General features: G+C 52.0%; 53 protein-coding genes (2 of these 53 cut by a window edge). 29 read left to right on the top strand and 24 right to left on the bottom strand.

All coding sequences use genetic code 11. From position 1 onward, the window contains the following. Positions 1-1,574, top strand: the 3' portion of a protein-coding gene (topA, locus tag AB1763_05810; GenBank protein MEW5832335.1) for a type I DNA topoisomerase. It extends 496 nt beyond the left edge of the window; the window shows 1,574 of its 2,070 coding nt (coding positions 497-2,070); its start codon lies off the left edge, out of view; it ends in the stop codon at positions 1,572-1,574. Positions 1,575-1,594: 20 nt separating this feature from the next. On the opposite strand, the gene AB1763_05805 is transcribed toward topA, so the two are convergent. Beyond that, complete coding sequence (locus tag AB1763_05805; GenBank protein MEW5832334.1) at positions 1,595-2,059, bottom strand: hypothetical protein; 465 nt, start codon at positions 2,057-2,059, stop codon at positions 1,595-1,597. Between the two features lie 147 nt (positions 2,060-2,206). On the opposite strand from AB1763_05805, the gene mobF reads away from it, so the two are divergent. Beyond that, positions 2,207-6,730 carry a MobF family relaxase gene (gene mobF / locus AB1763_05800; GenBank protein ID MEW5832333.1) on the top strand — a complete coding sequence of 1,508 codons (4,524 nt, stop codon included), beginning with the start codon at positions 2,207-2,209 and terminating at the stop codon, positions 6,728-6,730. Between the two features lie 3 nt (positions 6,731-6,733). Here the strand turns inward: mobF and AB1763_05795 are convergent, their stop codons facing one another. Next, positions 6,734-7,411: a DUF6710 family protein gene (locus AB1763_05795; protein ID MEW5832332.1), complete on the bottom strand. Its 678-nt coding sequence runs from the start codon at positions 7,409-7,411 to the stop codon at positions 6,734-6,736. A gap of 75 nt (positions 7,412-7,486) precedes the next feature. Between AB1763_05795 and AB1763_05790 the strand changes: the two genes are divergently transcribed. Next, complete coding sequence (locus AB1763_05790; protein ID MEW5832331.1) at positions 7,487-7,675, top strand: helix-turn-helix domain-containing protein; 189 nt, start codon at positions 7,487-7,489, stop codon at positions 7,673-7,675. Here the strand turns inward: AB1763_05790 and AB1763_05785 are convergent. Next, complete coding sequence (locus AB1763_05785; protein MEW5832330.1) at positions 7,672-8,364, bottom strand: helix-turn-helix transcriptional regulator; 693 nt, start codon at positions 8,362-8,364, stop codon at positions 7,672-7,674. The two genes, AB1763_05790 and AB1763_05785, sit on opposite strands and share 4 nt — an antisense overlap. 157 nt (positions 8,365-8,521) lie before the next feature. Here AB1763_05785 and AB1763_05780 point away from each other — a divergent pair, with 157 nt between their 5' ends. From AB1763_05780 to AB1763_05770, 3 genes are read left to right on the top strand one after another with little or no spacing between them, the layout of a single operon-like run. Beyond that, complete coding sequence (locus tag AB1763_05780; protein MEW5832329.1) at positions 8,522-9,145, top strand: hypothetical protein; 624 nt, start codon at positions 8,522-8,524, stop codon at positions 9,143-9,145. A 10-nt stretch (positions 9,146-9,155) separates the two neighbouring features. Next, on the top strand, positions 9,156-9,959 hold the full coding sequence (locus tag AB1763_05775; protein MEW5832328.1) for a helix-turn-helix domain-containing protein: 804 nt from the start codon (positions 9,156-9,158) through the stop codon (positions 9,957-9,959). Further along, positions 9,956-10,234: a helix-turn-helix domain-containing protein gene (locus AB1763_05770; GenBank protein MEW5832327.1), complete on the top strand. Its 279-nt coding sequence runs from the start codon at positions 9,956-9,958 to the stop codon at positions 10,232-10,234. The genes AB1763_05775 and AB1763_05770 overlap by 4 nt, the downstream gene beginning before the upstream one ends. An 8-nt stretch (positions 10,235-10,242) precedes the next feature. Here AB1763_05770 and AB1763_05765 read toward each other — a convergent pair whose 3' ends face one another. After that, positions 10,243-11,496 carry a Fic family protein gene (locus AB1763_05765; GenBank protein MEW5832326.1) on the bottom strand — a complete coding sequence of 418 codons (1,254 nt, stop codon included), beginning with the start codon at positions 11,494-11,496 and terminating at the stop codon, positions 10,243-10,245. A 280-nt stretch (positions 11,497-11,776) separates the two neighbouring features. Between AB1763_05765 and AB1763_05760 the strand changes: the two genes are divergently transcribed. The 3 genes from AB1763_05760 to AB1763_05750 are packed head-to-tail and all read left to right on the top strand — an operon-like array spanning position 11,777 to position 14,772. Next, entirely contained in the window at positions 11,777-12,928 is a 1,152-nt protein-coding gene (locus AB1763_05760) for a tyrosine-type recombinase/integrase (protein ID MEW5832325.1), read from the top strand. A gap of 59 nt (positions 12,929-12,987) precedes the next feature. Then, positions 12,988-13,515, top strand: coding sequence for a transcription elongation factor GreA (gene greA / locus AB1763_05755; protein MEW5832324.1), 528 nt, complete (start codon positions 12,988-12,990; stop codon positions 13,513-13,515). Between the two features lie 15 nt (positions 13,516-13,530). Next, the gene (locus AB1763_05750; GenBank protein ID MEW5832323.1) at positions 13,531-14,772 is read left to right on the top strand and encodes an EAL domain-containing protein; all 1,242 of its coding nucleotides are present in this window, start codon (positions 13,531-13,533) and stop codon (positions 14,770-14,772) included. Between the two features lie 3 nt (positions 14,773-14,775). Here the strand turns inward: AB1763_05750 and AB1763_05745 are convergent, their stop codons facing one another. Next, the gene (locus AB1763_05745; protein MEW5832322.1) at positions 14,776-15,231 is read right to left on the bottom strand and encodes an Hsp20/alpha crystallin family protein; all 456 of its coding nucleotides are present in this window, start codon (positions 15,229-15,231) and stop codon (positions 14,776-14,778) included. 132 nt (positions 15,232-15,363) lie between these two features. Here AB1763_05745 and purL point away from each other — a divergent pair, with 132 nt between their 5' ends. Next, the gene (gene purL, locus AB1763_05740) at positions 15,364-17,577 is read left to right on the top strand and encodes a phosphoribosylformylglycinamidine synthase subunit PurL (protein ID MEW5832321.1); all 2,214 of its coding nucleotides are present in this window, start codon (positions 15,364-15,366) and stop codon (positions 17,575-17,577) included. A gap of 220 nt (positions 17,578-17,797) precedes the next feature. Here the strand turns inward: purL and murA are convergent, their stop codons facing one another. After that, positions 17,798-19,060, bottom strand: coding sequence for a UDP-N-acetylglucosamine 1-carboxyvinyltransferase (gene murA / locus AB1763_05735; protein MEW5832320.1), 1,263 nt, complete (start codon positions 19,058-19,060; stop codon positions 17,798-17,800). 84 nt (positions 19,061-19,144) lie between these two features. Here murA and AB1763_05730 point away from each other — a divergent pair, with 84 nt between their 5' ends. Continuing rightward, positions 19,145-19,588 (top strand): hypothetical protein, encoded by a 444-nt coding sequence (locus AB1763_05730; GenBank protein MEW5832319.1) that lies wholly within the window; start codon positions 19,145-19,147, stop codon positions 19,586-19,588. Then, positions 19,582-20,283 carry an exonuclease domain-containing protein gene (locus tag AB1763_05725; protein MEW5832318.1) on the top strand — a complete coding sequence of 234 codons (702 nt, stop codon included), beginning with the start codon at positions 19,582-19,584 and terminating at the stop codon, positions 20,281-20,283. Before AB1763_05730 ends, AB1763_05725 begins: the two co-directional genes overlap by 7 nt. Here the strand turns inward: AB1763_05725 and AB1763_05720 are convergent. Then, complete coding sequence (locus AB1763_05720) at positions 20,265-23,759, bottom strand: EAL domain-containing protein (protein ID MEW5832317.1); 3,495 nt, start codon at positions 23,757-23,759, stop codon at positions 20,265-20,267. The genes AB1763_05725 and AB1763_05720 overlap by 19 nt on opposite strands. Before the next feature lie 176 nt (positions 23,760-23,935). Between AB1763_05720 and AB1763_05715 the strand changes: the two genes are divergently transcribed. The 8 genes from AB1763_05715 (at position 23,936) to AB1763_05680 (ending at position 29,674) form a co-directional block, all read left to right on the top strand. Continuing rightward, positions 23,936-24,322, top strand: a complete 387-nt coding sequence (locus AB1763_05715) for a hypothetical protein (protein MEW5832316.1) — start codon at positions 23,936-23,938, stop codon at positions 24,320-24,322. Next, positions 24,312-24,899: a 16S rRNA (guanine(966)-N(2))-methyltransferase RsmD gene (rsmD, locus tag AB1763_05710; protein MEW5832315.1), complete on the top strand. Its 588-nt coding sequence runs from the start codon at positions 24,312-24,314 to the stop codon at positions 24,897-24,899. The genes AB1763_05715 and rsmD overlap by 11 nt, the downstream gene beginning before the upstream one ends. 73 nt (positions 24,900-24,972) lie before the next feature. Beyond that, positions 24,973-26,019 (top strand): flagellar basal body P-ring protein FlgI, encoded by a 1,047-nt coding sequence (locus tag AB1763_05705; GenBank protein ID MEW5832314.1) that lies wholly within the window; start codon positions 24,973-24,975, stop codon positions 26,017-26,019. Further along, complete coding sequence (locus AB1763_05700; protein ID MEW5832313.1) at positions 26,019-26,303, top strand: rod-binding protein; 285 nt, start codon at positions 26,019-26,021, stop codon at positions 26,301-26,303. Before AB1763_05705 ends, AB1763_05700 begins: the two co-directional genes overlap by 1 nt. 66 nt (positions 26,304-26,369) lie before the next feature. Continuing rightward, entirely contained in the window at positions 26,370-26,576 is a 207-nt protein-coding gene (locus AB1763_05695) for a flagellar biosynthesis anti-sigma factor FlgM (GenBank protein MEW5832312.1), read from the top strand. Positions 26,577-26,593: 17 nt separating this feature from the next. Then, complete coding sequence (locus tag AB1763_05690) at positions 26,594-27,022, top strand: hypothetical protein (protein ID MEW5832311.1); 429 nt, start codon at positions 26,594-26,596, stop codon at positions 27,020-27,022. Position 27,023: 1 nt separating this feature from the next. After that, positions 27,024-28,880, top strand: a complete 1,857-nt coding sequence (gene flgK / locus AB1763_05685; GenBank protein ID MEW5832310.1) for a flagellar hook-associated protein FlgK — start codon at positions 27,024-27,026, stop codon at positions 28,878-28,880. Further along, positions 28,880-29,674, top strand: coding sequence for an ABC transporter permease (locus tag AB1763_05680; protein MEW5832309.1), 795 nt, complete (start codon positions 28,880-28,882; stop codon positions 29,672-29,674). The genes flgK and AB1763_05680 overlap by 1 nt, the downstream gene beginning before the upstream one ends. Before the next feature lie 3 nt (positions 29,675-29,677). Here AB1763_05680 and AB1763_05675 read toward each other — a convergent pair whose 3' ends face one another. Genes AB1763_05675 through AB1763_05620 form a run of 12 tightly spaced genes read right to left on the bottom strand, consistent with a single transcriptional unit; the run spans position 29,678 to position 41,323 of the window. After that, positions 29,678-29,881, bottom strand: a complete 204-nt coding sequence (locus tag AB1763_05675; protein MEW5832308.1) for a (2Fe-2S)-binding protein — start codon at positions 29,879-29,881, stop codon at positions 29,678-29,680. Next, the gene (locus AB1763_05670) at positions 29,878-31,056 is read right to left on the bottom strand and encodes a glutathionylspermidine synthase family protein (protein MEW5832307.1); all 1,179 of its coding nucleotides are present in this window, start codon (positions 31,054-31,056) and stop codon (positions 29,878-29,880) included. The genes AB1763_05675 and AB1763_05670 overlap by 4 nt, the downstream gene beginning before the upstream one ends. Positions 31,057-31,060: 4 nt before the next feature. Next, the gene (locus tag AB1763_05665; GenBank protein ID MEW5832306.1) at positions 31,061-31,651 is read right to left on the bottom strand and encodes a hypothetical protein; all 591 of its coding nucleotides are present in this window, start codon (positions 31,649-31,651) and stop codon (positions 31,061-31,063) included. Positions 31,652-31,670: 19 nt separating this feature from the next. Continuing rightward, positions 31,671-32,099 (bottom strand): hypothetical protein, encoded by a 429-nt coding sequence (locus AB1763_05660; GenBank protein ID MEW5832305.1) that lies wholly within the window; start codon positions 32,097-32,099, stop codon positions 31,671-31,673. Position 32,100: 1 nt separating this feature from the next. After that, complete coding sequence (gene carB, locus AB1763_05655) at positions 32,101-35,358, bottom strand: carbamoyl-phosphate synthase large subunit (protein MEW5832304.1); 3,258 nt, start codon at positions 35,356-35,358, stop codon at positions 32,101-32,103. Between the two features lie 57 nt (positions 35,359-35,415). Further along, positions 35,416-36,177, bottom strand: a complete 762-nt coding sequence (mreC, locus tag AB1763_05650; protein MEW5832303.1) for a rod shape-determining protein MreC — start codon at positions 36,175-36,177, stop codon at positions 35,416-35,418. Then, positions 36,170-37,207 carry a rod shape-determining protein gene (locus AB1763_05645; protein MEW5832302.1) on the bottom strand — a complete coding sequence of 346 codons (1,038 nt, stop codon included), beginning with the start codon at positions 37,205-37,207 and terminating at the stop codon, positions 36,170-36,172. The genes mreC and AB1763_05645 overlap by 8 nt, the downstream gene beginning before the upstream one ends. Before the next feature lie 8 nt (positions 37,208-37,215). After that, on the bottom strand, positions 37,216-38,448 hold the full coding sequence (clpX, locus tag AB1763_05640; protein ID MEW5832301.1) for an ATP-dependent Clp protease ATP-binding subunit ClpX: 1,233 nt from the start codon (positions 38,446-38,448) through the stop codon (positions 37,216-37,218). Then, positions 38,445-39,230, bottom strand: a complete 786-nt coding sequence (gene lpxA / locus AB1763_05635; GenBank protein ID MEW5832300.1) for an acyl-ACP--UDP-N-acetylglucosamine O-acyltransferase — start codon at positions 39,228-39,230, stop codon at positions 38,445-38,447. The genes clpX and lpxA overlap by 4 nt, the downstream gene beginning before the upstream one ends. 5 nt (positions 39,231-39,235) lie before the next feature. Beyond that, complete coding sequence (gene fabZ / locus AB1763_05630; protein MEW5832299.1) at positions 39,236-39,679, bottom strand: 3-hydroxyacyl-ACP dehydratase FabZ; 444 nt, start codon at positions 39,677-39,679, stop codon at positions 39,236-39,238. A 51-nt stretch (positions 39,680-39,730) separates the two neighbouring features. Further along, a complete protein-coding gene (locus tag AB1763_05625) occupies positions 39,731-40,813 on the bottom strand; it encodes an epoxyqueuosine reductase QueH (GenBank protein MEW5832298.1) in 1,083 nt (360 codons plus the stop codon). A 3-nt stretch (positions 40,814-40,816) separates the two neighbouring features. After that, on the bottom strand, positions 40,817-41,323 hold the full coding sequence (locus AB1763_05620; GenBank protein ID MEW5832297.1) for a peptidylprolyl isomerase: 507 nt from the start codon (positions 41,321-41,323) through the stop codon (positions 40,817-40,819). Between the two features lie 106 nt (positions 41,324-41,429). On the opposite strand from AB1763_05620, the gene AB1763_05615 reads away from it, so the two are divergent. The 8 genes from AB1763_05615 to acs all read left to right on the top strand — a co-directional run bounded on the left by AB1763_05615 (position 41,430) and on the right by acs (position 51,250). Continuing rightward, on the top strand, positions 41,430-42,641 hold the full coding sequence (locus tag AB1763_05615; protein ID MEW5832296.1) for an ATP-binding protein: 1,212 nt from the start codon (positions 41,430-41,432) through the stop codon (positions 42,639-42,641). After that, a complete protein-coding gene (locus AB1763_05610) occupies positions 42,622-43,284 on the top strand; it encodes a response regulator transcription factor (GenBank protein MEW5832295.1) in 663 nt (220 codons plus the stop codon). Before AB1763_05615 ends, AB1763_05610 begins: the two co-directional genes overlap by 20 nt. 133 nt (positions 43,285-43,417) lie before the next feature. After that, the gene (locus tag AB1763_05605; GenBank protein MEW5832294.1) at positions 43,418-44,797 is read left to right on the top strand and encodes an OprD family outer membrane porin; all 1,380 of its coding nucleotides are present in this window, start codon (positions 43,418-43,420) and stop codon (positions 44,795-44,797) included. 12 nt (positions 44,798-44,809) lie between these two features. Continuing rightward, positions 44,810-45,124 (top strand): DUF485 domain-containing protein, encoded by a 315-nt coding sequence (locus AB1763_05600; GenBank protein MEW5832293.1) that lies wholly within the window; start codon positions 44,810-44,812, stop codon positions 45,122-45,124. Further along, on the top strand, positions 45,124-46,788 hold the full coding sequence (locus AB1763_05595) for a cation acetate symporter (GenBank protein MEW5832292.1): 1,665 nt from the start codon (positions 45,124-45,126) through the stop codon (positions 46,786-46,788). Before AB1763_05600 ends, AB1763_05595 begins: the two co-directional genes overlap by 1 nt. Positions 46,789-46,841: 53 nt before the next feature. Beyond that, a complete protein-coding gene (locus tag AB1763_05590) occupies positions 46,842-48,665 on the top strand; it encodes a putative nucleotidyltransferase substrate binding domain-containing protein (GenBank protein ID MEW5832291.1) in 1,824 nt (607 codons plus the stop codon). Next, the gene (locus tag AB1763_05585; GenBank protein ID MEW5832290.1) at positions 48,665-49,279 is read left to right on the top strand and encodes a 3'-5' exonuclease; all 615 of its coding nucleotides are present in this window, start codon (positions 48,665-48,667) and stop codon (positions 49,277-49,279) included. Before AB1763_05590 ends, AB1763_05585 begins: the two co-directional genes overlap by 1 nt. A gap of 12 nt (positions 49,280-49,291) precedes the next feature. Then, positions 49,292-51,250 carry an acetate--CoA ligase gene (gene acs, locus AB1763_05580; GenBank protein ID MEW5832289.1) on the top strand — a complete coding sequence of 653 codons (1,959 nt, stop codon included), beginning with the start codon at positions 49,292-49,294 and terminating at the stop codon, positions 51,248-51,250. 77 nt (positions 51,251-51,327) lie between these two features. Here acs and AB1763_05575 read toward each other — a convergent pair whose 3' ends face one another. Genes AB1763_05575 through AB1763_05565 form a run of 3 tightly spaced genes read right to left on the bottom strand, consistent with a single transcriptional unit; the run spans position 51,328 to position 55,557 of the window. After that, complete coding sequence (locus AB1763_05575) at positions 51,328-53,352, bottom strand: molybdopterin-dependent oxidoreductase (protein MEW5832288.1); 2,025 nt, start codon at positions 53,350-53,352, stop codon at positions 51,328-51,330. Continuing rightward, the gene (locus tag AB1763_05570; protein ID MEW5832287.1) at positions 53,352-54,995 is read right to left on the bottom strand and encodes a ferredoxin--nitrite reductase; all 1,644 of its coding nucleotides are present in this window, start codon (positions 54,993-54,995) and stop codon (positions 53,352-53,354) included. The genes AB1763_05575 and AB1763_05570 overlap by 1 nt, the downstream gene beginning before the upstream one ends. Continuing rightward, complete coding sequence (locus AB1763_05565; GenBank protein MEW5832286.1) at positions 54,973-55,557, bottom strand: SAM-dependent methyltransferase; 585 nt, start codon at positions 55,555-55,557, stop codon at positions 54,973-54,975. The genes AB1763_05570 and AB1763_05565 overlap by 23 nt, the downstream gene beginning before the upstream one ends. A gap of 121 nt (positions 55,558-55,678) precedes the next feature. On the opposite strand from AB1763_05565, the gene AB1763_05560 reads away from it, so the two are divergent. Further along, complete coding sequence (locus tag AB1763_05560; protein MEW5832285.1) at positions 55,679-56,248, top strand: bifunctional precorrin-2 dehydrogenase/sirohydrochlorin ferrochelatase; 570 nt, start codon at positions 55,679-55,681, stop codon at positions 56,246-56,248. 66 nt (positions 56,249-56,314) lie between these two features. Here AB1763_05560 and AB1763_05555 read toward each other — a convergent pair whose 3' ends face one another. Together AB1763_05555 and AB1763_05550 are read right to left on the bottom strand one after the other, a co-directional pair. Continuing rightward, positions 56,315-57,613, bottom strand: coding sequence for a hypothetical protein (locus tag AB1763_05555; protein ID MEW5832284.1), 1,299 nt, complete (start codon positions 57,611-57,613; stop codon positions 56,315-56,317). Continuing rightward, positions 57,610-57,671 carry the 3' portion of an ABC transporter ATP-binding protein gene (locus AB1763_05550; protein ID MEW5832283.1) on the bottom strand. Its footprint extends 739 nt past the window's final position, so the window shows 62 of its 801 coding nt (coding positions 740-801); the start codon falls outside the window, past its right edge; the stop codon is at positions 57,610-57,612. Before AB1763_05550 ends, AB1763_05555 begins: the two co-directional genes overlap by 4 nt.

The following is a 57,671-nucleotide window of genomic DNA, read 5'->3' as shown; positions in this document are numbered from 1 at the left end:
CACCTGCGGTTCGTCTGGTTGTTGATCGAGAGCGGGAAATCCGCAATTTTAAACCGACGTCATATTTTACCGTCTCGGCCAAACTCGTTCATGAGGGGAAATCTTTTTCGGCGCAATTCACGGGATACCCAGCTGAAGCGAAGTCATTCGCTACCAAAGAGGAAGCCGAAGAGGCCATCGATGCGGCAAAGCTTGCCAGATATGCGAGTATCGAATCGGTCGAAAAGAAGATTGCGAACCGGGGACCGAAAGCCCCGTTTACGACCGTGGACATGCAGGCGGCCGCTTCAATCTCGCTTTCGATCGCGCCGGAAAAAGCGATGCAGCTTGCCCAGGGACTTTTCGAAGCGGGTTTGATCACCTATCATCGAACCGATTCCGTCCGTCTCTCGGATGAATTCCTGGCCGAAGCGGCGGAATTTGTAAGAAGCAATTTTGGAGGTGAATACGTCCCTGAAAAACCTAAAAAGCACTCGTCGAATTCACAGGCCGAAGCCCATGAAGCGATCCGCCCGACCCATCTTCATCCGCTCGATGAGATCGAGGCGAAAATCAAAGCAGCCGATCTTACGGCCGATCACGCGAAGCTCTATGAGTTGATCTTCAAACGTGCCGTTGCGTCCATGATGAGCGACGCCACCGCCGACGCGACAAGCTATCAGTTCGATATCGGCAGCTTGCCTTTCAAGGCTTCCGGATCCGTGCCGAAATTCCCCGGCTGGACGGCGCTTTACATCGAAGAAAGCGAGGACGAGAAAGAGGCGGAGCAATCTCTTCCGGAGCTTGCCCAGGGTGATCATTGCGAGAAGCAATCAATCGACATTGATTCCAAAATGACAAAAGCCCCCGGACGCTTCACCGAAGCGAGCCTTGTCAAGCAGCTGGAAAAAATGGGAATCGGGCGGCCATCAACTTATGCTTCGATCATCGGCCGGATCAAATCGGCCGGTTACGTCGAGATCGAGAAGAAAAAGCTCAAGGCGACAGAAAACGGCGAACGCCTCATCGACTATCTCAACGAGAACGGCCACGCCTGGGTGATCGATTACGCCACAACCGCGAAAATGGAAGCATACCTCGACAAAGTGGCCGAAGGGATTGCAGGGGCGACGTGGCAAGACTTCGCTAAACGGACTCATGAAAAAATGGGATTCTTTATCCCCGAAGCACGAGAACCCCGCGAAGATCGTGCCCCTTCCAAAAAACAGATCGATCTTGCAAAATCGATCTCGGAGAAAAAGGGGATCAAGCTTCCCGATTCCGTGTTTCAAAGCGGGTTCGAGATGTCAAAGTGGCTGAAAAAAAACATGAGTAAACCAGCGGAGCCGGTGGGGAACTGTAAATGCGGTGGAGCCGTCAAAGAATGGGACAAATCTTTTCAGTGCTCTGGATGCAAAGCAACCGTTTGGAAAGAATTCATGGGTAAAAAACTCACGAAGACTCAGGCGGTCAATCTGCTCAATGGGAAAACAATTACTCTCTCCGGACTAAAGAGTAAAGCCGGTAAAGAGTTCGATGCAAAGGGGAAATTGGCTGAGGGGAAGATTGAGTTGCTTTTTGACAAGAAGAAATAGGGATGATAGCTTCGTGAAAATCAATATCCAACAAGCTTTTTGCCAAGACGCCCACTGCCTGTTTCGATTGAAAAGGAGCCGTCCCATTTAGTAATTGTAACTGCGCTTTTTCCTTTTCCTTTTTTTGTTTCAGAAAAATTATGCATAGTAACTGCAGGTGGCATAGCATCATACTCATATGTCACCAGAATATAGTTGTTGATTTGGCATGAAAGTTTTGAAGCCTTCATAGTTATCTTGTTACCTGTACGATTTGCGCAGTTTGGTATATTTTGATCTGCAGCAGAAGCAAGACACCTGCCGACAGCAAGGATTCCATCAAAATTTTCAGGCTCATTATACGAATTTAAGGAACGGATATTCGAATATTGTTCATTTTCATAATTCCTTAGTTTAACAAAGCAGGAAGTATCATCATTTGCACTCAGAAATTCTCCTACAAATAAAGATGAAACTACTATTAAAACCATCCTTTTGATATTCATGATAGCTCCTTTTATTTTTGAACAGATATTTTATCAACTTATGTAAACTAAATCAATTGCCTTAATGACATCTGATTAGTGTTGGTTGATTGTTCAGTATTCTTAAATTTTTTGAATATAAATGAAATTCAATCAAAAGAGGGTTAAATGGTATCAATGTCAGGTGCAATGGGAGCGGGCTCGGCCAGCTCCTACTTCGAAAAAGACAACTACTACATCAAAGACGGCGAAACGGAAAAAGGGAAGTGGTACGGAGAAGGTGCCGAACGTCTCGGCTTGAAAGGTGAAGTTTCGATGGATCAATTCAAAGCCCTGGAAAACGGCTACGATCCTTCGAAGTTAAACGCTGATCAGATCAAAACACTCGATCAATTCGCAAAAACGGAAGCTTCTCTTCGAGGCCAGCTTGAAAAAGCCATCGATGCGAAAGATACTTCCAAAATTACCGAACTTGCTGCAAAAACTGCCGAACTGAATTCGCTTCGAAAAGAGTTTGATAAAGAAGTCGGACCCGATGCAAAGCTTGTCAAAGACGGTAAAGACGAATACGGCTTCACTACGCACCGGGCGGGGTTCGACATCACCTTTTCGGCCCCAAAGTCCGTAACGATTGCGGGACTTGTCGGAGGGGATGAGCGTGTTATCAAAGCACATGAGGAAGCGGTTAAAACCGCAATGGGATACATACAGGAGAATTTTGCCCAAACGCGTGTAAGAGACGGGGAGGGGGGAAGAGAACGGGTTAACACCGAAAACCTCACGGTCGCCCAATTCAACCACTACACTTCCCGATCCGCCGAAGGGCAAACTCCGGATCCGCAGCTACATACCCATAACTTCGTTTTCAATGCCACCCAAACCGCGGATGGAAAATGGCAAAGTCTCGAACCGCAGCAAATCTACGCAGCTCAAAAATTTGCCGATCAGATATATCAGAACGAGCTGGCCAATAAAATGGAAAAACTCGGATATGCAGTCGAGTGGGAAAAACATGGCCAAAACCACACGATGGAGATCAAGGGAATCTCCCAAGAACTCAAGGATATGTATTCGAAGAGAACGGAGCAGATTGAAAACCATTTAGAGAAAATGGCCGAAGAAAAAGGGCGGGACCTTACAACGGCCGAAAAACAGATCGGGAAGCTCGAAACACGTTCCGCGAAAGAGGCCCAGGACATCAACAAACTTCGGGAAGACTGGAATATCCAGGCAGCCGAACGAGGCTATACGCAAGAGTCTTTGAAAGAGGGCATGAGGGGGCACGAGAGCGATAAGCGGATCGTTGAAAGCGTGAATGGCGCAATCAGCGAAGCGATCAAAACAACGACTGACCAGAAGGCCGTATTTTCCAACCACGACGTGACGTTTGAGGCTCTAAAAGCATCCAGAGGACAGTTTTCTTTGGCAGAGCTCAAAGAAGCGGCGCAAAACTCCAAAGAGCTTGTTTCCTTGAATGCCGCTGACGCGAAAAATGCAAAAACGGAGAAGTTCACGTCAAAAGAAATGGCCGCAGCGGAAGCCCGGATCATCAACGCCGTTGAAAACGGAAAGGATGCTTCTATCCGCCTGCTGAATGCAAACGAATTCAAAGAAGCAGTGCAGGGGAGGGAAAGTTTTTCGGGCCTTACCCAGGGGCAAAAAAAGAGCGTCGAGATGATTGCCACTTCTTCGGATCGTTTTATGGGGATTCAGGGGGATGCCGGAACGGGTAAAACCACAATGTTAAAAGAACTCAAGTCACTCGTTGATGAAAAAATGCCTGGCAAAGTGGAGCTCGTCGGTTTGGCAGCGACAGGGAAAGCGGCCTCAGAGATCGAAGCGGCTTCCGGTGTCAAGTCCCAAACAATTGACTCTTTTTTAGGCAAAGAGACGATCAAAGCCGAAGAGGGGAAGCAACAGATTTGGGTTGTGGATGAAGCCTCGATGCTCGGAACCAAAAAAATGGACGCGATCATGGACCGGGCGGAAAAAGCAGGGGCGCGGGTCGTATTTGTCGGGGATGATAAGCAGCTCAAGGCGGTGGATGCAGGGGATATGTTTGGAAAACTCCAGGAAGAGGGAAAGATGCAGTTTTCGGTTATGGATGAATCCCTTCGCCAAAAAACGGATACGACCAAAGAAGTCGTCCAGGCATTTAAAGACGTTGCCCAACTCGAAAAAGGGATGGAGCGTCTGCAAAGCGAAGGGCGGATCGTCGAAGCAAAAGCAGAGACGAACGAGAAGGGAATCGAAGTTCGGGACATGCAGCCGGTGAAAGAGCAGCTTGTGACAAACGCCGTCAACGATTACACTGAAAAGGGACTCAATTCAACCATCGTATTGACCTCGACCAACAAAGAAAAAAGTGAATTCAATGACGCGATCCGCTCAAAGCTTCAAGAGAATGGCAAGATTGGCAAAGACGATCGTCAGATTAAAACCCTTGAACAAAAATCTCTCAATCAACACGATGCAAAACTGGCGATGAGTTACGAGAAAGGAGATATTCTTGTCAGCAAGGGAATGCAGGGGGATATCAAAGCCGGAATGCAAACTCGGATCGTTGACACTTCAAAAGATGCGAATCAACTGAAAGTTGAGTACACGCGTCAAGACGGCGTTACGGTCCAGAAATGGATCGATGCCGAAAAGGCAGCCAAATTTACCGCATACACCGAAAAAGAGAAAAGTTTTTCGACCGGAGAAAAAATCAGCTTTACGAAAAACGATAAAGATCTCGGAGTCAAAAACGGCGAAACGGCTATCATCACGTCAATCGCGGAAGACGGTAAAATCACCGCGACGATGGAAGGGGGTAAAGCCGTAACATTCGACTCAAAAACCTACCAGAACATCGATCATGCTTACGCCATGACGACGTACAAATCCCAGGGGCAATCGGTCGATAACGTTCACGTTTACGCCCACAGCAAAGAAGGGATCAACAACCACAATGCCGGTTACGTCCAAATGTCACGGGCAAAACAGGAGTTGACCCTTTACACCGACAACGCGCAGGCATTGACCGAAAAATACAAGGAAACCCAGCTCAAAGAAAACGCCAGCGACTACAAAGACGTCAAAGAGTACCTCGAAGAAAGACCCCAGGAACAAAAACCCGAAAACGTCTCCCTTGAAGGCAAAGAAGAAGTTGTCAAGATCGATTTTGAGAAGCTGAATGAAAACCGAATCATCGAAGGGGCGAAAGAGCTGCAACAGCAGTCCAAAGATCAAATCGCGTCTCTTCGCGAACAAAGGGATAATCTTTACAAGGGCCTTCAAGGCTTCAACGAGAAACAAGCAGCAATGGCAGCCTCTTTGAATTCTCAACTTTCCGCCTTGCCAAAAGCGAAACGGGAAGCGGTTATTTCACAACGTTTGGGGGGGCAATACAAAGCGCAGGTTTACGCGAAAGTCCGTAAGGAGCAAGCAAGTATCAAAACCCAGATTAACACCGAAAAGCTTCGGCAGGCCGAAGGCAAACTCCTCGAAAAGGGGGAACTCAATCCCAAAGAGGCAATTGTCCGGGCGATCGAGGGGAAATATTATTCGAAGGAATTTCGAAATTCGATCTCTATGATCGAAAAACGGATGGGGCAGCTCGAAAAGCAGGGACTCGTCACAAAAGAGGGGGATACCTACAAGCTCGCCGTATCCCGTGAAGATTTCAGCCGGTCGATGACCAGCGGAAAGATGCAAGCAGATCGCGCAAAGCTTGCAGAAGTCAAATTTAAGGATGGCGAAGGGTTTGCCAAAGAGTTTGACCGCTTTATGGATCATCAAACGAATCTTTCGTTCAAACAGATCTCCAGAGATGCAAAGGGGATCTATTACAGCATGCTCAAAGGGACCTCTACCGCCGGATTTTATGGCAAGAACAATTGGGAGATGGCAGCGCTTGATAAACTGACTCGTCAGGTTGTGGCTGCTGGGATGGCTGTCGCCGGAGCTGCGGCGATGTTTGCCACTCGTGCCGGGATACGTGTCGCTTACGGTATTGCAAAAGCGACTGTCGGCGGTACAGTTAAAGCGATCGGGGCCATGAGCGAAAAAGTGGGCGAAGCCATTAAAGAGCAGCACGACAAGAATCTTCACCGGGAATACAAAGAGAACAATTTTAAAGACCCGCATCGTTCCGAAAAGCATGAACACAAAAATCATCATGATGACAAACACAAGTCCTTTGAGGAAAGGGTTGAGACTTTGAAAGCGACGAAAGAACCTGAAAAAGCGGGCGACAAGAGTTTTTCTGAAAAGGTGGACTCGCTTAGAACCGAAAAAGAAGCAACCAGAGAAAATAGTGAACCAAAAATGACCCTCGTTAAAGCCGATAAGCTCGATAAGGAATCAGCACAGCAAATCGACGAGAAAGGGTTAAAGAACGATCAAGAGGCTGTCAAATCATCGACCGATGAGAAAACCAAAGACGGTATGGAAACAGCGGCAAAAACCGACGATACCGGCAAAACGGAAAGCAAAACCGTGGAATCTAAAGGGAAAACCTTCGATGAAAAAGTTGATGAGCTTCGCGGATCGAAAGATGAATCAAAAGGGCAGGAAACATCTCAAAATGATAAAGAGCTCGAAAAAACATCCGAGATCAGCGCAAGCGGGGAAGATCGCCATGATCGTGACGATCGATCGGGTTCAGAAGGCATGGAACACGAAAGGGAAGAGGAGAGATCGAGATAGTTATTATTGTTGGCAACTCTTTGAAATTATTCGACCAATTTCAAAGATGGCCGCGATTTCAACGTTAGGTACTTTCGCAATTTTTTTCTTGTTGTCAATACGGTAAAAATATACCCCATCAGTATCAACGTATTTGTATATTTCGGATATATCGAACGCAGCATATTCTTTGATTTCTCCATGGCATTTGATGATACCGTTTGTGATTGAATGGTTGCCTTGATTAGTCCATCCGATGTGAACCGGATACCAATATTCCACTATGTGATTTGAGTCTTGTTGCCATTGACCAAGTTGAATGCCGGTAAAGATACGGCTCATAGAATCATCATTCCATGGCTGTGTAAAAATAATGTCTGAGCCGAGGCGGAGAGGTGTTGAAGAGGGCAAGGGCTTTTTAAGATCAAACAAACGTTCATTGAAGGTATTAATCGGAATGAATTGATCAAAGAACAGATCGTTAAAATCAAAAAAATTGTCAAGACGTTGGCGTGTTGTAACTTTAAGCATTATTTTTGATTGATATTGACGAGCAAGAAGTTTGATGTAATCTTCAAGGCCACGTGGATCATGGTCATTGATCTTGTAGGCCAGGTTCATAATAGCTTCAAATCGCTTGATTTGTTGCTTATTGGGGAAAAAACAATTGGTGAATCGTGTTTTTAATCTCGTTAGGAACATAGATGTATTTTACTTTATAGTTGACATTTTTTGAATAGTGATCATAAATCCAAAATTTATACAAAAAGGTACAAGATGACATTTTTAAAAGATACAGAAGTGGCTGAGATGATCAATGTGAGCGTGCATACTTTACGTACATGGAGAGAACGGGGCAGAGGCCCAAAATATATCAAGGCTGAGGGAAAGCGGGGGGCCGTTCGGTATGAGCTTGATGATGTCTTGAAATGGATTGAAGAATCGAGAGATCGAGCACGAACTTAATTGTCCGTTTTGGAAAATCCTCTTCGTACAAATGCAAGTATTTTTTCATTAGTCGAAATCGTTTCGCTTGCTTTTGGCGTTAGTTGCTTTAGGGCTTCAATAAAAGTGTCACTGTGCTCCAGGATAAAAGTACAAGATTCATCTGGCCAACTTTCAACGAATTTGGCGATGAAATCTCTTTCGCCTTGTGTAATTAGCCATTTTGTGAGAGAAAATCCTTTTTTAGCGGCGGTGATGAGTTTTTCTTTCGGGCTGCTATCTGAAGTATCACGGGCAGCTTTTTCAACGATACTCCAAATACGTATAGTCGCCCCAAGATCATTGATGATTATGAGATTTTTAGCTTTCTCAAAAAGTGGCAGATCTTTCACTTCTTTTAATAAACTACTCACTAAGTATTTTGCTATTTTGGTGTTTATTGATTTAATCATTTCTTCAAGGATTTCAGTTTCAACTTCTGCGTGTTCATCTTCTGGGCATATATTTTTTAAGATATCAAAATAGGGTGAAAAAATTGTATCAAGTCCGATTCGACTACCGGTGCCAGCTATAAGCCAGTCTAAACTTACATCGAATTTTTTATGAATCTCTAGTAAAACATTTAAGTCTGGTTGACGTTCTTCTTTTTCGTATCTAGTATATGTTCGCAACCCTATTCCAATAATATTGGCAAATTCAGATTGGGACATGCTTCCACGAGTTATTTTTAGGCGTTCAGCAAAAGACAAATAATCTCCAATTGAGCCCTGTTGGGCTTGACAAATATGCCCGATCGGGCTAAAATACTTTTATTACTCAAACAAACGCCCCTCAGCTTTGGTCGGTCGGGGGGCGAACGGAGGAACCATGTTAACTAGCCCTCACAGGGTGAATTCTACCCAAAAAACCCTTCAAAGTGCGATTGACGATTTAATCGTCGCTCGTTTCCCCTCAGCGAAAGAGCTTCGCGAAAACGCGGATGTCGTCGCGGAGCTGCTGCGCGACTCGATCGAAGAGTTCGCGCTACGGATCGGACTATCCGGCTACCGTTTTCACGAGGCCTATAGTTCGGCTGTACGGATTACTCTCGTAACGCTCGATAAACCGCAGCTGCGCGGCGTCTGCCGCTTCAAAACAATGCCTGTACGGATCGCCCTGCGGTGGCTAAAATCACGGCTGTTAAATAACGTTAAGACCGTTCTCACGGACCCGAATTCGGCGGAATGGCTCGGCCACCTTGACCACGAGGATTGGGAGACTGTTACTTTGGGTAACGCCGAGATCGAAGCGGAATTCGCGGGGATCACCCGCGAGCAGGCCATTTTCGGTCTTTTCGAGCGCTTCAAGGACGGTGCCGACATCGGCGAGCTCGAATACCTCGCCGAACGGCTTGGGATTGACCTCAAAAAGGTGATCGGCCGGCACGAAGTGCCCGTGGTTTGTGAAAAAACGCAAAATGGGAACGCTCAAATGGCGTTCGATCTTGATTGAGGGGGACGCGATGAAATACACCCTGAACATAAATCAACAACAAGCCATTGCGCTTGGGCTCAAAAACGCAACTGAGGCGATCATTTTTGGGATGATTTGCGATTGTGCAACGTGGGCGGAGCCAGTTATCATCGATAGCGAGGTCTTTTATTGGACTTCAAGAAGTAAGTTTGTCAGCGATCTCCCCTTGCTCGATCTTAAGGTTGATACCGTTTATCGATATTTAAAATCTCTTGAGAAATTAGGACTTATATCCTATAAAAAACAGGGGGTTAAGGATTGCGTAAAATTAACCAAACTCGGCAAAAGTTACTATGTCGGAAAAAAATCCGAATCCGAAGATTTTGCTATGTCGGAAAAAAATCCGACCAAACTCGGAAAAAAATCCGAAAATGACTCGGAAAAAAATCCGACATATTCTTCAATTAGTTCTTATTCATCAATTAATCATTCCTCCTCTACTCCTCCACCGATTGAGGAAGAAGAGGGGGTAGTATCGGCAGAGGTTGTCCCCCACGATCCGTACTTGGAGATCCCTGAAGAGGGGATGCAGGGGTTGACGCGCGAGCAGATCGTTTTCGGGGTCGAGCACCTCGTTGCGCTGCATGCGGGAGATGAGGAATCCTATCGGAAAAGCCTCCTCTGGGAGATCCTCTCCGGGAGAGGCCGCACCCTCCGGAACATCCGCCGTCAGCTCGCCCCTCGCCCCGGCCGCCGGACCGGTTCAAACCGCGCCCCGGTGCTCCCGGCGGGGATCGACGTTTTTGAACTGTACGAAGCCCGCTCGGGCGAGCTTCCAGGGGGTGAAACATGATGTTCGAAGCCCAGCTCCTCGCGGCTCTTTCGGAGATCCGGGGCAAGCTCGATCAGGCGCTTTCGGAAATCGAGGGCTTGAAGGCCGAACGGGATCGGGATTTCGCAACTCTTGGCGAGGTCGCAGGGATTTTCGGAGTCTCCGAAACCGCAATCCGAAAGAAGATCAACTCAGGTGAGCTCGATCCTATGCTCGACATTCGTCGCTCCGGGAATCGAACCTACATCAAGCGGTCTGCGCTCTCGAAGCTCCATTTTCGGAAGAAGGCCTCTTAGTATCTGCCTTATTGTTTTTTTGGTCTTCCTCGACCTTTTTTAGGCTCTGCCGGTTGTCCTTCTTCTGCGATTGGGAAAAGATCAGGAAAAATATAAGATGCCATGTGCATCGTGATGCGTAAGGAAATAGGCCCTTTGACCGAATCCGAAGCGATAACCCCTGCGTCGGAAAGTTCGCGAAAGAGGGTAGTCCCGGTTCTTTCACTGATCCCAAGCGCAGATATGATAGCCTTTTTTTGGCTGGAGCCGTACAGCAAAAGATGTTTGAAAACCCCTTCTGTGTATTTTGGCAAAGGTTGAATGCCAAACATTCCGGATCTGGAGAGAATCACGTAGTTTTCAATTCTATGGCTGAGTTTGTCCATCTTCAAACATCCGCCCATGAATTGCACTTGATCAAGGGCAATATCAAGCATATATTCGACAAAATGCGTCAATGCCATGAGTGACAGAGGCCCCCGGCCATCGGTTGCTCCTTGACGTTCCATATCGGCATACTGCAATGCTTTCTTGTAGTCATCAACACTTCTGGCAAGACCTCGTGACATATTCCATAACCCATATCCTTGGAGTCCAGATGACAGAATGGCAGCATCCAATGCGAGTCGAGAGGTTCTACCATTCCCGTCCAAAAAAGGGTGAATCCATACGAGGCGGTGATGTGAAGAGAGTGCATATAGCAATTTGGCAGAGTGCGGTAGATGTTTGGCAGCTCTTTCGTAAAGATGCTGGAATTCTCTCATCAATCCCGGGACGGCATCTGCTTTCGGTGCAACATGCTTCCCGATATAAACGTCGTGTTCCCGAAGTTCGCCCGGCGTCATTCGAATGGTTTGCTGTTCCATCTCATTCATTACATCAAGGAACGAATCCAACTGAGGATCGGCATAGAAGTTTCGATGGATACTTTTGACGAATTCTACATCAAACGGAGATATCCCACTTGTAATCAGTGTCTCTATCTCTTTTTGGGTGCGGATATGGGAGAGCGAAAGAAGCTGAAGATTCTTTTCTTTTGCATCCTCCCTGAATTCTTTTTTCATGGCTTTTTCGATGTTGATTGGATGGGTTCCCTCTGATTCGATTCGATTGGAATAATAGCTATTGGTGATACGAAGCAACTCTCGAACTTCATCAAGAAGGTTTTGATTGTGGCCGCCGGTCAGAATAGCACTTTGTTCGCAAACAGCTTCGGCTCTCTCGATTAGATGTGGGGGAAGAGTACCTTTTAAATCTGTGGGTGCAATCGGCGTGAAATGCATGGCATACTCCAGCGTGAAATGCTAAATTATACAATAATATTGCGGGTTTTGTTGCGTGTAATATTCTGCGTTTTATAGGATTTTGTAGATATGTTTGTAAAAAAATAATGCGGGTTTGGTTGCGGGAATAAAGCAATAAAAAAATGTATTCAAGTAAGAGGTGGTATGTCAATACGATTTTTGCGAAATTTGAATAGGGATAAGAAACCTAATACAAAGGCTTAATATGACATCTGTTACAATCTCTCGCCCACAAAGCATCGCCCCACAAGGAGGCGAAATGAAATATCGAAATTGCCGGGAACGAGACGGGATCGTCCATCTGGACGTCACCGTGGATGGAAAGCGGATTCGGCGAAGCACCGGGCGCCCGGCGACCCCCGCCAATCTCAAGTTTGTGGAGAAAAATTGGCAGGCAGAGTTGGAAAGGCTTCTTGGGAAAAAGTCTCTGGATGTCCAGCCGGACGTGACGGTCAAAGCGTATGGGAGACGTTCGATAGAAGCGAACAAAGGCTTTAGAAAAGCGCTCACTACTCGAGATTACCAAAGAACTTTTGAAAAGCACGTCGTTCCTACTTTTGGCTCGCTTTCGCTGGATGCTATCTCGCCCAGCGACCTCAAGGCGTGGCTCTCGCGGTTGCAAGAATCAGGGCTCTCCGGAAAGCGGATCCACACTATCCGAATCGTTTTTCAGGGGATTTTGAAAGATGCCGTCAACGATGGACTCATTCCAAAAAACCCGTTTACCGGAATCAAGGGATTTTCGCGAAAAGCGCTGAATGATATCCACCCTTTCACGCTTCCGGAAATTGAATATATTCTTCAGAATGCCCAGGGAAAGTTCAAAGCGTTCTTGACCGTCGCTTTTTTTACCGGTATGCGAACTGGGGAACTTATCGCGTTAAAGTGGCCGGACATCAATTTCAAGAGCATGAAAATCACCGTGCGTCATTCGATTCGGGGTAATATTGAAACTGACACGAAAACGGGAGTTGTGAGAACAATTGATATGCTCCCTCCGGTTGCCGAAGCGCTGAAGGAGCAATTCAAACGCACGGGGCTGGCCGGAGGCTATGTTTTCCTCAACCGATTCGGAAAACATTACGCCGGATCATTGACGCTCGGGCAAGAGCATTGGAAACCTCTCTTGAAACGATTGATGCTTGATCATCGAGCCCTTTATCAAACCCGTCACTCGTTTGCGACGATGATGATCTCAAAGGGGGAAGATGTGATCTGGGTTTCGAGAATGATGGGGCACGCCAACCCCTCCATTACGTTGTCTATCTATTCCAGATATCGCGAAGAGCCGGTCGTGAAACGTGCCGCTTTCCTGGATGAAATTGATGTCTTTGGGGAAAAAGACGCACGAAACGAGCGTCACGTTCTTGTCACGCAGTCAAATTCTGCACAAAAAAAGAATTACGCTTAATGCTGTCAAATCCCTGTTTTCAGGGGTTTGAAAAGCCTAATCGGAAAGGAGAAAAATTAATGCACAAGGAACCGATGACGCCGCGCGGATACGATGAACTGCTGCGGGAGTTCAAGTATCTCAAAGAGGTGGAAAAGCCCCGTGTCAACCGGGAAAAACAGCGTGCCGCGGAACTCGGGGACCGGAGTGAAAACGCCGAATACCATGCGGCCAAAGAGAAGCTCCGCCATATCGACAAGCGTCTTTTCTATCTCAATGCAATGATCGAAAAAGCCCAGATTATCGATCCTCTTTCCCTCGATCATGCCCGGGTCCATTTCGGTGCGACGGTCGACATCTGCGACGTCGAGAGCGACGAAGAGTTCGCGTACACGATTTGCGGAACGCTCGAAAGCGAGCCGGAAAACGGCCTGATTTCGGTCCATTCGCCTCTGGCGCGGGCATTGCTTGGAAAAGAGGAGGGGGATGAATTGAGTGTTCGGCTTCCCGCGGGACAAAAAAGTTACGAAGTGCTTCGTATTCGCTGCACCGATCTGTTCGAACTGAAAAAAAACCATCGGACCGAAGACGATTTCGGATTTCGTTAAGGAAAGGGGAAGCGGATGAGTCTGATCGGCCGGCAGAGCATCAGCGATAAGCATTACCGGATGTTCGGATACGACATCATGTTCCGCGACGATTCGGCGGATGCGAGCCGACCGACCGATGTATCGGTCTCGGCGTCGGTACTGGACCGGGTCATGAACGAAATCGGACCCGAGAACGCCGTCGGCGGATACCGCGGACTGCTGAAAATCGACCGGGAATTTCTCGAAAACGACATCGTCGAAACGATTCCCTCCCAAAAATTCGTACTGATGGTGCTCGAATCGTCACTGGGCGACCCGCATCTGATGGAAGTTCTTAAGCGGCGCTATGTACAGGGTTTCCGTTTCGGCATCAACGATACCGCGATCAACGAAGCCAATCTCGAACGGATCGAAGCGCTTTCCCCCTGGATCGACATCGTCAAAATCGATACGCTGCGAACCGTGAAACGGTGGGCCCAAGAGGGGATCGATCGGCTTCATCGCAAGGGAAAAAAAGTGATCGCTTCGAAAGTCGAAACCCACGCGATGTTCGAATTTTACAAATCGCTCGGCTGCGATTATTTCCAGGGGTATTACCTCAAACGCCCCCACGTCGTGCAGGGGGAATCGCTGAGCCCTTCAAGGGAACAGGCGCTGATGATCTGGAATCTTCTTCAAAACGATGCCGACATTGCCGAAATCGTTTCGGCCCTGGAAAAAAACCATGTCCTATCGCTCCAGCTGATGCGGTTTCTGAACTCCTCGTATTTTTCGTTTCGCGCGCCGATTACGTCGATTCGGCAGATCATTTCGCTCATCGGGCGCAAAGCGCTGGCCAATTGGCTGATGCTTCTCATCGCGGCTTTCCGGACCGTCGGGGGAGCCAATCACCCGCTGTTGCTGATGGTGATCAACCGTACCGAGATCATGACGGGGTTGCTGAAACTGAGTCGGCCCGACGCGTCGCAGGAAAAAATTGATACGGCGTATCTGGTGGGGATGCTTTCGCTGATCCATCTGCTGTTGAACATGTCGCATCGGGAGTTTTTGCACAAAATCAACGTGTCCCCCGAAATCGAGGAGGCGATGTTCGAAGCGCAGGGGGAATGGGGGGAGTTGCTGACGGTAACGCGGCACATCGAAAACACCGATTACGAGGCGATCCGACCGTTTATGGAACGATACCGGATCGATCCGAAAAAAATGGATCGCCTGATGGCGGATGCGATGGAAAAAGTCAATCGGTTCGACGAACTGCTGAACCAGGAATTCTAGCGGTTATTTGACCTCGATTCGTTTCGATACCTTTTTCCCCGTTTTGGGTACGGTAACGGTCAGAACGCCGTTTTTCGAACTTGCTTCGATCGCGTCGAGATTGGCATCGGGGGGGAGGAGGAAGCTTTGCTGGAATCGGGCATAGCTACGCTCGGACGACTCTTTGCCGGTACTCTCCTCTTTACGCTCTCCCGACACGCTCAGACGGTTGCCCGACGTTTCGACTTTGATCTCTTTTTTGTCGATCCCCGGAAGGTCGATCGTGATGAGGTAGCGTTTGTCGTCTTCCTGCATCGTCGATGCGTAGCCGTTCGCCCTCGGGTAGGAACGGTTGAAAAAATTTTCCATCTCTTCGATTCCCCAAAACGGGCAACCCGCAGTACACGGTTTGGTCGGGGCTGCCGCCAGCAAGAGGGGCGCAGCGGCCAAAGCGATGACAAGACGTTTGGATACATGCATGGGTACAAACCTCCGATAATGATTTTAGAGTGATAATGTAAATCGGTTTGGTAAATCGACAGCAAATTAAGGGGGCGCTTGATTACCCTTTGGTATAATCGCGCCACTATTTATTTCTATAAGGAATTTGCCGTGAGCACTCCACTTCCAGATATCGAAAAAGTTCTCAAGCAGCACAAGCTGTCGACGGGTGACTACGAACACATCAAAAAAATTCTCGGACGCGAACCGAATCTCGTCGAAATCGGTATTTTTTCGGCAATGTGGAGCGAACACTGCAGCTACAAATCTTCCAAAAAACACCTGAGCGGCTTTCCGACGAAAGCGCCGTGGGTCATCCAGGGACCGGGTGAAAACGCCGGGGTAATCGATATCGGCGGCGGCTATGCCGCGGTCTTTAAAATGGAAAGCCACAACCACCCCAGCTTTATCGAACCGTATCAGGGAGCCGCGACGGGCGTGGGTGGAATCATGCGCGACGTCTTTACGATGGGGGCCCGCCCGATCGCGAACCTGAATGCACTCCGTTTCGGAAACGTCCTGAACAACGATGATGTGAGCAAGCACCAGCGTTTCCTCGTGCGCGGCGTCGTCTCGGGGATCGGCGGATACGGCAACTGCATGGGGGTTCCGACCATCGGCGGCGAGACGAGCTTCGATGAGTGCTACAACGGCAACATCCTCGTCAATGCGTTTACCCTCGGTCTGGCGAAAAGCGACGAGATTTTCTACGGACGTGCCGAAGGGATCGGAAACCCCGTCATCTACGTCGGCTCCAAAACGGGGCGCGACGGCCTGGGCGGCGCGGTGATGAGTAGCGACAGCTTCACCGAAGCGTCCAAAAGCCTCCGCCCGACAGTACAGGTGGGGGATCCGTTCACCGAAAAACTGCTTCTCGAAGCGTGTCTGGAACTCTTCAAAACCGATTACGTCGTCGGGATTCAGGACATGGGTGCCGCAGGCCTCACCTCCAGCTCGTTCGAGATGGCCGGACGCGCCGGAAGCGGTATGATCATGCACCTGGACAAAGTTCCGGCGCGCGAAGAGGGAATGCAGCCCTATGAATTCATGCTCTCCGAATCGCAGGAGCGGATGCTCATCTGTGCGAAAAAAGGGTCCGAGCAGGCGATTATCGATATTTTCGAAAAATGGGACCTCGACTGCGCCGTGATCGGTGAAGTCACCGCGACGGGGAAAATGGAGCTGTTCTGGCACGGCGAAAAATGCGCCGAAGTCCCCGTCGATCCGGTGAGCGAGGAAGCCCCGGTACTCGATCGTCCGATGTCTGAGCCCAAGTACCTCTCCGAGATCAAAAATGTCAAACTCTCTGATTTTGAAGCGGTCGGCAACCAAGCCGCGTTCGAAAAACTGATTTCTTCGATGGAGGTCGTCGACAAAGGGTGGATCTATCAGCAGTACGACTCGATGGTACAAACCAACACGATCAAAAAAGGGGGCGAACTCGACGCTTCCGTGATCCGTGTTAAGGAAAACGGCGTTGCATTGGCGATGAGTGCCGATTGTAACGTCCGCTACTGCTACATTGATCCTAAAGCCGGAGCCGCGGCTGCCGTCATCGAGAGCGGCCGTAACGTCGCGATGAGCGGTGCGACCCCCAAAGCGATCACCGACTGTCTGAACTACGGAAACCCCGAAAACCCCGAAGTGATGTGGCAGTTTGCGCAAGGGTGTCTGGGGATTAAGGAAGCGTGTGCCGAACTCAACACCCCCGTCATCGGCGGTAACGTGTCGCTCTACAACGAAACGAACGGCAAATCGGTCTTCCCGACCCCTTCCATCGCGATGGTGGGCGTTAACGAAGACCAGAATAAAGTATTGCTCTCTTCGTTCCAGAAAGAGGGGAACGTCCTCTATCTCGTCGGCGAAAGCAAAAGCGAGTTCGGCGGATCGCTGTACATGAAAGAACTTTACAACGTCGTTGCCGGAACGATCCCCGAGATTGACTACGACAAAGAGCGTGCTTTGTGGAACCTCGTGATCGAAGCGAATAAAAAAGGGCTGCTCGCTTCGGCCAAAGACTGCAGCGCCGGCGGGGCCGCGATCGCACTGGCGAAAATGGCCTGCGTCAGCGCCAAAGGGGTCAAAGCCTCCATCAACGTCGCCGATAGCCGCGACATTTTCGCCGAGAGCATGAGTCGCGCGATCATCGAAGTCGCGCCGGAAAACTGCGCCGCGTTCGAAGCGATGGTCGGGACTCTGGCCTGCCAGAAAATCGGAACGGTCGGCGGCGATACGTTTGCCCTCAACGACGTGGCGATGAATCTTGCCGCAATGCGCGATGTCTACTACAACACCTTCAAAAAAGTGATCGAAGGGGATCTGTAACCCTTCGCCTCTCTCTTCCCCGGGATGGGGAAAAATTCTTCTTTCGATACCTTTGCTTTGGCATACTTTTTGCATGCATCCGGATATGAAAAAGCTATTGAGAAAAATTTTTCGCAAACGCTCAAAACGTTATTGCGAGTACTACATTACGAATCTGGCATATCGCTGCGGAGAGTAAAAGAAGGGGAAGTTTCCCGCAAACGCGGGAAAGCGGTCGATTCTATTCTTTGAGGCGGTCGATCGTCGCGCCGAGTGCGCGAAGTTTTTGTTCGAGGTTTTCGTATCCGCGGTCGAGGTGGTAGATGCGGTGGACGTTGGTCGTCCCTTCCGCAGCCATTCCGGCCAGGACGAGGGCACTGGAGGCGCGAAGGTCGGTGGCCATCACGTCAGCCCCGAAGAGTTCGGACGGACCGATAACCGTGGCCGTATGGCCGCTGAGTTTGATTTCGGAACCCAGACGCTGCAATTCACTGACGTGCATAAAACGGTTTTCAAACAGGCGCTCTTCGATAGTGCTCGCTCCATTGGCACGGACGGCGAGGGCCATGAACTGCGCTTGCATATCGGTCGGGAACGCAGGGTATTCCTGGGTGATGATATCAACGGGTTTGAGTTTTTCGGCAGGATGGATCGTCATCGTCGTTTCGCCGATGTCGAACGTGCATCCCATCTGCTCAAGTTTTGCGGTGACGGCGTCGAGATGGTCGGGGCGTACTTTTTCAAGGGTGATCGACGAATCGGTGATGGCGGCGGCACACAGATAGGTCCCCGCTTCGATCCGGTCGGGGATCACTTCGAAATCGATCATGTCGATCGTTTTCCCCCCGGTTCCCATGATCACCAGTTCGGAAGTACCGATACCGCGAATGTCGATTCCGCTGTCGCGGAGGATTTCGCACAGCTGGACGACTTCGGGTTCGCGCGCGGCGTTTTGTATCACCGTTTTGCCGTGAGCGAGTGCTGCGGCCATGACGATGTTGGCCGTTCCGGTCACGGTGATTTTATCGAATACGATGTGCGCCCCTTTGAGCCCTTCGGGCGCCACGGCATGGACGTATCCCGCGTGGATCGTGATTTGCGCTCCCATCTGTTCGAGCGCTTTGAGGTGCAGGTCGATGGGGCGCTGCCCGATGGCGCATCCGCCCGGAAGCGAAACTTCGCAATGGCCGAAGCGAGCCAGCAGGGGGCCCAGGACAAGGATTGACGCGCGCATCGTTTTGACGATGTCGTAATTGGCCATAGTATGGTTGACCGTCGAGGTGTCGATCGTGAGGGTATGGTTTTCCAGGTTGCAAGAAGCGCCCAGATTCTGGAGCAGTTTGAGCAGCGTTTTGATGTCCGCGACTTCGGGCATGTTGGTCATCGTGACTTTATTGTGTGCCAGCAATGCCAGCGTGATAAGGGGCAGTGCGGCATTTTTCGCGCCGGAGATCACAACGGTGCCCTGGAGCTTTGTGGGGCCTTGAATGCGTAAATAGTCCATGAAAATCCCATATAAAAAAAGTTTGATATTATAAGTCAATGTTCGTTAAAATTATCCAAATTTACGGTGTTCCAAGGAGAATATGTGAGTTCAGCCCTCGACCGTCTCAAAAACCTGACCGCACAGATCTCCAGTTACGAGTTGGAACGCAAAAAAAACCTCAAAGAACTCGATCGGCTCTATGCCGTTTTGGGAATCGACGCAAAAGTTCTCCGTTTCGACGAGCTTTTCGATTTTAAAGCGATCAATCTCTCGGGGATCTCGCTTGCCGATGAGGACCTCGGAACGCTCAAAGAGGGGAAATACGCCCAGATCATCGGGATCGTCTACGACAAAGAGGCGAAAGTCAAAAACAAAAATATTTCGCTCGCCTACTACGGGCGGGTCGAAAAACTTTCCGAAGAACGGAAAAAAGAGATCATTGCGTTCGTGCTGGGATGGCGTTTCGAGAAAAGCTTCCGTACGCTTGAACACTATTATAAGCTGATGGGGCGGATCGGCGAAATTTCCGGCTCTGAAACATGCTGATCTTTTTCGACACCGAAACCACCGGGACCGATGTTCAAGACCGCATCTGCGCCGTCGGGATCGTGTGGGAAGAGCAGCTGCATGAAGAGTTCATCCACCCGGGGAAAAAGATACCGCCCTCGGCCTCGGCGGTGCATCAGATCACGAATGAGATGGTTGCGGATGCCCCCCCGTTTTCCCGTTCGCAAAGCTGCGCAATCCTCAAACGGCTCAACCTCGCTGCCAACACGCTCGTGTCGCACAATGCGCCGTTTGATCTTGCCATGCTCTCCAAAGAGGGGATCGAATGGCAAGGCGAGGTGGTCGATACCCTCAAATGCGCCAAAGCGCTGATGGACGATCTGGAGGGATATGCTTTGCAGTTTCTGCGATACGAATTACGGCTCTATCGGGAGGAAGAGGCGTTTTTTGCCGCCGAGGGCGTTACGGTATCTCCCCACCGACCTTTGAGCGATGCGCTTCACGTTCGGATGCTCTACACGTATCTGCTGGACCTCGCCGACCCTCAAAAGCTGATCGACATTTCACGCTCTCATGTCCTGCTCAACCGTCTCCCTTTCGGAAAATACGCCAAAAAACGGATCGAGGAAATCGCCCTCAAAGATCCCGGCTATCTCAAATGGATGCTCGATTCCCTCCACGATATGGATGAAGATCTTCGCTACAGCATCGAGCACTATTTGCGAAACGACTGAACGTATTTTTGTTCGAATTCCGCTGCGGGGATCGGCTTTTCGTAGTAGTACCCCTGTACCTCGTCGCATCCGGCACTTCGTAAAATCTCCAGTTGTTCGGCCGTTTCGACCCCTTCGGCAATTGTTTTCATGTTGAGGCTGTGGGCCATTTTGATGATCGTGTTGACGATGGTACGGTCTTCGGGATTCCGGGCGACGTCGTGAATAAATGACTGGTCGATTTTGAGTTTATAGGCTTTGAACTGTTTCAGGTAGCTCAGTGACGAGTAGCCGGTTCCGAAATCGTCGATCGACATCCGGATCCCGTTATCGTAGAGGGTATTCATGATGTTGATCGCTTCGAGCGGATTTTCCGAGGCGATCCGTTCGGTCAGCTCAAGTTCGAGATGTTCGGGGGGGAGGACCAGCTCTTCGAGAATCTCCAAAACCCTTTGGGTGAGCTGGGGGTTGCGAAACTGGATGGCGGAAAGGTTGACGGCCATAATGAACGGTTCGGCACCCGCGTCGATCCAGGCTCTGAGCTGTCCAAGCGCATGGCGCAATACCCAGTCTCCGATGGCGACGATCTGTCCGCTCTCTTCGGCGACGGGGATGAATTCATCGGGAGAAACGGCCCCGAGTTCGGGATGGGTCCATCGCAGCAGCGCTTCGGTGCCGATCAGTTTTCCGTCGCTCAAAGAGATTTGCGGCTGGTAGTGGATATGGAGTTGACCGCGCGCGATCGCGTGCCGAAGAGCGTTTTCGATTTCGAGGTTGCGGGCCGAACGGGCCTGCATCTCGGGGGCAAAAAAGCAATAGCGGTTTCGGCCGTTATGCTTGGCCCGGAACATCGCCGCATCCGCCGCCTGTGAGAGAGTGGTGAAGTTCGTACCGTCACCGGGGTAGAGGGCGATTCCGATGGAGGGCGTGATCGTAAGTTCGTAATTCTGGATCTGGTAGGGCTGCGAAATGCTTTCGATCAGCTTTTCGGCGACATTCGCGGTCCCCTCGGCATCGATGCCCGAGAGGAGGATCATAAACTCGTCCCCTCCCTGACGTGAGAGGGTATCGGATTCGCGGATCATCGACTGGATCCGCAAGGCCACCTGGACGAGCAGTTCGTCGCCGATGTGGTGGCCGAGGTTTTCGTTGATGTTTTTGAAATGGTCGAGATCGAGATAGAGGAGTGCAACCGACGTGTGGTTGCGGTAGGCGATCCGGATGGCGTAATTGAGGCGGTCGTTGAGCAGGGTTCGGTTCGGAAGCCCTGTAAGAGAGTCGAAATGGGCGAGCCAGTGGACTTTTTCTTCCGTCGTTTTTTGCGCCGTGATGTCCTGCATCGATCCTCTGAGGCGGACCACCTCACCGTTTTCGATCACGGGGATACCGATCGCACGGACCCATTTTTTGTTCCCCGCGGGGGTGGTCATATGGAGTATCACATCATAAGGGAGGGCTCGGGTTATCGCGGTATGAATGGCATTTTGTATTTTTTCGAGCCATTCGCCCTCGTAAACGCTCAAGCCGACCGTTTCGGTGGCCGGGGCATCGGGGTCCATGTCGTGGATACGTGCGGTCACTTTGGTCCAAGCCCCTTTGCCCGTTTTGACGTCGTACTCCCATCCACCGATCAATGCCGCTTCGCTCATCTCTTCGAGCAGCCTTTCGGTACGGATCAGATCTTCTTCGGCCGCTTTGCGTTTGGCTTCCCTGTCGAAATTTTCCATCGCAAACCCGATGTCCATCGCCATTTCGACCAGAAGTTCGCGGCTGGGTTCGTCGAACGCATCGAGATGGTTCGAATAGACCATGAACGCACCTGCGGGCTTGCCGTAAAGATGAATCGGCAGCGCGGCGGAGGATTTCCATCCGACCGCTTCGCCGCGCTCATGCCACGGAGCCGTCGCGGGATCATTCATGAAATCGGCACACCAGTAAGGGCGGTTTTCCCGGATGGCGATGCCGGTAGGGCCTTTGCCCGAAGGGGCATCTTCCCGGATCGAAATTTCGATCCCTTGCAGATATCCCAGCGTATCGCCATAGGACGCTGCAGGGCGGACAAATCCCGTTTCCGGGTCGATAAGGCCGATCCAGGCCATGCTGATGCCGCTTTCGGAAACAATCCCTTGGCACACTTCGGCAAACACCTCCTCGGGTGACGAGGCATGGACGATCGTTTTGTTGCAGTGGCTGAGGGCCGCATACAGATGACTGAGTTGCGTGATTCGCGTTTCGGCGTTTTTTCGCTCCGTAATGTCGCGCGCGACCCCCAGAATACCGATGAGGTTCCCCGTTTCGTCGAGCATCGGGGTTTTGATCGTCTCCATCAGGGCATGATGGCCGTCGTCGGCAAAAGTGAGCCACTCTTCGTTGACGCTGGGGGCGTGTTTCTCCATCGCCAGGCGGTCTTTGGCCCGGAAAAAGTCGGCCAGTTCCCGATCGACGAAATCGTAATCGCTTTTGCCGACGATTTCCGATTCTTTGGCACCGAAAAAACGTTCAAACATCGGATTGCACAGCAGATAAGTCCCCTCCGCGTCTTTGAGCCATACCGGATCGGGGATGGTACGCAGCAGCAGTTCAAGCCGCTTACGGGTGAGCGAAATTTCGGCTATTCGCTCGGCAACGTGGTGTTCGAGGGTGTCGCGCCGATTGCGCAGTTCGATGAATTGTTTCGCGATATAACCCAGCAACAGGCTGATGAACAATCCAAGGGCGCTTTGAAAAAGGATCGTTCCCCGATCGTGCCATCCCGCAGCGGGTGCTACGCTGAGTGTCCATTCGGCGTTGGGAAACGCGATGCGTTGACGTATGGGGTGATCAAGAGGGGCGGAACCTGATGCCGCGATGATCTGCACCCGGTCTGAACCCGGTGGAATGCGCGAGAGCCGATAGTGGTACCCGCTGCGGGAAAGGTCATCCATTTCGACGACGTCCAGCAGATCGGGCAGGCTGATAACGGTCAGGACGAATCCCCAGAACTTTTGATCTTCTCCGAGAAAAACGGGAAGTCTCCCGACAACCCCTTCGCCTCCTTGCATCAGGCGAATCGGCCCTGCAAGGGTGAGTTTGCCGCTTTGGAGCGCCAGCAGCGCTTCGGCTTTTTGTTCGGGGTGCCTGAGCAAATCGAGCCCGAGCGCTTGTTCGTTCCCTTTTATCGGAACGATATGGGTAATCGTACCCCCCGGAGCCAGGGCGATTTCATGGATCAGGGGATGGTGTTCGATCAGTTTATCGGCAATGAACGTAAAATTTTTGATGTCCATTCCGGTTTCGATCGCCGCCGCGATCGGATACGCGAGCACCATGCTCTGGTCGATGTGTTTGTGCAGGCGGGAAGCATGTTCGTGTGTGATGGACTGAAGAGAGTGGAGCTTGTCGTGTACTCTCATCCGGTCGAGATGGACGACGACGAATGCCGATACGACGGCACTGAGAAGAAAAATAATCGTTCCGACGCTCCACTCTTTGCATCGGGCGCCGCAAGAGATGTTCACAGGAAAAATGCGCAATAAAATACTCCCAACTCTCTCTGTCTTTATAATCCTATGATAGCAGAAATCGGTGAAAATAGCGATGAGAAGCATCCGAACTATGTTAATATACGGGGAATGGAACAAGGCAGAGCGGAAAGAACCTCTGCGCAACGATTATGAAGAGGGGAAGGGGAAACGTGAAAGTAGCCGTACAATGCGATTCGCCGCTTTTGCAGCGTTCGTTGGAACTTTTTTTGGAAGGGCAGCTCAGTTCGGTCCGCCAGTGCGATATTCTGATCCGCGACAAAGAGATTCGCGACGAGAACCGCCCCACTTTTATCATCGGTGCGACCGAATCGGCCGATTTGATCAAACCCTTTTCGAAAGCGCAGCTTCTCCACGCGCTGGGGCGCAAACTTGAATCGCTCCACCGCTCTTCCGCGGAACCCGCTGTCCCGGAACCCTCAGCCTCTTGCGAAGAAGAAGCGATCAGTTTCGAAGTGCTCGAACGCCACATCGAAAAACTGACCCGCGAATACCAGGCGAATATCCTCAAGGCGATACGGGCGTTTTATGAAAAATAATCCCCCGCTGACCAAAAAAATCATCGCGGGGAGATTTAAGGGCAAAACGCTTCGTCTCCCTTCCAAAGAGACGACCCGCAGTTCCAAAGCGATCGTCCTGGAATCGTTTTTCAATACGATCCAGTTCGACGTGATCGACGCCGTACTCGTCGAAGTATTTTCCGGAAGCGGTTCGGTGGGGCTTGAAGCGCTCAGCCGCGGGGCGAAAAAGATCCTGTTCATGGAAAAAGACCGCGATGCGATCAAAACTCTCCGCCACAATATCGCCCAGACCGACCCTGCCGCCTGCGAAGTATTCGAGGGAGACAGCTTTTCGAATATCGCGCAGGTGAAAAAAAGGCTCGAAAGCCTCGGCGAAAGCGCTTTTGTGTATGTCGATCCCCCTTTTGCCTACCGCGAAGGGATGGAAGAGATTTACGATAAAACCCTTGACCTGATCGCCGGGGTTCCCCCGCATCTGGCAAAACTCTTTATCATCGAGCACATGAGTACGCTGGAACTTCCCGATACGATCGGGGAATATCGGCGTCTCAAGAGCAAAAAATTTGGGAAAACGTCACTGACTTATTACGCCTGAGTGAGCTTTTCCCTCCGTTTCCGAAGAACTGGAATGAACTTTGCTTTTTCTTTGCACGTTTCAAAGGATAAGCATGAGAGTCATCGTAGCGTTTTTTTTACTCCTTTCATCACTGCAGGCCGCCCGGGTCGGTGAACTCGCCAATGTCGTAGGGGTGCGTGACAACCAGATTATCGGATACTCGCTTGTCGTCGGTCTGAAAAAAACGGGAGACGGAACCACCTCGAAATTTACCCTCCAGTCGATCGCCAACATGCTCAAAGCGATGAACATCGACATGAACCCGGTCGACATTAAATCCAAAAACGTCGCCGCCGTCGTCGTCACGGCCAAATTTGCTCCGTTCGCCCGCCAGGGGGATACATTCGACGTGGTTGTCTCTTCGATCGGGGACGCGAAATCCCTGGAGGGGGGGACGCTTTTGATGACGCCGCTCAAAGGGGTGGACGGGAAAATCTACGCACTTGCGCAGGGACCGGTGAGCATCGGCGGAAAAAACGAGCGGGGTGCGGGTTCCGAATCGCATCCGACCGCCGGCATGGTGTACGGCGGCGGGCTTGTCGAACGTGAAATCCAGCAGGACCTTTACCATCAGCAAAACGCGACGCTCTCACTCAAAACATCGAATTTTACGAATGCGGTTGCGATCCAAAACGCGATCAACGACCGTTATCGGGGTGAAGTCGCGACAGCCCTCGATTCCCGCACGATCAAACTGCAGCTCCCCAAAAACCGTTCGATGGTCGAGTTCCTGGCCGAAGTGCAGAATCTGGACGTCAACTACGCCCAGGAGCAGAAAATCATCATCAACGAGCGGACGGGGACGATCGTCGCGGGAGTCGACGTCGAAGTCAAACCCGTCGTCATCACGCAAGGCGACATGACGGTCAAAGTGCTTTCGCAGGACAATGTGGCCAAGCCTGCCGGAAGCGTCGCGATGGATAAAAGCCTTGTCATCGGGCTGAACGAAAACGAAATCTATACCGAAAAAGGGACGACGACGGTCGCGAATATCGCCCGTTCGCTCCAGAAACTCGGGGCAACCCCCAAAGAGATGATCGCCATTTTACAGGCGATGAAAAGCGCCGGTGCCATTACCGTAGACCTGGAGGTGATCTGATGGACGTTTCACACGTACAGTATCAAAAGCCCGTCCCGACCGTGGGGACGAAAGAAGGGGACGCAATCCTCAAGGAAAAAACGGACCAGTTCGAAGCGATCATTGTGAAGATGTTGCTCGATGAAGCGATGAAGGATGAAAAAAACCTTTTCAGCGCTAACGATCCGGGAGACAAAATCTTCAAATCGATGTACCGTGAGGAACTTTCCAACGCCAGTGCGGGAGGGTTCGGATTTTCGCAAATGCTGTTTGAACATTTGAGTCAAAAAGGGGTGAAAAACTAAATTTTTCGGAGTGTTTGCCGATATGGTAGATAGACATCATAAACGGACAAACCAGAAGGATTCACCATGATCTCAAGTGTGAACAGCTCAATCATGAAAGGCGTTTACCAAGAAACGTCGCTTAAGCCGAAAGAACAGGAAAAATCCTCTCAGTCGGTTTCCAAACAAGGTGACACCAGCCGGATCGAAGAGATCAAGTCTTCGATCGAAAAAGGCGAATACCGTGTCGATATCGAAGCGTTGGCGAAGCGCATCGCGCAAGAGCTGACTTAAACAAACAGGAGTTTATGATGTTGTCGTATCAGTTGAAAAGCGCTATCAAAGAACTGGAAGCCCTTATCGCATTGTCAGAAGAAGACATTGCCGATATCAAAGAGGCCAAGCATAATACACAGTTTGAACGTTTGGCGATCAAAGAAGAAAAAATCAAAAGTTTCGAAAACAAAAAAGCGATGATCGATCGTGAAATTTCGAAATTGATGACCGCCCAACCTTCCAAAGCGCTTTTCGAACTCCTCGATGACGAACAACATCAGCTTCTTGATCTTCTGAAAGAGAATCTCGCGAAACTTCGCGAGGTCAATCACCGCTACGCGAAAATGGTTTTAAGCGTCGGGGCTTTTTACAATACCCTTCTTGAACGTGTCGTACCGACACAGATGGATGGGTATCAGAAAGTCGCGTCCGCCGACGCGTCATTTTTGGAAGTGAGAGCGTAAAATGGCTTCCATCTTCAATGCCCTTCATATCGGTTACAGCGGTCTTAATGCCGCCCAGATCGGGATCGATACGACTGGTCACAATATTTCCAACGCCGAAACCGAAGGGTATTCCCGCCAGCGGGTGGTGACGTCGACCGCGTTTCCCGTCAGCGTCGATCCGGGACAGCGCGGGAACGGGACTCAAATCACCGAAATCGTCCGTATCTTCGATTCGTTTGTGTATAACCGTTATTCCAATACGGCACAATCCAAAGCCTATTCGGATACGATGAAAAAGCATCTCGAAGAACTCTCCACCTATTTTCCCGACATTGACAACATCGGGATCAAAGCGGACCTTCAGAACTATTTCAACGGATGGCAGGCATTGGCCAACAACCCCGGCAACAGTGCGTTGAAAGTGGCATTGGCGCAGCAGGCGCAAACGATGACGCAACATATCAGTCAGACACGCGATCAAATTGCCGCACTGCAGAGTTCGGTGAACGATCAGATCAAAATCAATGTGGAAGAGGTCAACCGCATTGCCGAAAAAATTGCGGGACTGAACAAATCGATCAACGAAGCCGAAGCCGGCGGGATCAACAACGCCAACGACCTTAGAGACCAGCGCAGTCAGTTGGAGATGACCCTCTCTGAACTGATGGGGGCGAAAACGGTCGTGCAAGGTGCCAAGACCAACAACGCCGTAGATAGCGATATCGCGGTAGAAGAGGGGAATTACACGATCCTTGTGGGCGGTTTCAACATCGTCGACGGTTCGAACTTCCATCCGATCGGTATTGAAAGCGCCAGCAGCGCCAAAGGGTTCAATACGCTCTATTATGAACGTCAAGACGGAGTGCAGATGCCTTTTGCCCAGGATGTCCGGGGCGGAAAAATCGGTGCTCTACTCGAGCTGCGCGGCTCCATCATCGGAGATGACGGCGAGTTTGAAAACGGCTTTTTACAAGAGACGATCGACAATCTCGATACTCTTGCCGCAGGATTGATTGAAGCGACGAACAACCTGTACGCGCAGAGTGCAACTTCGTCGATGCAGTCGACACCGCAGCCGTATACGGATACGCACACGCTGTTGACGACGGGAAAAAATTTCAGTGCCGGTACTTTCGACATCGTCGTATACGATATTAACGGAAATGTTGCGGCCCGTCGTACGATCACGATCGACGATGCGACGGTGATGGGTTCGATGCCGGCTCCTCCGGCAAACAGTATCGTAGGGCAGCTCAATGCGGTTCAGGACGATACGGGTGATGGAAATGCGCTGAACGACATCGATGATATGCTCTTGACACAGTTCGGGACGGCAGACAACATTCTGCGGATCGATTTTATATCGGGTAGCGGTCTGGCGGAGCAGGGGTATACATTTGCGATCGAAGACAACGGCACCAATTTTGCCGGGGTATTGGGGCTGAGCCGTTTCTTCGACGGCGACAGTGCCAAAAATATCGATCTGAACATGGACATTAAAACTGACGTTAGCAATATACGGGGATTTAAGGCTCCTGTAGACGGGAATGCCGGAACCGCACTGGGGATGGTCGAATTGCAGTTTACCAAAGTCAGCTTTTTGCACCGTTCGAACGCAACCATCGACACGATATACGGGTTTTACGATTCGACCGCAACGACAGTCGGCACCATGACGAATTCCGTTATTCTTGGCAATGATACGATTACGGCGCAATTCAATGCGATTAAACAAGAACACGACTCGATCTCCAAAGTGAGCATCGACGAAGAGATGGCCAATCTCATCCGCTACCAGACCTCTTACGGCGCCGCCGCGAAAGTCATTACGACGATCGATCAGATGATGCAGACGCTTCTGGGGCTGAAGCAGTAATGCCCCTCTTTAGCATGGTCTCCCTCGCGGGGGTCATCCTTTTTTCTTTTCTCGGCCCTTTTTTCTATACGGTCGATCCGCAGTATTTCAATCCGAATGCCATTCTCCTTCCCCCCTCGTCGGCCTACTGGTTCGGCACCGACCGTTTGGGGCGGGACATGCTCGCGCGCTTGATGGAGGGTGGGCAGGTCTCGCTGCTGATCGGCCTGGGGAGCGCTCTTTTTTCGACTTTTATCGGGCTGATGTACGGGGTAAGCGCCGCACTGTTGCGGGGCGGGTTCGACAAGCTTTTTATTGTCGTCGTCGATTTGTTCCTGACGTTTCCGACCCTGTTTTTGCTGCTGACACTGGTCAGCTACGTCAACGCGTCGATCTGGGTGCTGATCGTGATCATTTCGGTAACGGGATGGATGAGCACCGCGCGACTGATCCGTTCGGAGAGTTTCGCGATCTCCTCAAAACCGTTTATCCGCATTTTACGCATCGCGGGGGTCAACCCGCTCAGGATCATATTGAAATATTATGCCCCGCTGCTTTCACCGATCGTTCTGGTCAGTTTTACGTTCGGGGTAGGGGGGGCGATCCTGGCCGAATCGGGATTGTCGTTTCTGGGACTGGGGATCACGCCGCCGCAGATGAGCTGGGGGAGTATCCTCAGTACGGGCAAAGAGGTGATCGACATCGCGTGGTGGGTGAGTTTCTTTCCGGGGCTGATGATCTTTATCGTGACGTTTGCGCTGATGAATATTTCAAACGACGTGCAGGCGCGCATGAACCGCAAAGAGGTTCGATAGGGGTCAGGACCTTTTCAGGATTGCTTCGGCGTTCAGGAGCGCATAGGGGAAAGGGAGATCGACGTCGCTGCAGGCGGGGTCGAGGCATTCGGTGCATCCCTGCCCGACGCAGGTGATGCTTTGGATCGTTTCTGCGTCGTTGCCGTGGCGTTCCATCGCTTCGATGATCTCTTCGAGCGTGACGCTTCGGCAGGCGCAGACGATCATCGCAGGACGTGTCCCACGAATTTGGAGAGGTTGTCCAGAATGTCTCCCCCTCGGCGGAACCCGAGGCCGCACGCCTCGTACGCGAAGAACACTCCCGCCTGGTAGGCGTTCCCCCGCGTATCGCGGGGGAATTCGACGTATTCTTGGTAGATCGGTTTGAAATTGGCGTAGGGACCGTCATGGGAAGCGGTAACGTTTCCGGAGATATCAAGGATTTTGACGTTCGCTCCCTCGCGCCCGAACATCCGTTTCTCGACGTACGGAACTCCCTTGAGCGGTTCGAAGGAAGTTTTGAGAAGGTACGGCGAATCGGGGAAGAGGTCGCACAGGATTTTCATCATCCCTTTCGATTGGAACAGCAGGGTATAGGCGGGATTGAGGATAATCGCCTTTTGGTTGAGCATGATTGTCTGAAGCTGGGTCGCGAGTTCGGGCTCTTCGATGGCGATGTCTTCCCACGGAAACAGTTTGAACCAATACTCATAAGGGGTTTCGGTGCTGTCGTAGATTCCCTCGTCGTCGAATTTGACGCCGCCGAGCGGTTCGAATCCGGTTGCGAATCCCGCATCGATCGCCATCTGCTGCAGTAGCCTGACCGTCTGCTCTTCCTCGATATTGCCGCTCATCGCGCTAAAGAGGATTTGCCACCCTTCGTAATGACGTTCGAACAGCGCGGGGTCGTCGAACAGGGTGACGAGGCGGCGGAAATTGTCGCTGATGGCCGCATAAACGTTGTTAAACTGCCGTTCTTCGTTCATGCGGTTGTGTTTGAGGATCGCCCATTGGATGATCGCCGTTTCGAATAGGGCGGTCGGGGTATCGGCGTTGAACTCGATCAGTTTGATCGGTGCCCCGCCGATTCCCCCGGCGAGGTCGAAGCGCCCGTAGAGATGCCAGTGAACGTCGTTCTCCCAGCTTTTCTTGATCGTTTCGACCAGATTGAAGGGGATTCCGAGTTCGAAAAACAGGTTATTGTCGATGACGTGTTGCGCGGCGGTCGCGTACATGTCGTAGAGCTCGTTGGCCGCTTCGTAGTAGGCTTCGGCTTCGGCGTCGGTCACGACCACGAGCTCATCGGCGACGTATTTGCCCGCCTCAGCGTCGGTATGCCAGTGAAAACCGATCTGCTCCAGGACCCGGTCGTCGATGGGGGTGACTTTTTCGAGTGTAACCATACCCTCAGCCTCCGTAGCTGCTGCTGGAAGTCGTCGACGAAGAGGCGGTATTGCCGAAGTAACTTTTTTTCTGAGTCGATCCGGTCGAGGTCGGGGCAGCGCCCGACGTCGAGCGGTAATAGCCCGAACGGTTCGACATGTCCTGATGTTTGCGGACGTTCGCGTTATTCATCAGGGCGTTTCCGATCATGTTCCCAAGCAACGCCCCCCCGGCTGCGGCGAGGATCGTTCCGGCCAGCCCCATCCCTTCGCCTGAGGGCTCGGCATTGAGCTCGGATTGTCCGGCTTCCATTTTTTTGTATTCCTGATCGGCCAGCGTTTTCATCTCCGCTTCGGTGAGGACGCGTTCGTGGACGGTGCCGTTTTCGTCCGTTTCACGGATGATCGCGCGGCTGGGTCCCTCTGTCGGCATCTCTTCGACGATGACGTATTTTCCGTTGGTAAGCTGTTCGACGACGAGGAACTTGTTCTGGGCCTGCGCCTGCTCTGTCGCACTCTGTTCTTCGGGAGCGCTTTGGCATCCGGTGAGGGCATTGACGAGGATGAGCCCGAATGAGCCCAGAAAAGCGGATTTGGCATTCAATACGTGTTTCATGGTTACTCCTGTGTTATGGTTATCGTATCCGCCTGAGCCGGTTGCGGCCCAAACGGTAAATTTTTGAGGAAGGCTGTTCGCTTAAACCCCGTGCGTCTTCGACGATCCGGTCGGCTCTCGACCGGCAAAAATCGGGATCGAACGAAGCCCCGCTGGCATTGGCCGAAGTGGAATAAAACCATCCGTGCCGATCGATTAGCCGGGCATGTTCGGCGTCGGTAACGTAGCGGAACGCCTGGTTTTTGACGATGAAAGTGGTTTTTCGCGCGTGGCGGACACGCCGTCGGTGAAAGAGCGGAACGCGTAATTGCGCCCGGAGAACACGCAGCTCGCAGAAGACTTTTAAAAACGGTTTGTTCTGATCGCGCCCTTTGGCTTCAAAAAGGCGCTCGGAATTCTGGGAGAGAAAACCGACGGTCGTGTCGGTTTGCGCGAGATAGACGCTCATGTTACGAGCGGAGGTAGTCTTGAAGCGCGTTGGGAGACATCCAGCTCTCGTCGCTCATGTGTCCCATCGCTTCGATGGCCGCGCGTGCCGCGCTGAGGGTGGTGAAATAGGGGATCCCCATACGCAGGACGATCTGACGGATCTGCTCGGCGTCTTTTTTGGCCGTTTGGTTGTCGGAGGTATTAATCGCCAGGGCGATCTCCCCGTTTTTCATGACGTCTTCGATGTTCGGACGCCCTTCGGAGATTTTGAGAACCGCTTCGCACGGAATTCCCGCAGCTTCGATGATCTTTTGGGTTCCACGCGTCGCGATCAGTCGGAACCCCTGCCGGTGAAGGCCGCGGGCGATTTCGGGCGCGTGTTTCTTGTCACTGTCGATGAACGATAAAAAGCAGGTGCCCGACGTCGGGATTTTATTGCCCGCCGCGAGCTGGCTTTTGGCAAAACTGACACCGAAGTTGGCGCTGATCCCCATGACTTCCCCGGTTGATTTCATCTCCGGAGAGAGGACGAGGTCGGCACCGTAGAGTTTGTTGAACGGGAAAACCGCCTCTTTGATCGCAACGTGCCCTTTGAGGCGCGGTTTGAGCAATCCGTTCTCTTCCATGACGATGTTGTAATGGTCGTAGTATTTGAGGGCGTCGCGGAGTTTTTCACCCATCATGACCCGCGTCGCGACTTTCGCCAGCGGCATTCCCGTCGCTTTGGAGACGAAAGGAACCGTACGTGAAGCACGCGGGTTGACTTCGATCAGGTAGATTTCGTTTTGATAGATCGCGTACTGGATATTGAGAAGACCGATGACGCCGAGTCCGAGGGCGATCGTTTTGGTCTGCGCTTCAACCTGCGCTTTGAGCTCGGGGGTGAGTCCTACCGGGGGAAGCGAACACGCGCTGTCGCCCGAATGGATACCGGCTTCTTCGATGTGTTGCATGACCGAACCGATGTAGACCTCGGTACCGTCGCTGATCGCATCGACGTCGAGTTCGACCGCCTGATCGAGGAATTTGTCGACGAGAACGGGAGAGTCGTTACTGACCGATACGGCGACGTCCATGTAGGTGCGCAGCTCGTCTTCGTTGTAGACGATCCGCATCGCGCGTCCTCCCAGAACGTAAGAAGGGCGGACGAGGACGGGATAGCCCAGCCGCTGGGCGATTTCAAACGCCCCTTCTTTCGTCATTGAAAGGCCGTTTTCGGGCTGTTTGAGCCCTTTTTCGACGACGAAAGCCGAGAATTTCTCGCGGTTTTCCGCCAGGTCGATCACTTCAGCGGAGGTTCCGGCGATTTTGGCGCCGATGGCGTGGAGAGAGTTGGCGAGTTTGAGCGGCGTCTGACCGCCGAAATGGACGATGATCCCATCGGGCTGTTCCGCCTCGACGATGGAGCGGACGTGCTCAAAATCGATCGGTTCGAAGTAGAGGACGTCGGAGGTATCGTAATCGGTTGAGACGGTTTCGGGATTACAGTTGACCATGATCGTCTCGATCCCCATCTCTTTGAGAGCGAACGAGGCGTGGACGCAGCAATAGTCGAATTCGATTCCCTGCCCGATGCGGTTCGGTCCGCCTCCGAGGATCATCACTTTTTTCTTGTCGCTTGCCCGGGGAGCCTGGAGGCCCAGGCGGGTGATGTTGGTGGTCGAATACAGATACGGCGTCAGCGAACCGAATTCGGCCGCACACGTATCGACTTCGTTGTACTCAAAAGCGATTCCAAGCGCTTTTCGGGCGTTGTAGACGTCGAGTTCCGTCGCGCTTCCGCCGTTTTGGGCAATCAGTTTCGCAATCATCTTGTCCGAAAAACCTTCGGTTTTCAACCGGCGAAGCTGTGCTTCATCAGAGAGGGTGGCAACCGTTACGTTCGCCTCCTGAGCGACGATCTCTTCGATCTGGTTCAGGAACCATGGATCGATTTTGGAAAGTTCGAAGATCTCTTCGACGCTGAGTCCCATACGGAAGCCCTGCGCGACGTAGAGGATCCGCTCGGCGTTGGGGCGGCGGATTTCGTGTTTGATGAATTCGGGATCGGCACTGATCGGATCAAAGCCGCACAGCCCGGTCTCAAGAGAACAGAGAGCTTTTTGGACCGACTCTTTGAAGGTGCGCCCGATGGCCATTGCTTCTCCGACCGATTTCATGCTCGTCGTCAGCGTCGACTCGGCTTCGGGGAATTTTTCGAAAGTGAAACGGGGAAGTTTGGTGACGATGTAGTCGATGACCGGTTCGAACGCCGCGGGGGTGCCGGTAATATCGTTGGTAATCTCATCAAGGGTGAACCCGACGGCCAGCAGCGTCGCGACTTTCGCGATCGGGTAGCCCGTCGCTTTGGAAGCGAGCGCCGAGGAGCGCGATACGCGGGGGTTCATTTCGATGACGATCATGCGCCCCGTTTTGGGGTTGACGGAGAACTGGACGTTTGATCCGCCCGTATCGACGCCGATTTCACGCAGGATCGCGAAGCTCGCGTCGCGCATCCGCTGATATTCTTTGTCGGTGAGGGTGAGTGCCGGGGCGATCGTGATCGAGTCCCCCGTGTGGACGCCCATGGGATCGAGGTTTTCGATCGAACAGACGATGATGCAGTTGTCGTTACGGTCGCGGATAACCTCCATCTCGTACTCTTTCCACCCCAGAAGCGATTCCTCGATCAGGATTTCGGTGATGGGCGATTCGTCCAGACCGCGCTGTGCGAGGATCTTGAATTCGTCAATGTTGTAGGCGACGCCGCTTCCGCCCCCCGCAAGGGTGTAGGAAGCGCGGATGATGATCGGGAACCCGATCGCTTCGGCCGCCGCGAGCGCTTCATCCATGTTGTAGGCGTAACGGGAGATCGGGAGGTCCATTCCGATTTTGATCATCGCCTCTTTGAATGCCTGGCGGTCTTCTCCTTTTTTGATCGCCGCGGGGTTCGCACCGAGGAATTCGATCCCCTCGAGCATCCCTTTCTCATACATCTGCATCGCTGCGTTGAGGGCGGTTTGTCCTCCCATCGTCGGCAGGATCGCGTCGACGTTCTCTTTTTTGATGATTTCGGCGATGATTTCGGGTTTGATCGGTTCGATGTAGGTACGGTCGGCAAATTCGGGGTCGGTCATAATGGTTGCCGGATTGGAGTTGATCAAAACGACGCGGTATCCGAGCTCTTTGAGCGTTTTAACCGCCTGTGTTCCGGAATAGTCGAATTCGCAGGCTTGACCGATGACGATCGGGCCTGATCCGATGAGTAATATCGTTTTGATGTCGTCGCGTTTTGGCATTGAGACCCCTCATACAAAAAATTTGTATATTATAGGGCAAAGGCACTTAAAATCGGATTATCTGACCTTCGTGATGACGTGAAAATAGGCGGGATTCTTGCCGTAAAAGTAGGGTTCGACGACGGCGCTCTGGTACCCTTGCGCTTTGGAAATCGAGACGACTTTCCCGACTTTGAGCCCCGCAAGGAAAATTTTGTCAAGACCCGACGTCAACACTTCGTCGCCTACCGCGATGGGGATCCATGTCGGGATGAATTCGACGATCAGCCGCTTGCTGTTGTTCCCCCGGACGATGCCGGGGGCCATGTTGGCACCGACGTTTACGGCATAGGAGCTTTTCGCGTCGCCGTTGAGCAAAGCCATCGCCCGTCCGTTGTTCGAGACGACGATCCCCGCCGCGTAACCCCGGTACAAAAGCCCGTAGACCGAGCGGGGATTGAACCCGCTCATTTCGATCCAGAGTTTATGCGGATCGCCGAAGCGGACGTACGAAAGGGCGCGGACGAGGGATACGTTTGCGTCGGTTTGCATCGTACTGTTGTGCTCAATGAGGAGTTTTTGGTATTCGTCCGCCACCTGGTGCAGCGAAAGGAGTTCCGTCTCGTAAAAGCGGTTTTTCTCCCGCAGGTCCATAATCGTGCGTTGCTGGTCGAAATGTTCCTCGATCGCGTGCGCGACGTTTTCGGTTCCTTGATGATAGGAAAGTTTGAGAGCGGATGTCAGGCGGAGAATCGGGGATTGGAGCAGTCCGGTAAAGTACAGGGCTCCGCCGACCGCGAGGGCCAGCAGGAGAATGAGACTCAGCTTTTGTTTATTCATTATCGAACAGTTCGTGGAGTTGGTCGATCTCCTCGAGTGCGCGTCCGGTACCGCGGGCGACGCACAGCAGAGGCTCGTCGGCGACGTATACCGGGATTTTGATGATTTCGGAAATGTATTTGTCAAGCTGGCGGATCAATGCGCCGCCGCCGGTGAGGATGACCCCGTTGTTGACGATGTCCCCGGCAAGATCGGGCGGCATGTTCTCCAACACGTCACGTACCGCTTCAAGGATCTCTTTGAGCGGCTCGCGCATCGCTTCGCGGGCATCTTCGCTGGTCAGTTCGATCGACGTCAGAAGCCCTTCGACCTGGTCGCGGCCGTTGATGATCATTTTGAGTTCCTGATGCAGCGGCATTGCCGTACCGATATTGATCTTGATGTCTTCGGCAATACGCTCACCGATGAGGAGGTTGTATTTGCGTTTGACGTAATCCATGATGGCGCGGTCGATTTTGTCTCCCGCGATACGGATCGAGCGGCACAGGACGAGGCCGCCCAGCGAGATAACGCCGATTTCGGTCGTCCCTCCGCCGATGTCGACGACGATGTTCCCTTTGGGTTCGCGGATGTCGATCCCCGCTCCGATCGCGGCGGCCATCGGTTCGTCGATCAGATACACTTCGCGTGCACCGGCGCTCATGGCCGATTCGCGGACCGCTTTACGCTCGACCTGCGTCAGACCGTAAGGGACGCAGATGATGATGCGCGGACTGATGAGGCTGCTGCGGCCGTGCGCTTTTTCGATGAATTTACGGATCATTTTTTCGGTCATGTCGAAGTCGGCGATGACCCCGTCTTTCATCGGACGGATCGCTTTGATATTCCCGGGAGTTTTCCCGACCATCTCTTTGGCTTCGCGCCCGACGGCGAGAACTTTTTGCTGACCGTATTTTTCGGTTTTTACCGCAACGACGGAGGGTTCGTTGATGATGATTCCGCGTCCTTTGGAAATGACGAGCGTATTAGCAGTCCCCAAGTCGATGGAGAGGTCATTTGAAAACATTCCGATAAGTTTGTTGAATAGCATTCTCTGTCCTATGCGCTTTTTTGATTCGATTTTTTGATGTAAACCGGCTGGGTCTGTGATTCGACCACCTCTTTGGTAATGAGCACCTCGTATCCGCTGTATTCGGGGAGCTCGTACATGGTGTCGCCCATAATCTCTTCCATGATGGCGCGAAGTCCCCGGGCCCCGGTTTTGCGTGCGAGCGCTTTTGCGGCGATCGCTTTGAGGGCGTCGGGTTCGAACGAAAGCTCGACGTTGTCGATGGCGAAGAGCTTGGTGTACTGCTTGACCAGCGAGTTTTTGGGTTCCGTGAGGATGCGGACCATCTCGTCTTCGGTGATTTTATTCAGCGACGCGATGATCGGCAGACGTCCGATCAGCTCGGGGATGAGGCCGTAGCTGACCAGATCGTCGGGTTCGACGTTTTCGAAACTGTCGTCCATATCGGCCGAGGAGCGTTTTTCCTGACCGAATCCCATGACGTTTTTCCCCTGTTTGCGTTCCAGGATCTGCCCCAGGCCGTCAAACGCCCCGCCGCAGATGAAAAGGATCCCCGACGTATCGATCTGGATGAAATCCTGGTTGGGATGTTTGCGTCCCCCTTTGGGAGGGATATTGACGACGGCACCTTCGATGATTTTGAGCAGCGCCTGCTGGACCCCTTCGCCCGATACGTCACGGGTGATCGATCGGTTTTCGCTCATGCGTGAAATCTTGTCGATTTCATCGATAAAAACGATCCCCTGCTGGGCGCGCTCGACGTCGCCCTCCGCCGCCTGCAGCAGCTTGGTGAGGATGTTCTCGACGTCCTCGCCGACGTATCCCGCTTCGGTCAGGCTCGTGGCGTCGGCAATCGCGATCGGGACGTTGAGCACCCGTGCGATCGTCTGGGCCATCAGCGTTTTGCCGCTTCCGGTCGGTCCGATCAAAAGGACGTTGGATTTGGCGATTTCGGTTTCGTCTTCGATTGCCGAGTGCTTGAAAATCCGCTTGTAATGGTTGTAAACGGCGACGGAGAGGAGCTTGCGCGCCCGTTCCTGGCCGATGATGTACTGTCCCAGGAAAGCGTTGAGCTCTTTGGGAGTCAGCAGTTCGGTCGGGATGTGTTCGACTTTTTCGCTACTTTGCTCGTCATGGTCGCCGAACATGATTTTATAAGCCGAGAAAACGCAGTTTTTGCAGATGTAAACGTTGTTGCCGGCGATCAGCGGGTTGTGGTCGCTCTCTTGCGCTTCGCAGAAGCTGCAGTGGCGATGGATCATGACTCTTTCCTTTCAAACGGGATACCCCGTTTGGTGTTGATGATAAACGCGCACATGTTTTTGACGTACTCGCTGGAGGTGCTTTCGGCGAGTGCCGCGGCGACTTCCTGGAGCGGTTTGCCCGATTCGAACAGCTCGCGGTAGGCCGCACGCAGCGCGTCGATGTGCTCGCGCTCGATGTGCCGGCGAAGGCCGTTGAGATTCAACCCGCGCAAAACGGCGCGGTTCCCTTCCGCCAGACAATAGGGAGGGACATCCTGCGAGAGGGCCGAGGCTCCCGCGATCATGGCATAATCGCCGATTTTGACGAACTGGTGGACGGGGGTCATTCCACCGATGACGGCGTAATTCCCCATTTCGACGTGTCCGGCGAGCGTCGCGGCGTTGGCGAGGATGCAGTGATTGCCGATGATGACGTCGTGCCCCAAGTGGACGTATCCCATGAAAAGGTTGTCGTTCCCGACGACGGTTTTCCCGCCCCCTCCGGCGGTGCCGGGGTTAAAAAGGGTGAACTCCCGGATTTTGTTGCGGTCGCCGATGATGAGTTCGACCTCTTCGCCCGCGTATTTGAGATCCTGTGGAATGGACCCCAGAACCGCGTGGGAGAAAATTTCGTTGTATTCACCGATCGTGGTGTTGCCGTAGATGCACGCACCCTGCGCAATGCGGGTCCCTCTGCCGATTTTGGCTTTGCCCGAGATGAAGCAAAAAGCGCCGATTTCGACGTCAGGACCGATCTGGGCTCCCTCTTCGATGATGGCGTGTGGAGAAATCAGACTCATAAGGCCTACTTGTCTACGATCATGGCTTTGAGTTCGGCTTCGGAGACGAGAGTGTCGTCAACGTAGGCTTCTCCTTTGAGAACCCAGATCGAACCTTTGTGCTTGACAACGCTCATGCGGTATTCGAGACGGTCACCCGGGCGGACGGGGGAACGGAATTTGGCTCCGTCGATACTCATGAAGTAGACGACTTTCTGTGCCGCTTCCTCTTCGGTCATGTCCATGCTCTGGAATGCGAGGATACCGCCGGCCTGAGCCATGCCTTCGAGAATCATGACGCCCGGATAGATCGGGTGGCCCGGAAAGTGTCCTTCGAAAATCTGTTCGCCGATGGTGACGTTTTTGTAGCCGACGAGAGTTTCGTTGGGGGTCAGGTCGGTGACGCGGTCGACGAGGAGGAAGGGGAACCGGTGGGGCAAAATTTTTTGAATCTGGACGACATCTATCATACTGTTAAATACCTCGGGTAAAAAAATCGTCCTAGTTTATCGCAAAAATGGTTAATTATTGATTATGAGTTTTTCCCGCGTGTCCGTATATGTCTTTGTTTCGAGCCAAAGGGAGACTTTGGCGGTCGGGATCGAATCGACGACGATCAGGGCGGACGTATCGTAAGGACTTCCGAGCAGGAGCGTGCGCAGCGAAATTTCGGTTTCGACCGGCGGTGCGTCGAACATAAGCCGTTGCGTGTTTGCGTAGCCGGATGACGTAAGAGCATTGAAGGTGTCGAGGGTGATAAAGCGTACCTCTTCGCGGTTGAGGAAATACTGCCCGTTCATTTCGAAGTCGATTTTACCCTCGGTCGTCGTGCGGCTGATGGTCGAATAAAACAGGGGATGGGAGGGGACGACCTCTCCCCCGATCCGCAGCGATGCACGAAGGAGACGGTAGTTGAGAAACCGCTCTTTGACGATCCGGTAGGGGATGCCGGAAGCTTCGAGTTCCATCCGGCGGGCGTACATTGCAAGGCGTTCTTCGATCGATGCGGGGAGAACCTGGCGGGTGAGGGGAGAGAACATCTCGTCCATGAGCCGCTGCTGCTGATCCCGTTGCATGGAGAGTCCGAAAAGGCAGCCGCAGTAATCCTGGCGATAGAGCTGCTGTTCGCGGCTGACCCGTCCCTGGTCGGCGGTGCCGTTGTTTTTGCGGTAATCGAACGCGACGAAGCGGACGCCGTGGGACGCTTCGAAGGCTGCACCGCTTCGGATGAGCTGCTCCTGGGATTTTTTGGGGCTGACGAGGAGAGTGGTCGTCATCGTCTTTTCTCCCAATTCGAGCGCTTTGTGCGCGCTCACTTCGAACCGTTTATCAAAGCATACCTCGCATCGCGCCCCTTTCTCGGGTTCGTTTTCCAGGCCGCGTACGGCGTCCATCCAGTTCTCGAAATCGTAGGGTCCTTCGATCAGCTCAATGCCCAGTTTTTTACAGCTGCGCTCGACATCGAGGAGACGGAGGCGGTATTCACTGTAGGGATGGATATTGGGGTCATAGAAGAACCCGACGAGTTTTTCGTCGGGGAATTCCTGCTGCAGTTTCTCGATAAAGAAGTGGGAATCGACGCTGCAGCAGATATGGACGAGCATCGGTTAGCCGCGTGCGGCGAGAATTTCAACCGATTCGATGGTGTCGCGCATCTGGATACTGTCCAGTACCGCCATCGATTCGGCGTCGTCGGCTTCGATTCCGCCGAAAACGGTGTGTACGCCGTCCAGATGCGGGCAGTTGACGAAGCAGATGAAAAACTGGCTTCCGCCGGTGTTTGGACCGGCGTGCGCCATGGAGAGGGCACCTTTGACGTGGCGGTGTTTGTTAAGGGCCGTTTCGCACGGAATGGCCCATCCCGGGCCGCCCGTTCCCGTACCGTGGGGGCATCCGCCCTGAGCCATGAAACCGGGGATGACGCGGTGGAAGTTGAGACCGTTGTAAAACCCGTCATTTACGAGTGCGGCGAAGTTGGCGACGGTATTGGGGGTTTCGTCATTGTAGAGTTTGAGCCACATAACCCCTTTGTTGGTTGTCATTTTGGCCCATGCGTAGCTTGCGAGCTCTTCGGGAGTAGCGTTGTAGTTTTTGAGTTCTTTGCGTCCGAACATTGTTTCCGAATCCTTCAGAGAATTTTTTGGAATTATAGTCGAAGAATCTTAACCTAATAAAGCGGAATCGGTTATAATGCCCTAAATTTATTTGGAGAACGAATAATTGGAATCCTGGCTGCAGCGTCGTTTGGCCCGTTTGTCACTGCGTGAACTCCACTTCTATACCATTGTCTTCATTCTCCTTTTTACCGTTATTTTCGCTTCGTTGCTCATCTATGACGAGTATCGCCAGTTTGCTTTGGCTTCCGACACGACGCTGTTCGGTATCCGGGGCGATTCCCATGCGCTCAAGGGGCGGCTGATCAAAATCATCGTCGAGATCTCGACACTGGCGCTGATCCTGTTCAGTTTCATCTTCGGGATTTCCAAAATCGTCAATACGATGATCGCACGCGACATGGAGCGCTTTATGAAGTTTTTCGAAGCGGTTCATACCGGTGCAAAGCCGATTTCCGGGGATGAACTGTATTTCAGCGAATTCAAGCGGATGTCGGGGTACGCCAACGAGATGGCGTCGACCATCCAGGAACAAAAAGAGACGCTCCGGACTCTCAACGCCGATCTCGAAGAGCGGGTCAAACGGAAAACGGCCGCGCTGCAGCTCAAAAACGAGGCGCTCGAAGCCGAGCAGAAGTTTTCGCAGGAGCTGCTCGAATCGCACAAGCAGTTTATCCGCTACGCCGTTCACGAAACGCATACTCCCCTTTCGGTCATCATGGCCAACATTGAACTCTTCTCGATGAACGAAGGGCGGAACCGTTACCTGGCGAAGATCGAAGCGGCGGTCAAAAACATCTTCAGCATTTACGACGACCTGAGCTACCTGGTGAAAAAAGATCAGATCGACTATCCCAAAAAACCCATCGAGTTAGGCGAATACGTCGAAAAACGGCTTGAGTTTTTCGATGAGGTGGCCCAGTTTTCAAATCATTCTTTTAGCTACAGACGTCCCGAACCCGAGTCATGGATCCATTTTAACGAGACGAAACTCCAGCGGGTGATCGACAACAACATCACCAACGCGATCCGCTACAGCAAAAGCGGCGAACCGATCGAAGTGGGCATCGCGTGCGACGGTTTGTCGTGCCGTTTTTGGGTACAGAGCCGTTCGCAAAAAATTCATGACGCCCAAAAGATTTTCGAGGCATACTATCGCGAACGAAAAAAAAGCGACGGGTTCGGTCTGGGGCTGAGCCTGGTCAAATCGATCTGCGACGAGGACGGGGTCGAAATCCGGATCGGTTTCGAAGACGATAAGACCCGTTTTGAATACCGTTTTAACAAAGAGGCTGCGATTGAAAATACTTCTGCTTGAAGACGAGGCGATGCTCAGCGAAGCGATCAACGAGTATTTGGCCTCTCTGGGACATCGAGTCAGCCTGTTTGACGACGGCACCGATGCCCTGGAGAGGCTCAGAAGCGAAACGTTTGATCTTCTGGTGTTGGACATCAACGTTCCGGGGATCAACGGGCTGGAACTGCTCGAACAGCTTCACGCCCTCAAAATACGGACACCCGCGATCTACATCAGCGCGCTGGTGGATATCGAAGGGATCAGCCGCGCCTACGACCTGGGGTGCTACGACTATCTGAAAAAACCGTTTCATCTCAAAGAGCTTTCGCTCCGAATCGACAAGGTGATGCAAAGCTGCGCCATTCCGCAAAGCCATCTCAAACTCTCCAAAAGCTACAGTTACGATGCCGCGACGTCAACTTTAATGTGTGAAAACGTAACACAACCGTTGACGAAACGGCAGCTTCAGATTATCGATCTTTTGGCCAGAAATCGGGGTCGTATCGTCGATTTCGACCAGTTTCGCGCCTATATATGGGATGAAGAGTACGTCGACAATGCTACGATCCGTGCGGAAGTAAGCCGTCTCAAAAAATCTCTCAAAGAGGATTTCATCCAGAATATCCGCTCTTTGGGTTACATGATCGACATTCCCCGCTCATAAACGTTACATTTTTACTCAAATACTTTGTTTTTCTTCCCGTTTTTCACTCGGAATGTTTCCGTTTTTTGTTTTGCTACGTTCGTGCTACGTTTTGTTTTCATAATGACAGTGTGAAAAAAAAGAAGGAGTGAGAATGAGAGGTACAGTATCTCTGTCGCTTTTGGCGTCGGCGCTGGTCGTCAACGCTATGGCTGCCGATGATTTGGCGGGTATGTTTAAAGAAGGGAAAGCAAGCGGTCAGCTGCGTGCTTTCTACATCGACCGTGATTACGACGGATACAGCAATGCCACGTCGGTCCACCGTAATGCGACCGCAGTCGGCGGATACCTGAAATACGAGACGGGTGCATGGAACGGTGTGAGTCTGGGTGCGGCGTTTTATACGTCGAACGGTTTGTTTTTGAAAGACAAAACCACCTCCAGCGGTGCCGACAATCCTGAAGTCGATCCGACATTGCTGGGTAAAAGCAACGATTCGGTGACCTATCTGGGCGAAGCGTATCTGCAATACAAAAACGGTAATACGACATTTAAGGGCGGACGCCAGAAACTCGATACGCCGCTTGCGGGCAGCGACGATGCTCGGATGCTTCCCAACCTGTTTGAAGCGTATGTTCTGACGAATACGGACCTCAAAGACACGACGCTGATTGCGGCACATGTGACAAAATTCGCACAGGGGACTTTCGGCCGCGCTTACAACGGTGCAGGCGGCGTACCGGATAAAGTACTCAGCGGAACGTCGGGATATTCCCTCGTCGATACGAAAAACTATGTCGGGGAATTCGTCGACATGGGTACGTATGCGATCGGCGACAATACCGGGGGCGTGAGCGTTTTGGCCGCTGTTTACACAGGGATCAAAGGACTCAAGCTTCAATTGTGGGATTACTATGCGCATGACATCCTCAATGCCGTTTATACGGAAGCCAACTACGGCTGGTCGTATGCAAGCGGTATTTCACCGTATGTCGGGGTGCAGTGGATCAACGAACGCGATGTGGGATCGAACAACGCATCGCCGGCTTTGGAACTCAACAAAATCGAAAGCGATTTCGTAGCGGCGAAAGTCGGAGCAAAAATCGGAAACTGCGATGTTTCGGTCGCCGTTTCACACAATACCAAAGATGATGCTTCCGCGATCAACGGCGGAACGGTCTCTCCGTGGGGCGGAATGCCGGCGTATACCCAGGGTATGGTAACGCGTCACCAGTTTATGGCCGGCACCGATGCCTGGAAAGTTGCGGCGTCGTACGACTGGAAAGATTACGGCGTCAATCTTAATACGGGCGTTTTCTATGTCGAATATGACATGGATCCGCTCAACGGGTATTCGGACGCCGTATCGGCGGATAAAGCGACCGAAGCAGGATTTGATATCATTTACAACCCTCAGGTCGTTAAAAACCTTCAGCTGCGCCTGCGCGGCAATTTCCCGCGCGGCTACAAAGAGACAACCGCCGGAAACATGGGTTGGGACGAATACCGCGTTATCGCGAACTACAACTTTTAAAGGAGGTTGATTATGAAACAAGAACTGGTAGATCAGATCAAAAATGATCCTGATTATCTCCGTTTGGTAAGCGAACGGGGGCGTTTTGCCTGGATACTGACCATCGCGATGCTCGTCATCTATTTCGGGTTTGTCCTGGTGATCGCGTTTGATCCGAAACTTTTGGGGGCTCCGCTTTCTGCAGGTTCGGTTACCACGGTCGGTATCCCGGTCGGGATCGGGGTTATCCTCAGCGCATTCATTTTGACGGGTATCTACGTCAAACGTGCCAACGGCGAGTTCGACGAAGCGACGAACCGCATCAAAGCGAAAGTAAAGGGAGAATGATGAAAACGTTGTTACTGACCCTTCTTGCCGCAGGGTATGCCTTTGCGGGCGACGCTCTGGGCGGCGAAGTGGAAAAACAGGCGCTGAACATGTCGGCGATCATTATGTTCTTGATCTTTGTCGGTGCTACATTGGGTATCACCTATTGGGCCGCAAAACGGACCAAAACGGCGAAAGATTTCTATACCGCCGGCGGCGGGATCACCGGATTTCAAAACGGTATGGCGATCGCGGGCGACTATATGTCGGCGGCATCGTTCCTGGGGATTTCGGCACTCGTTTATGCCAAAGGGTATGACGGTCTGATCTACTCTATCGGGTTCCTTGTCGGGTGGCCGATCATTCTGTTCATGATCGCCGAGCAGCTTCGCAACCTCGGTAAGTACACGTTCGCGGACGTTGCGTCGTATCGTCTGCAGCAGACGCCTATTCGTACTTTGGCGGCTTTCGGTTCGATCGTGACGGTTATCCTTTATCTGATCGCGCAGATGGTCGGTGCGGGTAAACTGATCCAGCTTCTGTTCGGTCTGGATTACGAAGTTGCGGTTATTCTCGTCGGCGTCCTGATGATCCTCTACGTTACGTTCGGCGGTATGCTGGCGACGACATGGGTACAGATCATTAAAGCGTTCCTCCTTCTTTCAGGTGCGACGTTCATGGCGGTTGCCGTTATGGCCCACTACAACTTCAACTTCGAATCGCTGTTCGCGACTGCGGTTGAGATGAAAGGGACAACAGACATTATGGCTCCGGGCGGGCTCGTTTCCGATCCGATTTCGGCCATTTCTTTGGGTATCGCTCTTATGTTCGGTACGGCGGGTCTTCCGCACATCCTGATGCGTTTCTTCACCGTTGCCGATGCCAAAGAAGCTCGCAAATCGGTGTTCTACGCGACGGGATTCATCGGGTATTTCTATATCCTGACGTTCATTATCGGTTTCGGTGCGATCGTCATGGTTTTCCAGAACCCGCAGTATCTTGACGTGGCAAAACAGGCGATCGACGGCGGTGCTCCGATCCTCGGCGGCGACAACATGGCGGCGATCCACCTTTCACATGCGGTTGGCGGAGACTTCTTCCTCGGGTTCATCTCGGCGGTAGCGTTCGCTACGATCCTTGCGGTCGTATCGGGTCTGACGCTTGCAGGTGCCTCGGCGATCTCACACGACCTTTATGCTTCGGTTCTGCGTGCAGGACGTGCGGATGGGCTTATGGAGATGAAAGTTTCTAAAATCTCTACCGTTGCGTTGGGGATTGTTGCGATTTTCCTGGGAATCGCGTTTGAGAGCCAGAACATCGCGTTCATGGTCGGTCTTGCCTTCGCTATTGCGGCGAGTGCGAACTTCCCGATCCTGTTCCTCTCCATGTTCTGGTCGAAACTCACCACTCGCGGTGCACTGATCGGCGGATCGCTCGGTTTGGCTACGGCTGCGGTTCTGGTGATCCTCGGGCCGACCGTATGGGTGGACGTACTGGGTAACGCGGAAGCGATCTTCCCGTACAAATATCCGGCTCTGTTCTCGGTCACGGCGGCGTTCGTCGGTATCTGGTTCTTCTCGATCACCGACAAGAGCGATACGGCCAAAAAAGAGTACGAAGCGTTCGAAGCGCAAAACATCCGCTGCCAGACCGGTATCGGTGCTGAGGGTGCCGTTGAGCACTAAAGCCTTCCCCGTCCTTTCGGGGGCGGGTTTGATTAATTTTCCAGGAGATGGTTTTGAGTCTCTTTGACCAAAAAGCACTTTTAATGTCGATCCATCCGTTTGATCTGCTTACCGAGCGAATGATCGAAAAGCTGATGACCCAGATGGATATTGCCTACTATCCCAGGGAGACGGTACTGATCGCTCCGAGGGTGAGGGCCGAATCGCTTTACATTATCATCAAAGGCATCGTCAATGAAACCATCGACGGTGAACTCCAAAACGTCTACGGCGAACGTGACAGCTTCGATGCGAACTCCCTTATATACGGCAATACCCAAAGCACTTTCATCGTTGCCGAAGACCTGATCTGTTACTCCCTTCCCAAAGAATCCTTCCTCAACCTTCTCCAAGACGCCGAAACGTTCCAAAACTATTTCATGCAGGATTTCATCACCAAACATCAGCGTCTTAAAGAACGTCAGCACCAAAACGAGCTGACCCCGTTTATGGTGGCCCGTGTCGATGAAATCTACCTCCATGTCCCTTGCATTATCGGTGCGCAGGCCTCGATCCGAAACGCTCTCTCCGAGATGGCGGGGACAAACGCAAAAGTGATTCTGGTGGACAATGAGGGGGTAATGGGGATCGTCACCGACACGAACCTGCGCGAGAAAGTCCTTTTGGCCGACAAAAGCGTTTCCGATCCGATCGGCGACATCGCAACGTACGGTCTTATTACGATCGAGAGGAGCGACTTTTTGTTCAACGCGCTTCTGCTGTTCACAAAGCACGGGGTTAAACGCCTCGTCGTGACCGAAGAGGGAAAAATCGTCGGTATTCTCGAACAGCTCGATCTGCTGAGCCATTTTGCCAACCATACCCACCTCATTGCCGCCTCCATCGAGCGCGCCACTTCCATCGACGAGCTGCAAAGCATCGAACGCTCGCTTATGCAGGTGGTCAGGTCGCTCACTTCCAAAGGGGTGCGGGTCCGCTACGTCTCCAAGCTGGTGAGCGAACTCAACGCCAAGGTGTACCGCAAAGTGTTCGAAATGGTCCTTCCCGAGACGATGCAGCGCCGCTGCGCGCTCGTCGTAATGGGAAGCGAAGGGCGCGGCGAGCAGGTATTGCGCACCGATCAGGACAATGCCCTCATCATTGCCGACGGTGAAGACGAAGAAGCGTACCGTCCTTTCATGGAGCGGCTCAACGAGTACCTGATCCGGCTCGGGTTTCCCAAATGCGCCGGCAACATCATGGTCAGCAACCCTTACTGGCGCCGAAGTGTTTCGGGCTATAAAAAACAGATTTCCTCATGGACCGATACGCTCAACGAAGAGACGCTCCAGTCGCTTTCCATTTTTCTTGACGCCCATTGTGTGGCGGGTGATGAGACGCTTTTAACCGAGTGCAAAAATTTTCTCTTCGAGCGTTTCGAGGGTCGCAGCGATATTCTGGCCCATCTGGCGAAGGCATCGCTGGCGTTCGAGACCCCGCTGTCGCTGTTTTCGGGCTTCGTCCTGGGACGCGACGCGCATGAGAGCGAACTCGACATCAAAAAAGGAGGGGTGTTCGCGATCGTCCACGGTGTGCGGATCCTAGCCCTTGAGCACAAGATCGAGACGACCAATACGACCGAACGGATCAAGGAACTCAATAACATCGGATTGTTCGACAAGCGGTTCGCGAGTGAACTGATCGAAGCCTACGATACGCTGCTCTCGATCCGGCTGCGGACGATGCTCTCTCAAAAGCAGGTACTCAAGGAACAAAATTACGTCAATCCCAAACTGCTCAGCAAAGCCGACCGGGATCTGCTCAAAGACGCATTCAAAATCGTTAACACGTTCAAAAAATTCCTGACCTACCACTTCCATCTGGGGATGGTAGTGTAATGTTCGAGGCGTTGAGACGCTCATGGAACCTCCGGGGGCTCAAAGACGATGCGTATGCGTCGCTCTTCGAGCCCTACGAAGGGGATGAAGCGGTCGTTTTCGATACCGAAACGACCGGATTGAATCCGAAAAAAGACGAAGTTCTGAGTATCGGCGCGGTCAAAGTCAAAGGGGACAGAATTCTCACCTCGCAGAGTTTCGAGGTGTTTCTTAAACCGTCCCGCGCCATCAGTGCCGAAAGCATTAAAATCCATCATATAAGGCCGTGTGATCTTGAACACGCCGTCGAGCCGTTAGAGGGGGTGAAAAAGTTTTTAGAATTTGTGGGGAACCGCCCGCTGGTGGGCTATTACCTGGAGTTTGACGTCTCCATGATGAACCGTATGATCAAGCCGTGGCTGGGGGTAACGCTCCCCAACCGCCAGATCGAGGTGTCGGGGCTATATTTTGACAAGAAAATTGCCCTTATTCCGCAAGGAAATATTGATTTACGCTTTGATACAATCTTACGCGATTTAAACATCCCGAAGATGGGTCAACACAACGCATTGAACGATGCGATTATGACCGCTATGGTCTACATAAAATTACAACACACCATTAAATTAAACTAAGGAGCAATTGCTATGAGCGATACCGTAAAACCGATTTTTCATCCCAACCGTGAGTTCGCCAAAAACGCGCGCATCAAAAACATGTGCGAGTACAAAGAACTTCAAGACTGGGCCAACGAAGATTACGAAGGGTACTGGGGACACTTCGCAAACGAAAAAATCGACTGGTTCCAGCCGTATACGCAGGTGCTCGACGAGAGCAACGCACCGTTTTACAAATGGTTTGTCGGTGGAAAACTCAACGTTGCCCACCAGTGTATTGACCGCCATCTTTCGACCCGTAAAAACAAAGCGGCGATCATCTTCGAAGGGGACCGCGGCGACAAACAGATCATTACGTATCTGGAGCTTTACTACAACGTCAACCGCTTTGCCAACCTTCTCAAAAACGAGTTCCACGTCAAAAAGGGTGACCGCGTCATCATCTATATGCCGATGATTCCCGAAGCGGCTTACGCGATGCTGGCGTGTGCCCGTATCGGTGCGATCCACTCGATCGTATTCGGCGGTTTCTCGGCCGAAGCGCTCAAAGACCGTATCGAAGACGCCGAGGCGAAACTGGTTATCACCGCTGACGGTGCCTACCGTAAAGACAAGCCTTACATGCTCAAGCCGGTCGTAGACCAGGCGATTACCGAGAATTCTCCGGTCGAGAAAGTGCTCGTCATCGAGCGCAACAACGAAGACATCAACTGGGTGGCGGGACGCGATTATTCGTACAACGAACTGATCAAAAACCAAGCTCCCGAATGTCCTGCGGAGATCATGGATGCCGAAGATCCGCTCTTCCTCCTCTATACGTCCGGTTCTACCGGCAAACCCAAAGGGGTCCAGCACAACCAGGCGGGATACATCCTGTGGGCGCAGATGACGATGGAATGGGTATTCGACGTCAAAGAAAACGACACCTACTGGTGTACGGCGGACGTAGGCTGGATCACCGGTCACACCTACATCGTGTACGGACCGCTGGCGATGGGTGCGACGACCGTGATGTTCGAAGGGGTTCCGACCTATCCGGATGCCGGACGTCCGTGGAAAATGGTCGAAGAATACAAAATCAACCAGTTCTACACCGCGCCGACCGCAATCCGCGTATTGCACAAAACGGGTGAAGACGAGCCTTCGAAATACGACCTCTCCAGCCTGAAAGTCCTCGGAACCGTCGGCGAACCGATCGACCCGCCGGCATGGAAATGGTACTACGAAGCGGTCGGCGGCGGCAAATGCGCCATCGTCGATACCTACTGGCAGACCGAAACGGGCGGGCACATCGTTTCTCCGCTCCCGGGTGCGACACCGATCAAACCGGCGTGCGCCACGCTGCCGTTGCCGGGGATCATGGGAGAAATTCTTGATCCGCAAACGGGTGCAAAAGTGGGCGTTGGCGAAAGCGGCTACATGTGCGTAACACGTCCTTGGCCGTCAATGATCCGCAACATCTGGGGAGACCCGGAGCGTTTCGTCAAATCGTATTTCGGCGACGTCAAAAAAGAGGGCAAAGCGGTTTACTTTACGGGTGACGGCGCGATCTACGATGCGGACGGCTACATCACGATCACGGGCCGTACAGACGACGTTATCAACGTTTCGGGCCACCGTATGGGAACGGCCGAAGTCGAAGCGGCGTGTAAAAAACACCCCAACGTCGCCGAAGTCGCCGTCGTCGGCAAACCGCACGACATCAAAGGGGAAGGGATCTTCGCCTACATCGTCCTCAAAAGCGAAGACACCATCGGCGAAGAGATGGAAATGGTCAAAGAGATCAATAAAGTGATTATGAAAGAGATCGGTAACATCGCGGTGTGCGACGATATCGTTTTCGTTCCGGGCCTGCCGAAAACCCGTTCGGGCAAAATCATGCGCCGTATCCTGCGCTCCATCGCCAAAGGCGAAGCGATCACGCAGGATATCTCGACGCTCGAAGATCCTAGCATCGTTGCGACGATCGAAGCGAAAGTCAAAGGGTAATCCTTATCGCTTGTTCCGGGGGTTCCCCGGACATTTCTTCTTTATTCTTCTTGAATCAATCCATAGCCTTCCAAAGATTATAATATAGTTGATTTCGACACGGATACTTTTGCCGACTTCAGAGCACTTTGGAACGACAGAGGATCATTGGTAACCGGAACCAGACGATTGATCGGTGATTCGGTGTAGCCGAACGGTGCAAATAGATGTTTTCTCGCCAGGATTCCAAAACGCACCTTGAGACTGAGCTCTCCCAATTCGTTTTGCAAATGGGCATAATCTCCTTCATCCAAACCCAGAATGGCGGCTTCTTCGGGATTCATAAGAACGAAAGCTTCTTCTTCACCCTGGAATAATTCGTTTATATGACCTGTACGGGTCATCGTATGCCACTGTTTTTTCGTCCGCCCGGTGAGGAGGATGAACTCTCCCTCTTGGAGTTCCGTTGAGCGAGAGACGATCGGGTTAAACTTCGCCTTTTTAGACACGGTAGCAAACACTTCCTCCCCATACAGCCGTTCCCCTCCCCACTGATACGAGAGGCTCTCATACTCCTGTGTGCTTTGGTCGCATAACCGCCCTTGGGTCAATCGTTTGTATTCATCGTAAATCTCTGCCGTATCGGTAAAATCAAAGCCTGAAAATCCGAGTGCTCGTGCGACCGAACAGACGATATCCGAATCGCTTTTGGCACCGTTCGGAGCAGGTTTAAAGGCTCTGACCCGTTTTATAAAGCGTTCGGAGTTGGTCATGCTCCCCTCTTTTTCACCCCACGCGGCACTGGGGAGGACGAGGTTCGCAAGAGCGGCCGTTTCGCTCAGTACACAATCTTGGACGACTAAAAAAAGGTCGTTTTCCACAAGGGCGGAGCGGGTTTTGGAAACATCGGGGAGGGTGATGAGGGGATTGGTACAGGCCACCCACAACAATCGTATCTCTTGACGCAGTATCGAATCGATCGCGTCGGTGATGGTGAGACCTACCTCGGATGAGATCGCTTCAGCGGGGAGATTCCAATGGTGTTCACACGATCGGCGATCCTCGGCGTTGCGGACATCGCGGTAGCCGGGGAGACCGTTGGAGAGGTAGCCCACTTCACGCCCCCCCATCGCGTTGGGTTGACCGGTGAGCGAGAAGGGTAGCCCTTTGCCCTTATTGATCCTCCCCGTAGCCAAAAAGAGGTTGATGAATCCGAGGTTGCGCATCACACCGTCTACCGCCTGGTTTAACCCCTGACACCAAAGCCCCACGATTTTTTTATCCGAACAAAACAAATCCACGAGAGTATGTGCGTCTTGGATAGATAATCCGCACGATTCGATTGCTTGGGAAAAGGGGATGGTTTGTGCGGAATGAAGTGTTTTTTCAAACCCTTCGCAGGAGCGGGCAATGAAATCGTTATCGCACCCGCCTCGTCTATGAATCTCGGATAATAAGGCGTTGTAGAGCATCGTGTCGCTCCCGCCGCGAAGCCCCAGCCACAGATCGGCTTTTTCGGCGGTTTCGGTACGGATCGGATCGATCACGATGATTCGGGTTTGCGGATGTGATTTTTTACGTGCCAGGATACGGCGATAGAGGATCGGGTGTGCCCACGCAGGGTTGGAGCCGCTGATGAGGATGACGTCGGCATCGTCGATATCGGCGTAATTTCCCACCGCTCCGTCGCTTCCGAATGCCATCTTGTGGGCGACGACGGCACTCGCCATACAGAGCCGTGAGTTCGCATCGACGTTGTTGGTTCCTAAATACCCTTTGATCAGTTTGGTAAAGAGATAGCTCTCTTCGCTAAGAAGCTGTCCCGAGAGGTAAAAATAGAGGGCTTCTGGGGGAATGGATTTAATCTGATCGGCTAAAATCGCTACCGCTTCATCCCATCCGATCGGTTGAAACGGTTGGGATTTATCACTGCGGTATAGAGGTGTCGTGAGGCGGCCGGCATCGAGCCCCTTGGCCATCTGAATCGGTTTGAAACACAGATCGCCGTGAGTGGAGGGGTTGGAAGGATCACCTTTGACTTTGATCCCTTTGTCGCTGAAATCGACGCTTAAGCCGCATCCCGTTCCGCAAAACGGGCATCCCGTAGAGATTGAATCGCTCATTAGCGTATCCGATCCAAGCTCAGATAGCCGTTTGTCCCCTCATGGGTGATTGCGTAGTTATGGCGCACGAGATCGGCGATTTCACCGATCTCGTAGTGATGACGAAGCCGTCTGATAAAGTGTTCCAAACTCTCATCACCGATACGAAGATCACGGTAAAGTTTCATCCATTCGGCGATATAGGCGGGAGCTTCATCCAAAAGGAGCCCTTTGAGAAACAGCTCGGCTTCACCTTCATCGGACGTCAGACTCCCGCCGAGAAAGAGATCGACCCCCAGCGCGGTTTTCCCCTCACGTGCCACTTTGCATCCGACAAATCCGAGATCTCCGGCACCGTGAACACCGCACCCTTTGATGCATGCCGACCAGTAAAAACGGACTTTGGCATTTTCGATCGGCACTTCACGACTAAGGTACTCTCCCATACGGATAGCATCGGGTTTGCCGGGGATGACCCCAAAGGGGCAATGTTCGCTTCCGGCACAGGCGATGAGGTTCGCCATATAGGGTGAGGGGCGATTGGGAAATTTGATAAAGAGGGGGGAAGCGAGGGCACCGGTTTCGTCTCTTATCCCCGTAAGGATGAGGTTTTGCTCGATTGTGAGGCGGATGGCTCCGTTTTGGCTTTCGGCGATACGGGCGGCTTCAAACAGATCGGTGCCGCTAAATACCCCCGAGGGTACGGGTACGTAAAGGGCCTTTCGCCCGTAGTTGAGAGTGACGCTCCCATAATGGTCTCCCCCCTCTTTATCGGCTAAACCGATTCCCGAAGAGGGGAAGGAACGTCCCAATTGTTCTTCGATAGCGGCTCTAAACTCCCCCATCCCGACCGCATCGATGAGAAATTTGAGACGGTTTTTATTGCGGTTATCCCGAAATCCGTAGGTTTTAAAGAGGATCGCCACCGCTTCGAATACCTCCGCCGCTTCGGTTGGGAGGACGAACATATCGGCATCTTGGGCCAAACATCCGACACGTCCCCCAAGATAGAGGTTAAATCCGTAAACTCCCCCCTTTTCAGCCAAAGAAAGGGCAAAGTCCTGTCCAAAGATATTGCAACGATTGCTGAGTGATCCGTTGATTCCGATGTTGAATTTTCGAGGCAGGGTGGTGATCCATTCGGGATTTTTCAAAAAAATCGATTGGATCTCCTCCATCATCGGACGGCAGGATATCAGATTGTCTGCGGCGAGTCCGTCGAGAGGATCGATCAGGATATTTCGGAAATTATCCACCCCTGTTTGGTAACTGGTCAAACCGACCCCTTCTAAAAGCCCAAGCGCTTCGGGGATATCTTCGATCTTCATGTAGCGCAGTTCGATCTGCTGGCGGGTAGTGAGATCGATGTAATCGTTTCCGAATGTTTTGGCGACGTAGGCGATCGCCATCGCCTGTGCGATATTGAGGGCACCTCCCGCAATCCGTACACGGATCATGAACCTCTCAGGGGTAGCGGGGCGGTCGAAGACACCGAAGCTTTTGAGAACAAAATCTTTATCTTCGTCGGTGATCGATGCATAGCCGCTTTTCGCATACCCTAAAAGGCGATTCCAGGCTTCCTGAGCGCTAAAAGTCTCTTTGATTACTTCGGTCTTGTGTTTTTTCGCACTGCGCGCGGCGCTAGCTTGCTGTAACGATGTCATAACGTTCCTCCTTGGATTCATAGCGGTAGGAGGGGAGGAGCTGTGCAAGATGGACAACGTTGCCGAACACCAAAATGGCCGGTTTCGGAGCCCCTTTGGCAGCGGTTATAAGATCGCCGGAGAGGTGCGCCGATACGACCGAAACCCCCGTACTGACACCCCGTGCGGTCGGGGCGATACCCGCAGACATTGGACCTGAGAGTGCCGAGGAGATACCCGGGATCACTTCGGTTTCGATGCCGTTTTGCGAGGCGTAGATGGCCTCTTCGGTTCCCCGCCCGAAGATATAGGGGTCACCGCATTTGAGCCGTCCGACGGTGTATCCCTGATGGGCATATTCGGTGATCATCGCATTGATCTCGCTTTGGGGGAAGCTGTGCTTTCCTTTCTCTTTGCCGACGAACACCACTTTGGTACGTTCAGGGATCAGATCGATGATCTCTTGGGTGAGGAGATGATCGATGAGGGCAACGTCGAGTTTTTGGATGGTTTTGAGTGCTTTACAGGTGAGCAGATCGGCATCACCGGGACCGCAACCGATTAAAAAGAGTTTTCCGTGCATAATGATTTCCTTGCCGTCTTTTATTCAGACTTTTTTATCTTTAAAAAGTTTAGTGTAAAATGGCGATAAGAAAAACAAATTTTTGGTTAATTTTTAATCAGTTAATTGCAAAGGATTTGGAATGGCACTGTTTCCGATGTTCGTCGATCTCAAAGATCAGGATTGTTTGGTGATCGGAGCGGGGGAAGTCGCTTTACGTAAAATTGAGCAGTTGGCGAAGTTTGCCCCCAAGCTAACCGTTATCGCTCCAGAGGTTCATGAGGAGATACGTATTCTCGGTTATCCCCTCACGATCATCGAACGCCCCTACGAGATCGGCGATTGCGAGGGACGGTACATGGTGATCGGGGCACTGGATGATTTGGGGGAACAAGAAAGAATTTACCGTTATTGCATCGAGAAAAAAATTCCGATCAACTGCGTCGATTCACCGGCATTGTGCAGTTTTATCTTTCCGGCGTTGATCGTCGAGGGGGATTTGTGTGTGGGGATCAACACGGCCGGACGTGCTCCGGCGGTGAGCTCGGCATTGCGGAAATTTTTGACGTCGGTTATCCCTGAGGGGATTCATGATTTGATCGATCGGGTTCATGCTATCCGTCAAAGCGAACCGGTGGGGAAAGAGCGGCAGAATAAAATCATCGAGATGTGCAAAAACTTTTTTGCATCGGTACAAAGAGTCAAGCAGTAGAGATAGAAAAGGTCAAACTTCTTACTACTGCTTGAGTCTTTGCCCCCGACAGAGGGGGAAAGAAGATTAGAATTTGTAGTCGAGTTGAAGCCAGACTTTGCGGACATCAGCTGTTTTGCCGGCAACGTCTCCACCATTAAAATAAGCCGCTTTGATAAGCCCGTTAAGCCCTTTGATACCGGGGATCGCATTGGTATACATCATGTCCCATTCGCTTCCAAGATCGCTTTTTCCACTCATGGCAACATCGGTTTCAAAATCGTGATACACGACCATCGCTTTTCCAAGCCCTGCCGCACCATATCCCAGAGTTAAGCTGGTATCGACCAATCCGCCGGTAGGGGTTGTAAGGAATATGTCCGCCCATCCGTTGAATTTATGGAGTGTTGCCAAAGGGGTGCTGAAGGCACTTTTACCATCTGAACCGCTTGTTCCGCTCAGGAATTCATACCCTACACCTGCGATCACTCCGTTCATGGTGGCAGTCGCTTCAAGATTGTAATAATACGCATCAGCCTGCGCGTTGACTGTACCGCCATCGGTATCGCGTGACGCATCCCCCTGAACAGCATATTCTGCACGATAATCAACTTTTGCTCCTGCAGCCGGAATGACACCGGTGAGCGCTGCACCGACGGTATCATGCGTCGATGAAATCATGTAGTCATAGGCAGTAATTTTGAGCGTATCGTTGACCTTATACGAACCATTGAACAGTACCGAATCCGTTTCGGCTGTCGGAGTGTTTCCGATTCCATCAACTCCCCATACATATCCGCCGATCAATGTCAATCCCGGGATCGAGGTATTGCTGAGAACCGCCGCTTCGAAGCTCTGCATCATCTGTCGCCAGTCGACCGAACCGACAAAACGCTGGTTGTCGAGGTTGACGATCTGTTTACCCGCTTTGGCCGTTGTATTTCCCATTTTGTATTGAAGATAAAGCTGTGAGAAACGGCTCTGTTCAGGATCTTTGACCAGTTCGTACCCGCTCAAGCCGTTCGCGGAGCTATTGAAATTGTTTCCTCCGATTTCTTGCACAGTCGTTCCGTCAATTTTTACAGTAAGGCCATCAACACCGAACAGTGTCGATTCCATACCGATGGTTGCACGTACCGTATAGGCGTTAGCCTGTTTTTTACCGGAATTGTCGACATCTACATTTTCATAACGCGGGCGGATTTCGCCATTAAACTTCGTATTGCTGAATACACTGAACCCTTCATCCGCCATTGCGACAGACGATACACTGCCAAGAGCAAGAACAGCCGAAGCTGACAACATCAATTTTTTCATTTCCTTCATCCTTATGGTAAGTTTTTGGGTTATCTGCCTCTTTTCGTCATCAAAGAGACGGTGGTTCATTCGTCTTCTTTGGCAAATTTCGAGTACAAAAATTCTACGATCGCCTCGCGACACCGAA

It is taken from the genome of Campylobacterota bacterium (assembly GCA_040752835.1).
GTDB lineage: Bacteria > Campylobacterota > Campylobacteria > Campylobacterales > Sulfurimonadaceae > Sulfuricurvum.
Note: the sequence above shows the minus strand (reverse complement) of the source record. Positions and strands in the feature narration are given on the sequence as shown.

Bases quoted from the DNA above. Each gene is read 5' to 3' on its own strand.
- AB1763_05660 (MEW5832305.1), bottom strand. From the start codon at position 32,099: ATGAGCGTCTATCTCGCGCAAACCGACACGACCGTCGGTTTTCTCTCC.
- AB1763_05565 (MEW5832286.1), bottom strand. From the start codon at position 55,557: ATGCACGGAAAACTCTTTTTAATCGGTTGCGGTCCCGGTGATGCCGAT.
- AB1763_05675 (MEW5832308.1), bottom strand. From the start codon at position 29,881: ATGATCGTCTGCGCCTGCCGAAGCGTCACGCTCGAAGAGATCATCGAA.
- murA (MEW5832320.1), bottom strand. From the start codon at position 19,060: ATGGACTATTTACGCATTCAAGGCCCCACAAAGCTCCAGGGCACCGTT.
- AB1763_05555 (MEW5832284.1), bottom strand. From the start codon at position 57,613: ATGAACCACCGTCTCTTTGATGACGAAAAGAGGCAGATAACCCAAAAA.
- AB1763_05750 (MEW5832323.1), top strand. From the start codon at position 13,531: ATGAGTCTGATCGGCCGGCAGAGCATCAGCGATAAGCATTACCGGATG.
- AB1763_05795 (MEW5832332.1), bottom strand. From the start codon at position 7,411: ATGTTCCTAACGAGATTAAAAACACGATTCACCAATTGTTTTTTCCCC.
- AB1763_05665 (MEW5832306.1), bottom strand. From the start codon at position 31,651: ATGAAACACGTATTGAATGCCAAATCCGCTTTTCTGGGCTCATTCGGG.
- acs (MEW5832289.1), top strand. From the start codon at position 49,292: ATGAGCGATACCGTAAAACCGATTTTTCATCCCAACCGTGAGTTCGCC.
- AB1763_05605 (MEW5832294.1), top strand. From the start codon at position 43,418: ATGAGAGGTACAGTATCTCTGTCGCTTTTGGCGTCGGCGCTGGTCGTC.
- flgK (MEW5832310.1), top strand. From the start codon at position 27,024: ATGGCTTCCATCTTCAATGCCCTTCATATCGGTTACAGCGGTCTTAAT.
- AB1763_05700 (MEW5832313.1), top strand. From the start codon at position 26,019: ATGGACGTTTCACACGTACAGTATCAAAAGCCCGTCCCGACCGTGGGG.
- mobF (MEW5832333.1), top strand. From the start codon at position 2,207: ATGGTATCAATGTCAGGTGCAATGGGAGCGGGCTCGGCCAGCTCCTAC.
- AB1763_05670 (MEW5832307.1), bottom strand. From the start codon at position 31,056: ATGGTTACACTCGAAAAAGTCACCCCCATCGACGACCGGGTCCTGGAG.
- AB1763_05780 (MEW5832329.1), top strand. From the start codon at position 8,522: ATGTTAACTAGCCCTCACAGGGTGAATTCTACCCAAAAAACCCTTCAA.
- AB1763_05595 (MEW5832292.1), top strand. From the start codon at position 45,124: ATGAAAACGTTGTTACTGACCCTTCTTGCCGCAGGGTATGCCTTTGCG.
- AB1763_05680 (MEW5832309.1), top strand. From the start codon at position 28,880: ATGCCCCTCTTTAGCATGGTCTCCCTCGCGGGGGTCATCCTTTTTTCT.
- AB1763_05560 (MEW5832285.1), top strand. From the start codon at position 55,679: ATGGCACTGTTTCCGATGTTCGTCGATCTCAAAGATCAGGATTGTTTG.
- AB1763_05695 (MEW5832312.1), top strand. From the start codon at position 26,370: ATGATCTCAAGTGTGAACAGCTCAATCATGAAAGGCGTTTACCAAGAA.
- AB1763_05785 (MEW5832330.1), bottom strand. From the start codon at position 8,364: ATGTCCCAATCTGAATTTGCCAATATTATTGGAATAGGGTTGCGAACA.
- carB (MEW5832304.1), bottom strand. From the start codon at position 35,358: ATGCCAAAACGCGACGACATCAAAACGATATTACTCATCGGATCAGGC.
- AB1763_05790 (MEW5832331.1), top strand. From the start codon at position 7,487: ATGACATTTTTAAAAGATACAGAAGTGGCTGAGATGATCAATGTGAGC.
- lpxA (MEW5832300.1), bottom strand. From the start codon at position 39,230: ATGAGTCTGATTTCTCCACACGCCATCATCGAAGAGGGAGCCCAGATC.
- AB1763_05645 (MEW5832302.1), bottom strand. From the start codon at position 37,207: ATGCTATTCAACAAACTTATCGGAATGTTTTCAAATGACCTCTCCATC.
- AB1763_05805 (MEW5832334.1), bottom strand. From the start codon at position 2,059: ATGAATATCAAAAGGATGGTTTTAATAGTAGTTTCATCTTTATTTGTA.
- AB1763_05570 (MEW5832287.1), bottom strand. From the start codon at position 54,995: ATGACATCGTTACAGCAAGCTAGCGCCGCGCGCAGTGCGAAAAAACAC.
- greA (MEW5832324.1), top strand. From the start codon at position 12,988: ATGCACAAGGAACCGATGACGCCGCGCGGATACGATGAACTGCTGCGG.
- AB1763_05705 (MEW5832314.1), top strand. From the start codon at position 24,973: ATGAGAGTCATCGTAGCGTTTTTTTTACTCCTTTCATCACTGCAGGCC.
- AB1763_05770 (MEW5832327.1), top strand. From the start codon at position 9,956: ATGATGTTCGAAGCCCAGCTCCTCGCGGCTCTTTCGGAGATCCGGGGC.
- AB1763_05585 (MEW5832290.1), top strand. From the start codon at position 48,665: ATGTTCGAGGCGTTGAGACGCTCATGGAACCTCCGGGGGCTCAAAGAC.
- AB1763_05600 (MEW5832293.1), top strand. From the start codon at position 44,810: ATGAAACAAGAACTGGTAGATCAGATCAAAAATGATCCTGATTATCTC.
- AB1763_05725 (MEW5832318.1), top strand. From the start codon at position 19,582: ATGCTGATCTTTTTCGACACCGAAACCACCGGGACCGATGTTCAAGAC.
- clpX (MEW5832301.1), bottom strand. From the start codon at position 38,448: ATGATCCATCGCCACTGCAGCTTCTGCGAAGCGCAAGAGAGCGACCAC.
- mreC (MEW5832303.1), bottom strand. From the start codon at position 36,177: ATGAATAAACAAAAGCTGAGTCTCATTCTCCTGCTGGCCCTCGCGGTC.
- rsmD (MEW5832315.1), top strand. From the start codon at position 24,312: ATGAAAAATAATCCCCCGCTGACCAAAAAAATCATCGCGGGGAGATTT.
- AB1763_05765 (MEW5832326.1), bottom strand. From the start codon at position 11,496: ATGCATTTCACGCCGATTGCACCCACAGATTTAAAAGGTACTCTTCCC.
- AB1763_05625 (MEW5832298.1), bottom strand. From the start codon at position 40,813: ATGCTCGTCCATATCTGCTGCAGCGTCGATTCCCACTTCTTTATCGAG.
- AB1763_05620 (MEW5832297.1), bottom strand. From the start codon at position 41,323: ATGTTCGGACGCAAAGAACTCAAAAACTACAACGCTACTCCCGAAGAG.
- AB1763_05760 (MEW5832325.1), top strand. From the start codon at position 11,777: ATGAAATATCGAAATTGCCGGGAACGAGACGGGATCGTCCATCTGGAC.
- AB1763_05775 (MEW5832328.1), top strand. From the start codon at position 9,156: ATGAAATACACCCTGAACATAAATCAACAACAAGCCATTGCGCTTGGG.
- fabZ (MEW5832299.1), bottom strand. From the start codon at position 39,679: ATGATAGATGTCGTCCAGATTCAAAAAATTTTGCCCCACCGGTTCCCC.
- AB1763_05745 (MEW5832322.1), bottom strand. From the start codon at position 15,231: ATGCATGTATCCAAACGTCTTGTCATCGCTTTGGCCGCTGCGCCCCTC.
- AB1763_05690 (MEW5832311.1), top strand. From the start codon at position 26,594: ATGTTGTCGTATCAGTTGAAAAGCGCTATCAAAGAACTGGAAGCCCTT.
- AB1763_05575 (MEW5832288.1), bottom strand. From the start codon at position 53,352: ATGAGCGATTCAATCTCTACGGGATGCCCGTTTTGCGGAACGGGATGC.